Annotated in this window: 53 protein-coding genes, 1 tRNA gene and 5 pseudogenes (1 of these 59 only partly in view); 34 read left to right on the top strand and 25 right to left on the bottom strand. The window is 61.6% G+C overall.

Features of this window, described 5'->3' with window-relative positions; all coding sequences use genetic code 11:
* Positions 1-895 carry the 5' portion of a GMC family oxidoreductase gene (locus tag DMX12_RS20120; RefSeq protein WP_110679263.1) on the bottom strand. It extends 695 nt beyond the left edge of the window, so the window shows 895 of its 1,590 coding nt (coding positions 1-895); it begins with the start codon at positions 893-895; its stop codon lies beyond the left edge, outside the window.
* 27 nt (positions 896-922) lie between these two features.
* On the bottom strand, positions 923-2,353 hold the full coding sequence (locus DMX12_RS20115) for an NAD-dependent succinate-semialdehyde dehydrogenase (RefSeq protein ID WP_110679262.1): 1,431 nt from the start codon (positions 2,351-2,353) through the stop codon (positions 923-925).
* A gap of 183 nt (positions 2,354-2,536) precedes the next feature.
* Between DMX12_RS20115 and DMX12_RS20110 the strand changes: the two genes are divergently transcribed.
* The 4 genes from DMX12_RS20110 to DMX12_RS20095 are packed head-to-tail and all read left to right on the top strand — an operon-like array spanning position 2,537 to position 5,719.
* On the top strand, positions 2,537-2,932 hold the full coding sequence (locus DMX12_RS20110) for a cupin domain-containing protein (protein WP_110679261.1): 396 nt from the start codon (positions 2,537-2,539) through the stop codon (positions 2,930-2,932).
* Entirely contained in the window at positions 2,929-3,687 is a 759-nt protein-coding gene (locus DMX12_RS20105; protein WP_054911794.1) for an HpcH/HpaI aldolase/citrate lyase family protein, read from the top strand. Before DMX12_RS20110 ends, DMX12_RS20105 begins: the two co-directional genes overlap by 4 nt.
* Positions 3,688-3,714: 27 nt before the next feature.
* Positions 3,715-4,647: a DUF6282 family protein gene (locus DMX12_RS20100; protein WP_110679260.1), complete on the top strand. Its 933-nt coding sequence runs from the start codon at positions 3,715-3,717 to the stop codon at positions 4,645-4,647.
* 10 nt (positions 4,648-4,657) lie between these two features.
* Positions 4,658-5,719 carry a dihydroorotate dehydrogenase gene (locus DMX12_RS20095; RefSeq protein WP_110679259.1) on the top strand — a complete coding sequence of 354 codons (1,062 nt, stop codon included), beginning with the start codon at positions 4,658-4,660 and terminating at the stop codon, positions 5,717-5,719.
* A 158-nt stretch (positions 5,720-5,877) separates the two neighbouring features.
* On the opposite strand, the gene DMX12_RS20090 is transcribed toward DMX12_RS20095, so the two are convergent.
* The gene (locus DMX12_RS20090; protein ID WP_146226856.1) at positions 5,878-6,156 is read right to left on the bottom strand and encodes a hypothetical protein; all 279 of its coding nucleotides are present in this window, start codon (positions 6,154-6,156) and stop codon (positions 5,878-5,880) included.
* 209 nt (positions 6,157-6,365) lie between these two features.
* Here DMX12_RS20090 and DMX12_RS20085 point away from each other — a divergent pair, with 209 nt between their 5' ends.
* The gene (locus DMX12_RS20085) at positions 6,366-7,337 is read left to right on the top strand and encodes a GlxA family transcriptional regulator (RefSeq protein WP_110679257.1); all 972 of its coding nucleotides are present in this window, start codon (positions 6,366-6,368) and stop codon (positions 7,335-7,337) included.
* A 2-nt stretch (positions 7,338-7,339) separates the two neighbouring features.
* On the opposite strand, the gene DMX12_RS20080 is transcribed toward DMX12_RS20085, so the two are convergent.
* From DMX12_RS20080 to vasI, 9 genes are all read right to left on the bottom strand, one after another.
* Positions 7,340-8,266 (bottom strand): dienelactone hydrolase family protein, encoded by a 927-nt coding sequence (locus tag DMX12_RS20080; protein ID WP_110679256.1) that lies wholly within the window; start codon positions 8,264-8,266, stop codon positions 7,340-7,342.
* Positions 8,267-8,332: 66 nt separating this feature from the next.
* Positions 8,333-8,560 carry a hypothetical protein gene (locus DMX12_RS20075; RefSeq protein ID WP_054911800.1) on the bottom strand — a complete coding sequence of 76 codons (228 nt, stop codon included), beginning with the start codon at positions 8,558-8,560 and terminating at the stop codon, positions 8,333-8,335.
* The gene (locus DMX12_RS20070; protein WP_047149823.1) at positions 8,553-9,803 is read right to left on the bottom strand and encodes an aminotransferase class I/II-fold pyridoxal phosphate-dependent enzyme; all 1,251 of its coding nucleotides are present in this window, start codon (positions 9,801-9,803) and stop codon (positions 8,553-8,555) included. The genes DMX12_RS20075 and DMX12_RS20070 overlap by 8 nt, the downstream gene beginning before the upstream one ends.
* 45 nt (positions 9,804-9,848) lie before the next feature.
* Positions 9,849-11,078 (bottom strand): MFS transporter, encoded by a 1,230-nt coding sequence (locus DMX12_RS20065; RefSeq protein WP_110679255.1) that lies wholly within the window; start codon positions 11,076-11,078, stop codon positions 9,849-9,851.
* Positions 11,079-11,100: 22 nt separating this feature from the next.
* On the bottom strand, positions 11,101-11,823 hold the full coding sequence (locus tag DMX12_RS20060) for a TenA family transcriptional regulator (RefSeq protein ID WP_009686353.1): 723 nt from the start codon (positions 11,821-11,823) through the stop codon (positions 11,101-11,103).
* A 72-nt stretch (positions 11,824-11,895) separates the two neighbouring features.
* Positions 11,896-12,474: an N-acetyltransferase gene (locus DMX12_RS20055; protein ID WP_110679254.1), complete on the bottom strand. Its 579-nt coding sequence runs from the start codon at positions 12,472-12,474 to the stop codon at positions 11,896-11,898.
* A gap of 228 nt (positions 12,475-12,702) precedes the next feature.
* Complete coding sequence (gene tssM / locus DMX12_RS20050) at positions 12,703-16,287, bottom strand: type VI secretion system membrane subunit TssM (RefSeq protein ID WP_110679253.1); 3,585 nt, start codon at positions 16,285-16,287, stop codon at positions 12,703-12,705.
* 8 nt (positions 16,288-16,295) lie between these two features.
* Positions 16,296-17,747, bottom strand: a complete 1,452-nt coding sequence (gene tssA / locus DMX12_RS20045) for a type VI secretion system protein TssA (RefSeq protein ID WP_110679252.1) — start codon at positions 17,745-17,747, stop codon at positions 16,296-16,298.
* Positions 17,735-18,316, bottom strand: coding sequence for a type VI secretion system-associated protein VasI (vasI, locus tag DMX12_RS20040; protein ID WP_110679251.1), 582 nt, complete (start codon positions 18,314-18,316; stop codon positions 17,735-17,737). The genes tssA and vasI overlap by 13 nt, the downstream gene beginning before the upstream one ends.
* Positions 18,317-18,686: 370 nt before the next feature.
* On the opposite strand from vasI, the gene tssB reads away from it, so the two are divergent.
* From tssB to DMX12_RS30035, 19 genes and pseudogenes are all read left to right on the top strand, one after another.
* The gene (tssB, locus tag DMX12_RS20035; RefSeq protein WP_009686347.1) at positions 18,687-19,190 is read left to right on the top strand and encodes a type VI secretion system contractile sheath small subunit; all 504 of its coding nucleotides are present in this window, start codon (positions 18,687-18,689) and stop codon (positions 19,188-19,190) included.
* A gap of 16 nt (positions 19,191-19,206) precedes the next feature.
* A complete protein-coding gene (gene tssC / locus DMX12_RS20030) occupies positions 19,207-20,697 on the top strand; it encodes a type VI secretion system contractile sheath large subunit (protein ID WP_110679250.1) in 1,491 nt (496 codons plus the stop codon).
* Positions 20,694-21,104: a type VI secretion system baseplate subunit TssE gene (tssE, locus tag DMX12_RS20025; RefSeq protein ID WP_110679249.1), complete on the top strand. Its 411-nt coding sequence runs from the start codon at positions 20,694-20,696 to the stop codon at positions 21,102-21,104. Before tssC ends, tssE begins: the two co-directional genes overlap by 4 nt.
* 3 nt (positions 21,105-21,107) lie before the next feature.
* Positions 21,108-22,874: a type VI secretion system baseplate subunit TssF gene (tssF, locus tag DMX12_RS20020; protein WP_110679248.1), complete on the top strand. Its 1,767-nt coding sequence runs from the start codon at positions 21,108-21,110 to the stop codon at positions 22,872-22,874.
* Positions 22,838-23,854 carry a type VI secretion system baseplate subunit TssG gene (gene tssG, locus DMX12_RS20015; RefSeq protein ID WP_110679247.1) on the top strand — a complete coding sequence of 339 codons (1,017 nt, stop codon included), beginning with the start codon at positions 22,838-22,840 and terminating at the stop codon, positions 23,852-23,854. Before tssF ends, tssG begins: the two co-directional genes overlap by 37 nt.
* Complete coding sequence (locus DMX12_RS20010) at positions 23,851-24,405, top strand: FHA domain-containing protein (RefSeq protein ID WP_110679246.1); 555 nt, start codon at positions 23,851-23,853, stop codon at positions 24,403-24,405. Before tssG ends, DMX12_RS20010 begins: the two co-directional genes overlap by 4 nt.
* Positions 24,402-25,196, top strand: a complete 795-nt coding sequence (gene tssJ, locus DMX12_RS20005) for a type VI secretion system lipoprotein TssJ (RefSeq protein WP_029887182.1) — start codon at positions 24,402-24,404, stop codon at positions 25,194-25,196. Before DMX12_RS20010 ends, tssJ begins: the two co-directional genes overlap by 4 nt.
* 52 nt (positions 25,197-25,248) lie before the next feature.
* Positions 25,249-26,586 carry a type VI secretion system baseplate subunit TssK gene (gene tssK, locus DMX12_RS20000; RefSeq protein WP_110679245.1) on the top strand — a complete coding sequence of 446 codons (1,338 nt, stop codon included), beginning with the start codon at positions 25,249-25,251 and terminating at the stop codon, positions 26,584-26,586.
* A gap of 64 nt (positions 26,587-26,650) precedes the next feature.
* Positions 26,651-27,442, top strand: a complete 792-nt coding sequence (icmH, locus tag DMX12_RS19995; RefSeq protein WP_232108468.1) for a type IVB secretion system protein IcmH/DotU — start codon at positions 26,651-26,653, stop codon at positions 27,440-27,442.
* A 126-nt stretch (positions 27,443-27,568) separates the two neighbouring features.
* Entirely contained in the window at positions 27,569-28,084 is a 516-nt protein-coding gene (locus tag DMX12_RS19990; protein WP_054905717.1) for an Hcp family type VI secretion system effector, read from the top strand.
* 72 nt (positions 28,085-28,156) lie between these two features.
* Positions 28,157-30,127, top strand: a complete 1,971-nt coding sequence (locus tag DMX12_RS19985; protein ID WP_110679243.1) for a type VI secretion system Vgr family protein — start codon at positions 28,157-28,159, stop codon at positions 30,125-30,127.
* Between the two features lie 14 nt (positions 30,128-30,141).
* A complete protein-coding gene (locus tag DMX12_RS19980) occupies positions 30,142-31,503 on the top strand; it encodes a DUF2169 domain-containing protein (protein WP_110679242.1) in 1,362 nt (453 codons plus the stop codon).
* A complete protein-coding gene (locus DMX12_RS19975; RefSeq protein WP_110679241.1) occupies positions 31,503-31,859 on the top strand; it encodes a DUF4150 domain-containing protein in 357 nt (118 codons plus the stop codon). The genes DMX12_RS19980 and DMX12_RS19975 overlap by 1 nt, the downstream gene beginning before the upstream one ends.
* Positions 31,860-31,861: 2 nt before the next feature.
* On the top strand, positions 31,862-32,902 hold the full coding sequence (locus tag DMX12_RS29165; RefSeq protein WP_146226855.1) for a hypothetical protein: 1,041 nt from the start codon (positions 31,862-31,864) through the stop codon (positions 32,900-32,902).
* Between the two features lie 12 nt (positions 32,903-32,914).
* On the top strand, positions 32,915-33,508 hold the full coding sequence (locus DMX12_RS19970; RefSeq protein ID WP_110679240.1) for a DUF4304 domain-containing protein: 594 nt from the start codon (positions 32,915-32,917) through the stop codon (positions 33,506-33,508).
* Between the two features lie 750 nt (positions 33,509-34,258).
* A complete protein-coding gene (locus tag DMX12_RS19965) occupies positions 34,259-35,155 on the top strand; it encodes a LysR family transcriptional regulator (protein ID WP_110679239.1) in 897 nt (298 codons plus the stop codon).
* Positions 35,156-35,600: 445 nt separating this feature from the next.
* Positions 35,601-35,817, top strand: a pseudogene (locus DMX12_RS19960) (AlpA family phage regulatory protein).
* Positions 35,814-36,124, top strand: a pseudogene (locus DMX12_RS19955) (ParA family protein); the annotation flags it as partial. The pseudogenes DMX12_RS19960 and DMX12_RS19955, both read left to right, overlap by 4 nt.
* Positions 36,123-36,441, top strand: a pseudogene (locus tag DMX12_RS30035) (phage baseplate assembly protein V); the annotation flags it as partial. The pseudogenes DMX12_RS19955 and DMX12_RS30035, both read left to right, overlap by 2 nt.
* Here DMX12_RS30035 and DMX12_RS19945 read toward each other — a convergent pair.
* Positions 36,416-36,584: pseudogene (locus tag DMX12_RS19945) on the bottom strand (IS66 family transposase); the annotation flags it as partial. The pseudogenes DMX12_RS30035 and DMX12_RS19945 overlap by 26 nt on opposite strands.
* Before the next feature lie 310 nt (positions 36,585-36,894).
* Between DMX12_RS19945 and DMX12_RS19935 the strand changes: the two are divergent.
* Complete coding sequence (locus DMX12_RS19935) at positions 36,895-37,410, top strand: autoinducer binding domain-containing protein (RefSeq protein ID WP_110679237.1); 516 nt, start codon at positions 36,895-36,897, stop codon at positions 37,408-37,410.
* 102 nt (positions 37,411-37,512) lie between these two features.
* On the opposite strand, the gene DMX12_RS19930 is transcribed toward DMX12_RS19935, so the two are convergent.
* The 10 genes from DMX12_RS19930 to DMX12_RS19885 all read right to left on the bottom strand — a co-directional run bounded on the left by DMX12_RS19930 (position 37,513) and on the right by DMX12_RS19885 (position 46,373).
* Positions 37,513-37,588: transfer RNA gene (locus DMX12_RS19930), tRNA-Gly, on the bottom strand.
* Between the two features lie 64 nt (positions 37,589-37,652).
* The gene (gene pgsA, locus DMX12_RS19925) at positions 37,653-38,213 is read right to left on the bottom strand and encodes a CDP-diacylglycerol--glycerol-3-phosphate 3-phosphatidyltransferase (RefSeq protein WP_029885978.1); all 561 of its coding nucleotides are present in this window, start codon (positions 38,211-38,213) and stop codon (positions 37,653-37,655) included.
* Positions 38,214-38,245: 32 nt separating this feature from the next.
* Positions 38,246-40,069: an excinuclease ABC subunit UvrC gene (gene uvrC / locus DMX12_RS19920; RefSeq protein ID WP_110679236.1), complete on the bottom strand. Its 1,824-nt coding sequence runs from the start codon at positions 40,067-40,069 to the stop codon at positions 38,246-38,248.
* A gap of 5 nt (positions 40,070-40,074) precedes the next feature.
* Positions 40,075-40,713, bottom strand: coding sequence for a UvrY/SirA/GacA family response regulator transcription factor (gene uvrY / locus DMX12_RS19915; protein ID WP_003251380.1), 639 nt, complete (start codon positions 40,711-40,713; stop codon positions 40,075-40,077).
* 239 nt (positions 40,714-40,952) lie between these two features.
* Positions 40,953-41,384, bottom strand: coding sequence for a GNAT family N-acetyltransferase (locus DMX12_RS19910; RefSeq protein WP_110679235.1), 432 nt, complete (start codon positions 41,382-41,384; stop codon positions 40,953-40,955).
* 117 nt (positions 41,385-41,501) lie between these two features.
* Positions 41,502-42,011: a ProQ/FinO family protein gene (locus DMX12_RS19905; protein ID WP_009686322.1), complete on the bottom strand. Its 510-nt coding sequence runs from the start codon at positions 42,009-42,011 to the stop codon at positions 41,502-41,504.
* 83 nt (positions 42,012-42,094) lie between these two features.
* Positions 42,095-42,649: a helix-turn-helix domain-containing protein gene (locus DMX12_RS19900; protein ID WP_009686321.1), complete on the bottom strand. Its 555-nt coding sequence runs from the start codon at positions 42,647-42,649 to the stop codon at positions 42,095-42,097.
* Positions 42,650-42,792: 143 nt separating this feature from the next.
* Positions 42,793-44,151 (bottom strand): aspartate aminotransferase family protein, encoded by a 1,359-nt coding sequence (locus DMX12_RS19895; protein WP_110679234.1) that lies wholly within the window; start codon positions 44,149-44,151, stop codon positions 42,793-42,795.
* A 13-nt stretch (positions 44,152-44,164) separates the two neighbouring features.
* Positions 44,165-44,959 carry a gamma-glutamyl-gamma-aminobutyrate hydrolase family protein gene (locus DMX12_RS19890; protein WP_110679233.1) on the bottom strand — a complete coding sequence of 265 codons (795 nt, stop codon included), beginning with the start codon at positions 44,957-44,959 and terminating at the stop codon, positions 44,165-44,167.
* Between the two features lie 67 nt (positions 44,960-45,026).
* Positions 45,027-46,373 carry a glutamine synthetase family protein gene (locus DMX12_RS19885; protein ID WP_110679232.1) on the bottom strand — a complete coding sequence of 449 codons (1,347 nt, stop codon included), beginning with the start codon at positions 46,371-46,373 and terminating at the stop codon, positions 45,027-45,029.
* A gap of 339 nt (positions 46,374-46,712) precedes the next feature.
* On the opposite strand from DMX12_RS19885, the gene DMX12_RS19880 reads away from it, so the two are divergent.
* Complete coding sequence (locus DMX12_RS19880; protein ID WP_110679272.1) at positions 46,713-47,417, top strand: SDR family oxidoreductase; 705 nt, start codon at positions 46,713-46,715, stop codon at positions 47,415-47,417.
* A gap of 27 nt (positions 47,418-47,444) precedes the next feature.
* Here the strand turns inward: DMX12_RS19880 and DMX12_RS19875 are convergent, their stop codons facing one another.
* Positions 47,445-48,152 carry a murein L,D-transpeptidase catalytic domain family protein gene (locus DMX12_RS19875; protein WP_177411280.1) on the bottom strand — a complete coding sequence of 236 codons (708 nt, stop codon included), beginning with the start codon at positions 48,150-48,152 and terminating at the stop codon, positions 47,445-47,447.
* 336 nt (positions 48,153-48,488) lie between these two features.
* Here DMX12_RS19875 and DMX12_RS19870 point away from each other — a divergent pair, with 336 nt between their 5' ends.
* From DMX12_RS19870 to DMX12_RS19850, 5 genes are all read left to right on the top strand, one after another.
* Complete coding sequence (locus tag DMX12_RS19870) at positions 48,489-50,009, top strand: NCS1 family nucleobase:cation symporter-1 (protein WP_110679231.1); 1,521 nt, start codon at positions 48,489-48,491, stop codon at positions 50,007-50,009.
* A gap of 331 nt (positions 50,010-50,340) precedes the next feature.
* Positions 50,341-50,868 (top strand): DUF3455 domain-containing protein, encoded by a 528-nt coding sequence (locus tag DMX12_RS19865; RefSeq protein WP_110679230.1) that lies wholly within the window; start codon positions 50,341-50,343, stop codon positions 50,866-50,868.
* A gap of 103 nt (positions 50,869-50,971) precedes the next feature.
* Positions 50,972-51,520 (top strand): sigma-70 family RNA polymerase sigma factor, encoded by a 549-nt coding sequence (locus DMX12_RS19860; protein WP_009686313.1) that lies wholly within the window; start codon positions 50,972-50,974, stop codon positions 51,518-51,520.
* Entirely contained in the window at positions 51,517-52,215 is a 699-nt protein-coding gene (locus DMX12_RS19855) for an anti-sigma factor domain-containing protein (RefSeq protein WP_009686312.1), read from the top strand. The genes DMX12_RS19860 and DMX12_RS19855 overlap by 4 nt, the downstream gene beginning before the upstream one ends.
* Before the next feature lie 185 nt (positions 52,216-52,400).
* On the top strand, positions 52,401-52,703 hold the full coding sequence (locus DMX12_RS19850; protein ID WP_054911638.1) for a chorismate mutase: 303 nt from the start codon (positions 52,401-52,403) through the stop codon (positions 52,701-52,703).
* A gap of 24 nt (positions 52,704-52,727) precedes the next feature.
* Here the strand turns inward: DMX12_RS19850 and DMX12_RS19845 are convergent, their stop codons facing one another.
* Entirely contained in the window at positions 52,728-52,916 is a 189-nt protein-coding gene (locus tag DMX12_RS19845) for a DUF1737 domain-containing protein (protein ID WP_054911639.1), read from the bottom strand.
* A gap of 430 nt (positions 52,917-53,346) precedes the next feature.
* Between DMX12_RS19845 and dusA the strand changes: the two genes are divergently transcribed.
* The 3 genes and pseudogenes from dusA to DMX12_RS19825 all read left to right on the top strand — a co-directional run.
* Positions 53,347-54,357, top strand: coding sequence for a tRNA dihydrouridine(20/20a) synthase DusA (gene dusA, locus DMX12_RS19835; protein WP_009686308.1), 1,011 nt, complete (start codon positions 53,347-53,349; stop codon positions 54,355-54,357).
* A 187-nt stretch (positions 54,358-54,544) separates the two neighbouring features.
* Positions 54,545-55,471 (top strand): transaldolase, encoded by a 927-nt coding sequence (gene tal / locus DMX12_RS19830; protein WP_054904173.1) that lies wholly within the window; start codon positions 54,545-54,547, stop codon positions 55,469-55,471.
* 71 nt (positions 55,472-55,542) lie between these two features.
* Positions 55,543-56,472 (top strand): annotated as a pseudogene (locus tag DMX12_RS19825) (alkaline phosphatase family protein); the annotation flags it as partial.
* Positions 56,473-56,598: the final 126 nt, after the last annotated feature.

The raw sequence follows: 56,598 nt of genomic DNA, 5'->3' as shown, positions 1-56,598 counted from the left end.
CATACACCGAGGCGCTCAGGTGGTCCTGGAAGTTCTCGCCGACCTGCGGGGCATCCACCCGCACATCGATGCCCAGGGCCTGCAGGTGCTCGCGCGGGCCAATGCCGGAAAGCATCAGCAGTTTTGGCGAGGCAATGGCGCCGGCACTGACAATGACTTCGCCACGGGCGCGGAAGGCCAGGGCCCGGCCCGCCTCGTCCCTGGCCTGCACGCCAACCACCCGGGCACCGTCGAACTGCAGCTGGGTGGCGTGCATCCCGGTCATCACCCGCAGGTTGGGGTTGCTGCGCATCGGCCGCAGGTAGGAAGCAGCCGAGCTGGCGCGGCGCCCGGCGGCGGTGGTGGTCTGGTAGAAGCCCGCACCCTCCTGCTGCGCGCCGTTGAAGTCATCGGTGGCCGGCACGCCGGCTTGCACGGCCGCATCGACGAAGGCACGGCTGAGAAAATGCCTGTGCCGCGGGTCACTGACCTTCAACGGCCCCTGCCGACCATGCAGTTCCCCGCCCAGCCGGGCATTGGCTTCGCAGCGGCGGAACACCGGCAATACGTCGTTCCAGCCCCAGCCAGGGCAGCCAGCGTTCTGCCAATCATCATAGTCTTCAGCCTGGCCACGGATGTAGATCATCGCGTTCACCGAACTGCCGCCACCCAAGGTGCGGCCCTGGGGGATGAACACTTCACGCTGGTTGACGAACGGTTCGGGCTGGGTACGGTACATCCAGGTGCGCCGGGTACCGTGTACGCGGATGAAGGTGCCGGGAATGTGCACATAGGGGTGATTGTCGGCCGGGCCGGCTTCGAGCAGCAGCACCTGCTTGCCGGCCTGGGCCAGCCGTGCGCTGAGCGCACAGCCGGCCGATCCGGCTCCGATCACGATGTAATCGAAGGTATCCATTCTTGTTGTTCTCTTGAGTGAAAAAACTCAGCCGACCTGGCTGACGAACTTGGTGGTGAAGTAGGCGTCCAGGCCCTCGCTGCCGCCTTCGCTGCCGTAGCCGCTGTCCTTCACGCCGCCGAACGGTGTTTCCGGTGCAGCCAGGCCGAAATGGTTGATCGAAACCATGCCCGCTTGCAGTTCGTCGGCCAGCAAAGTGGCACGCTGCACCGAGCGCGTGAAGGCGAAGGCCGCCAGGCCAAAGGGCAGGCTGTTGGCCTTGGCGACCACCGCTTCGAGGGTGTCGAAGGCAACGACCGAGGCAATCGGCGCGAACGGCTCCTCGCTCATGATGCGGGCGTTGTCCGGCACCTCGGTGAGCACCGTGGCCGGGTAGTAGAAGCCGCCCCCCTCACCGCCCTGCCCGCCCAGGCGCAACTGCGCGCCCACCGCCAGAGCGTCGTCGACATATTCCTGGGCGGCTGCGACCCGGCGCGGGTTGGCCAGGGGGCCAAGCTGGGTGCTGGCGTCCTGGCCATCGCCCATTTTCAGGCCGGCGCTGACCCGGCAGAAGGTCTCGACAAAGCGCTCGTACACGCTGGCCTGGACATAGAAGCGCGTAGGCGAGGCGCAGATCTGCCCGCCATTGCGGAACTTGAGGTTGGCCCCGAGGGTGGCTACCGCGTCGATGTCGGCATCATCGCAGACGATGAACGGCGCATGCCCGCCCAGCTCCAGGGTGCAGCGCTTGAGGTATTGCCCGGCCAGCGCGCCCAGGGAGCGACCGACCGGCACCGAGCCGGTGAAGGAAACCTTGCGGATAACCTCGGAGCGGATCAGCTGGTCAGACACCTCGGCCGGCACACCGAACACCAGGTTCAGCACGCCAGGCGGCACGCCAGCATCCTGGAAGGCGCGGCACAGCTCGATGCACGAAGACGGCGTTTCTTCTGGCCCCTTGGCGATGATCGAGCAGCCGGCAGCCAGCGCCCCGGCGATCTTGCGCACCAGTTGGCTGACCGGGAAGTTCCATGGGCTGAACGCCGCGACCGGGCCGATCGGCTCACGCAGCACCAGTTGGCGAACGCCTGTGGCGCGCGGCGGGATTACCCGGCCGTAGGCGCGGCGGCCTTCCTCGGCATACCAGTCGATGTGGTCGCCGGCGCCGAACGCTTCCAGGCGCGCCTCGGCCAGCGGCTTGCCCTGCTCCAGCGTGATCAGCGCCGCGATCTCGTCGGCACGTTCACGCACCAGGTCGGCCGCCCGGCGCAGCACTTTCGAGCGCTCGTAGGCCGAAATCTTGCGCCAGACCTCGAAGCCACGCGCGGCGGCCGCAAGGGCCCGTTCAAGGTCGCCGGCATCTGCCAGCCCCAGGTGGGCGATGACTTCGCCGGTGGCCGGGTTGAAGACGTCGGCCTGGCGCGGATGGTTACCGGCAGACCACTGCCCGTCGATCAGCAGGGATTGAATGACTCGCATGAATGGCACTTCCTTTACTTTGTTTCTTTTGTAGAAACGTTGTTTTTTTGTACGACACAATCCTAGGGGCGCTCCAGAACCGCTGTCAAGGTCGAAAAAGGCACTTGACCGGGTACGGACAGCCGGCGTAGGTTTATCGCGCAGAGAAACACTATTCCTACAAGAGAAATGGAGTACACCTTGATGAGTCTTGCCCAGGCCCTGCTTCACAACTGGAATGCACTGCCGCGCGAAACCGTGCGCAAAGGCGTCGAGCGCGTGGCATTCCGTGGCGACGACACCTTGTGCGTCATGAACTGGCTGACACCCGGCATGGACGTGTTCCCCCACAGCCATACCTTCGAGCAACTGGTCATCATCGTGCAGGGCCGGGTGCGCTTTCACCTTGATGACGAAGTGGTCGAAGGCGGCCCGGGCAGCATGATCCGCATCCCGCCCCACGTGGTGCATTACGCCGAGCCGGTAGGCGATGAAGTGGTAATGAACCTCGACGTGTTTTCGCCAATCCGCGATGACTACCGCCACCTGGTCGAGTACCAGGCCGCCGAATTCCCCCATGGCAAGGGTAAGCCGGCATGACCTTCGCCCAGCGCCTGCGCCAGGGCCAACCGCTGCTCAGCACCTTCATCAAGACCCCCAGCCACGCGGTGATCGAGATTGCCGGCGATGCCGGGCTGGACGCGGTAGTGCTGGACGCCGAGCACGCCCCCTTCGGTGCCGCCGCCCTGGACCTCTGCCTGCTGGCCTGCCGCGCGGCACGCACCGGTGGCTTGGTGCGGGTGCCGGACAAACGCCCGGCCACCTTGCAGCAAGCGCTGGACCTGGGTGCAGACGGCCTGGTGCTGCCGCATATCACCAGTGCCGACCAGGCCAGCGCGGTGTTGCAGGCGCTGCATTACCGCGACGGTTGCCGGGGCTTTTCAAACTCGCCCCGGGCCGGTGGCTACGGCCGCGCCAACCTGGCCGAGCACCTGGCCGCCGAAGACGGTCGCCACGCGGTGATCGCCCAGATCGAAGACCGCGAAGCCCTGGACCACCTGCACGACCTGGCCCGGCTGGCGCGCATCGACTGCCTGCTGGTGGGGCGTGCCGACCTCAGCGTGTCGCTGGGTGCCGAGCGCCTCGACGACCCACGCGTGGAAGACGCCGTGAACCGGGTACTGGACGCCGCCCAGGCGGCCGGCAAGCCGACTGGCATGTTCGTGTCCAGCCACGACGACCTGCAGCGTTTTGCTGCCCGTGGCGTGAGCTTCTTCATTCTCGGTTCCGACCAGGCGCTGCTGCGCGCCGGCTGGGGCCAGCAAGTCCGCCAATTCCCCGGGTCGGCCCACTGACCCGTCAGACAACAAGAGAGCCCTGCCATGAATGCCATCATCGACACCCCCACCAGCGAAGCACGCCAGGCGCACATCGAGCGCCTGCTCAAAGGCGCCATCGACCTGCACTGCCACAGCGGCCCCTCGGTCATGCCGCGCTATTGCGACCATGTCGAAGCCATGCGCGAAGCCTCCGAGGCCGGCCTGAAAGCCGTGTTGCTCAAGGACCACTACTACAGTTGCACGCCGGTCACCCACCTGTTGAACAAACACTTCAGCGAACTGGATGTGCACATGCTGTCCGGGGTGCCGTTGAACAATGCCGTGGGCGGGCTGAACGTACACGCCGTGGAGCACGGCCTGACCCTGGGGGCGAAGCTGGTGTGGATGCCGACCTTCTCTTCGGCCAACCACATCGCCCACCATCACCAGGACGTGAAGTTCGTCGAAAAATTCCCCCAGACCACGCAGCGCATGCTGCAGCCGATTCCGCTGACCGTGCTGGACGAGGCCGGGCGCCTGAAGGACGAGGTCAAGGCCATTCTCGACCTGATCGCCGCACAGGACGTGGTGCTTTCCGCCGGCCACCTGAACATCCGCGAGATCTGGCCACTGTTCGAAGAGGCACGCCAGCGCGGGGTCAAGCGCCTGCTGGTCAACCACCCGACCTACGTGGTCGACGCCACCCTGGACGACATGCGCCAACTGGCCAAGGACGGCGTGTTCATGGAGCACTCGATGTGCATGTGGGTACCCGGTTCTAAGTTCAAGTTCTACGACGACACCTTCCTGCGCGAGGTGATCGAGGCTGGCACCGTCGACCTGACCATCCTGGGTTCGGACCTCGGCCAGCAGGGCAACCCAGGTATCGCCGACGGCTTTCGCAATGTCATTGGCCAGTTGCTGGGCTTGCAGTACAGCGACGCAGACATCCGCAAGATGATCTCGGGCAACGCCGCACGCCTGATGAACCTGTGAGGGCACGGGCATGACACGACTGACCACGCAGATTGGCCGCTTGACCCTGAAAAACCCGGTGATCTGTGGCGCCGGTGAGCAGACCATGACCGCTGCCGCCATCCGCGCCGCACTGGCCAGCGGCGCCGGGGCGGTGGTGGCCAAGTCCACCAACGAATCACAGGCCGCCAAGGACCAGTTGGACAAGACCGACTACGTGCTGCTGGACGCGCAGTGGAACCGCCTGCCCTGGAATTTCCGGCCGCCAGCCGAAGCCAGCCTGTTCGGCCGCTCCGGGCTGCTGCAGCGGGGGTTCGAGGATTGGCTGGAAGAGCTGGTGGTGCTGGACCGCGAGGCGCGCGAACAGCAGGCATACGTGATTCCCAGCCTGATTCTCAGTGACCTGGAGCAGTGCGCCGCGTTTGCCCAGCGTATCGAGCAGGCCGGTTTGCGGGTGCTCGAACTGAATATCGGCGCCCCGCATGGCGAGGAAGCAGCCAAGGGCGCCATTGTGCTGGAGCGCGGTGCAGCGCGTATCGAAGCGATCGTCCGGCGGCTGCGCCAGGCGACCAGCCTGCCCTTGTGGATCAAGCTGACCGGGCAGAGCGAGGACGTGGTGGGCCTTGCCCAGGCAGCGCGCCGTGGCGGTGCCGACAGTGTGGTGCTGATGGGCAGGTTCATGGGTTTTCTGCCGGACCTGGAAACGGGCTTGCCGTTGCTCGGCACCAGTGCGGCGATCGGCGGCAGTTGGGCGCTGCCGCTGACCGCGCGCTGGGTGATGCAAACGCGCAAGGCAATGGCCGACGACTACCCGCTGATCGCCACCAACGGGGCACGCAGCGGGCGCGATGTGGCCCGTTTCCTGTTGGCAGGCGCCTGTGCCACGCAGATGACTTCGGCGGTGTTCACCGGCGGGTACGCGGTACTGGAAGAAGCGGTGCGCGAGCTGGACGCCTATGTGGCGGGGCGCGGTTACAGCGTGGCCGAGTTGCTTGGCAGCGCCGCCGATCGGGTTGAGACCTACCAGCAGCAACCCAGCCGGCCCGGCTGGTGGGAAGGCTTCGCCCCAAAGTGCCCAGGGTTTCCCGGCTGAAGCAGGTAGGCCGGGAAATCACTGAAAGCTGGCGGTTCCTGGCCCCCTGAAAATTGCCAGGTTTGCACCACAGGCCGCCTTGGCACAGAAAGCCGAGGCGGTCCGCGAACAGCATTGCACCACCTTTGCGAATGCAGGCGTTGGCCAAGTATGGATGGTTACTGGCTGCCCTGACTGTCCCATAGCTTCACGGCCTGGCGCGAAGAGCGTTCCGCGAACGACATGGTATGACTGGCTCTGTTCCAGCGCACCTGTGAAACAGATAGCCGCTCAGCCAAAGCCATGAGGTCGGCATCCACGCCGAGCTGACCGTAACAGGCCCCCACATGCATGAGCGCAATGCCCAATGCCCGCTGGTGTGACATGCTGCGGGCACACACACGCACGACCTCTTTGTGCCCCGCACGCACGAAATGGATTTCATACTGGCTGTCCACACCCAGGTCCCTCAACACGCCTTCACAGCGAACGTCTGGAGTTTATCGCTGGCCAGCGCCGGTGGCTGTTGCCCCTATTCAATGGTCAACATTGAGTTTTCCTATTGCCAGCGCCTGGTCCGGCCAGGCTTTCACTGCATGGCCTTTTGACGCTATTTTGCTGAGGTGCCGCTTTACGTCAGGCGCTTGAACATCATAGGAATACCGTCATGCGCACCATTTGGTTCTTGTTACTCCCGGGCACACACATTCTGGACCTCGGCGGGCCGCTGCAGATCATGGCCAGCCTGGAAGAGCTCCGGTTGGCGCCGGTCAGCGTCCGTTGCATCGCAGCCAGACAACAGATGAGCAGCTATCAAGGTGTGACCTTGAGCGGCTTGCATCCCCTGCCCGAACAGCTTTCGCCCGAAGATTTGCTGTTCGTGGTCGGCAACAAGCTGTCTACCAGCCCCAGCGACGCTGCGACCTTGGCCGCTACCGCGCAGTGGCTGGCGAACGTGATGGGGCAAACCCCAGACGTGCAACTGTGTTCCATCTGCACCGGCGCGTTCCTGCTGGGCGAAGCCGGGCTGCTGAACGGCCGTGAATGCACCACCCATCACCGCTATGTCGGCTTGCTGCAGGCACGCTACCCAAAAGCCAAGGTGCTGGAAAATCGCCTTTTCGTGGAGGACGACGGTGTGTTCACCTCGGCGGGCGTGTCCAGTGGCACCGACCTGGCCTTGCATATCGCGTCGCTGCACTTCGGCAAAGCCGTGGCCAACCAGGTGGCCCAGGAATTGGTGATCTACCGTCGCCGTGCTGGCGAAGATGTGCAACTGCGCGCGGCCGACCTGGCACGCAACCACATCCACCCGCTGGTACACGCGGCCCAGGACTATATCGACACGCACCTGGGCAGCAGTTTCAGCTTCGAACAATTGGCCAGCCAGTTCAATGTCAGCTACCGGCACCTGGCACGCCTGTTTCGCGAGAACACGGGGCAAACCCTGCAGGACTACTTGCGCGCCCAACGCATCGACTTGGCCCGTGACCTGTTACGCGGCAGCCGCCTGAATGTGGAACAGATCGCCGAACGTTGCGGTTACGGCAGCAGCCATGCCTTTCGCCTGGCCTGGCGGCGGGAAATGCCGCAACCGCCGCTGCAGTTTCGCAGCGTGATCACCCAGGAAAACACCTAGTATCAGCGACCACTCACGGTGGGGGTGGCGAAACTGTCTGTGAAAAACGCTACCACAGCCTTGCGCGACGCCTCCCGGGCTGCTGGGTCCGGTGCCGAACGCCCCAAGCCGCCCTGGCCACGGTGCAGGAACGGGTCCTTGTATTCCTGCGCGGCTTCCAGGCCATTAAAGCCATGCTCGGCACCGGGGTAGACCAGTACCTTTGCCCGTGCCTGGTCTTCGGCAGGCAGGCTTGCAACCAGTTTGGTACAAGCCTTGGGGTCATCATCGTACTGGTCCTTTTCACCGACCAGCACCAGCAGGCGGGCCGGCGCCAGGTGCTTCAAGTCATAGCCTGGCACACGGTTGTATCCCCAGCACACGGGATAGAACGCTGCCAAGGCTACGGGGCGCACCCCAGAGGCCTGTTGCAGCTCATCGTCGATGGACGCAGACGCGGCGAGCATGGCCTGGGCGCCACCCCATGAAAACCCGAGCACCCCTACCCGCTCGCTATCGACCCCTGGCTGATTGGCCAGGTAAGCCAAGGCCCCCGCCAGGTCCGGCAAGGTATCGTGAACCCGGGGCGGCCGCCCCTGTGCACCGCCAGCCAGCCGGCGCGCGCCCCACATGTCCAGTTCCAGCGTGGCGATGCCGCGGGCATTGAGGTCGGCCGCGTGCAACGGCCCACGTGAGTCCATCCCCGCCGAGCCGTGCAATATCACCACAGCCGGTGCTGGCCCGGCCTGGTTTGCCGGCATGGACAGCACCGCTGGCACCCTGATCGGTTTCAGTTTGCCGGCAGAAGGCAGGGGCTGGCTGTAGAACGAAACCAGCCGTTTGCTGACGCTGGCCACAGTCTCGCCAGCGTCGGATGCAACCTCAGCCTGGGCCGCTGCGAACGGCAGCGCACACCCCAATAACAGGCTGATGGCCAATTTTTTATACATTTAACGACTCCTGAACGCCCCTACGGGCTTTTATTGCTGCTGTTTCACAAAGAACGGACGCCCGTCTCAGCCGCACATCGTCATCGCTGCCACACCCTCTATGGGCCAGCGGCCAAGCGCCAACGGGTCCAGTACCACCATTGCGATCAGCACACAGCACCCCAAGCCGAACGCCACGGCATAACCGCGCACTTGCCGGGCAGTGCACGCGCCATACACCGCGACCAGGGCGAGCAATTGCATGCCCACGGCAAACACCCCAATGGAGAACCCGGAAGCGAGCAGTTCAGCCATTGGCGACCACACTGCGGGGGCGGCCCTGCGCTGCCTGGACCGTGGGTTGGTAGGCCACGGCATCGAAGGCCTGTTGCAGGTCGGCCTTGATATCGCTCACCCGCTCCAGGCCGACGCACAGCCTGATCAACCCGTCGGAAATGCCGGCGTGGCGCCGTGCTTGCGCATCCAGGCGGCCATGGGTGGTGCTGGCCGGGTGCGTGACCATGCTGCGGGTATCACCAATATTGGTGCAGCGCGCCACGCACTGCAGTTGATCGATCCATTGCCAGGCCGCTGCCTGCCCGCCGAAGATCTCGAAACTCAGCAAGCCACCATGGCCGTCCTGTTGCCTGCACGCCAAGGCATGCTGAGGGTGTTGCGCCAGGCCGGTGTAATGCACAGCACTGACCAAGGGTTGTTCGCCAAGCCACTGCGCCAGCTCCAGGGCGCCCTGTTGCACCCGCAGCATGCGGATTTCGAGGGTTTCCAGGCTTTTGAGCAACAACCAGGCATTGAACGGGCTGCAGGAAATACCCAACGTGCGCAACACGCCCCTCAACACCTGCATCAGGCTCTTGGAACCGGTCACTACACCGGCCAGCGCACGCCCCTGGCCGTCCATGTACTTGCCCGCCGAATGGATGACCAAGTCCGCACCCAGGCTGTGCGGGCGCTGGAGCACCGGCGTCAACAGGGTGTTGTCCACCACGACCAGCGCATCCTTGGCGTGCGCCAGCAGGCTGATGGCACGGATGTCACCAATTTTCAGCAGCGGATTGGAGGGGGATTCCAGCACCACCAGGCGGGTCTTGTCGTCGATCGCCTGCTGCCACTGGCCCAGGTCGGTAAGGTCGACGAACCGCGCCTCGATGCCGAACCGCGCCATGTAAACGCTGAAGGCACTGGCAGTGGTACCGAACACATCGCGGCTGCAGACAATGTTGTCACCCTGCTGCAGGAACCCATGGCACAGCGCGGTGAACGCGCCCATCCCGGAAGCGAACGCCACCGCGTCTTCCGCTTGTTCGAGCGCCGCCACGCGGCCTTCGAAGGCTTGCACCGTGGGGTTGGTGAAGCGGCTGTACACATTACCCTGCTGTTGCCCGCTGAAACGTTCTGCAGCCTCTTGCGCCGACGCAAAGGTATAAGCAGACGTCATGGCCAATGGCTCGCAGAAAACATCGGACAAATCGCTGACCCGATTGCTATGCAGCGCCGAAGTTGCGTCAAAGCCGTCCAGGCCAATCGCAGACGATTGCATGGTGCATCTCCTTGTTTGCATTGAACAATGCGCAGTTGATCGGGGCTATTCCGCTTCAGCCACTGGCGGGGCCGAGGCTTCTGCGGCCACGCGTGCCGAAACCAGCCACAGGGAAGCCAGTGCAGCCATCACGGTGGCCGTCGCCAGGCCAACCAGGGTCAACTGGTAGCTTTGATGCCGGTCGAAATCCAGGGCGCCGAGCTGTGTGGCCAGCAACGCACCCAGCTGGTGTACGAGGAACAGCAGGCCAAACACCTTGCCTTTGATTTCGGCGCCATACAGGGCAAAGCAGAATGCTGACGTGAGCACCACCGTACCCAGGTAACTGGCACCGAACAGCACCGCAAACAGGTAGGTACCCAGCGGCCCGGGCGTGGTCAGCAGGACGATCACCGCCGCCGTACGCAGCAGGTAGAACATCATCAGCAGCAGCCCTTTGTTGTAGCGGGTAGCCAGCCACCCAGCCATCAGGCCACTGACCAGTTCCAGCACACCCAGCAAGCTCAGGCCGCTGGCTTGTACCGAGCCAGGCAGCCCCTCGCCCTGCCAGAACGACACCAGGTGCACGTCGATGAACGCCATGGTGGCCCCACAGCTGGCGAAGCTGAGGGCCAATACGAAGAACCGCGAATCACGCAACAGAAACGCGACCGAGTGCTTGACCAGCGCCGCCTGCGGGTCGGGCTTGAGCGGAACGGTGCGCGCCACCCAGTACAGCGCCAGGCTCAACGGCACCAGGAAGATCAGGCCGACCCAGGAGAACACCGGCTGCCAGCCCACGCGCTGCTGCAGCATGATCCACAGCGGCGAAAGCACGATGAAGCCGATCGACGTACCATTGGTCACGAAAGCGAAGGCGAAGGCCTTGAAGCGCTCTGCGACCAGGCGATCGACCAGAATGCCCATGGGTACGTAGGTCATCGCGGCAAGGGCGAAGGCACCCAGCAGGCCATACAACAGGGTGAACAGCATCAGCTGGCTGCCGACCAAGGTCACCCCCAGCAGCACCACCCCTGCACTTACGCTGCCCAGGGCAACCGTGCTCAGCGGCCCAACCCGGTCGCTCAGCCAACCCACCACCGGCGACACCAGGCCAATGGTCAGCACGAACAAAGAACCTGCCGTGGCCAAGGCTGCACGCCCGCCACCAAAGTGCGTGGCCAGGTCGACGAAGTACACTTGATACAGCCCTTTCAGGGCGCTGGACAGGAACATCACCACGAAGCCGACTACCAGCACCGAGACGATCAGGGTTGAGCTGAATTTCTGTTTCATGGCCAATCCTCTGCGCGGGGTATTACACCGCTTCGGCCTGGGGAGCCCGGCAATACACCTGGTACATGTTTTCGTACATCGCGTAGAACAGCTGGCAGGTGTGATCTACCGCTTGCAACGCCTCTTGTTGCATCTGGGCCGTGGTGCACAGCTGCGAAACCAGATCCAGGCCTTCGTTGACGTGGCCAACGTCTTCCTTCTGATGCACGGAGAAGAACAGCAAGTCGTGCTCGGTCAGGCCGTACGCCCGGCCGAGCAGCACGTGACGTGCATCACCGGCAACGGTCTCGAGGTTTTGCCCTTCGCTGGCGATCATCACCGCGGCAGCCCCCACGTGGTAACGCGCCGGGTCACGTACCGCCTGCAGGCGGTAGTCGATCAGCTCCCAGGTGGCCGGCAGCGGTTGCTCGGCATCACGCTCGGCATCGCTGATGCCCAGTGCACGCAAGAAATTCTGCATGAGCACCACATGGTTATCGGTACGCGAGAGCCGCCCGGTCTCCTCCTCGAAGCAGTTGGTGATCAGCGCGCGCTTGTGGGCAGGCAGCGGGCAATGGAAGAACAGGTGCTCGACATAAGTCAGGAAGTACTTGGTGAGTTGGTAACCTTGCAGCGCAACCTTGCGCAGCAGCGGCTTGTTGCCTTCAGGTGAAAGCAGGGCTTCGAAGATCGGGTGAGACAGCGTCAGATGGTGGTGCAGTTTCTGCTCCAGCTGATCGCGAAAGGCTGCAGTCGACAAGGCCATGGTGGCGTTCCTTGAATGATGGAAAAGGGGGCCCTTGGCGGCGATGGCCGCAGGCGAACGATTGAGGGCGCTTCAGCTCAGGTTGAGTCGCTGGGCCAGGCTTTGTACTGACTGGGCCATGTAGTGGCCGCGGTGCTTCACACCGTTGACCCGCGCGTAGTCGTCGAGCACGCCGTAGGTCTGAAACCCGAAGCGTTGCCATAGGCGGTGGGCACGGGTGCCTTCGCGTACGTCCAGGGTCAGCAGTTCGATACCCTTCGCCTGGCACAGCCGCACGATTTCCGCGAAGGCCCGGGCCACCAGCCCGGAGCCCCGGTAGTCTGGGTGTACCACGCCTTTGCTCAGGTCAGCGATGTGGCGGCAGTTGGGCATGCTGCTACGGGACAGGATGACCAGGCACGCCGCGCCGGCAGGTGCACGGCCGAGCAAAGCATGGGTATGCCCGCCCTCGATACGCGCCTGCAACGCCGCGGCGAAATCGACACCCTGGTCGACCGACAACGCCTGCTCGTAGCCCAGCACCCCGCCATCCTCAACCGTGCTGTTGATGAGCTTCATGATGTCCAATGCAACAGTACGGTCAGCCCGTTGTAGCCATTGCAACTGCGCCTCGGTGGAAACTTGTGGCGCCAAGGAGAGGGAGGTGTTCATGGTGAAATCCCGTGTACGTTCAGGCAGGGATTTAACCGTTTAGGTGTAACGTGGAGTAAGCAGGCAATCGGACAGAAAACGGAAAGATAGTGACAACCCTCAACCTGGCCGGGAACCGCGGCGCAGACGCTGTGCTGCACCGCGCCGCCTGCTCGGCGGGCAGGGTCGCGCACCCGGTTGGTGCCGTGGCATTTTTCAAACGATCCCTGCGCCCCTGCGAACCCCGCCTTACAGCCGGGCTTCAAGCGGCTGCAGCAACCCACGGGGTAACTGGAAGCCCTCGAACGGTTCCTGTGTAATGGGGTTGAACGCTTTTTCAGCGCTGAGCCGGTAGCGCATCACGCCATCACCGGTGCTGAAGCTCAGGTCCACGCTGGTTGCGGTTCGCCCATTGAGCGAACCGCGGCTGAGCAAGCGGAACATCGACCAGGGGCCGCGGTACTCCAGGCGGCTGCTACTGCCGTTCTGCCTGAGCAGGGTCAGGTTACTGCGCACGTGCCGGCCAAGCGTGTTCGGCCAGATGATGCCGGTGAGCTGCCGCGGGCCATGGGTGTAGGCAATCAGCTGGCCGTCAAGGTCCAGCAGGCTGGTGCGCTGGTTAGCGCTGAGCCCCAGCGGCTCGATGCTGAACTGCACGCTCAGGTTGCCACGCTGGTCGAAGAAGGTTTCGCGAATGCGGTTGGCCAGCGCCAACTGCTCGATCACATCGCTGCGGATCAGCGACTGCCCTTGCGGGCCGGCGCGCAGCGCCTCGAGGTTGTCGTGCAGGAATGCCTTCAGGTATTGATCACTGAAGCGCTGCAACCGCCCCTGCGGCCCGAAGAACGCCTCGAAGTCATCCAGCGACGCATCCGGCGCCCTGGCCACGAAAGGGTAACGCCCGGCAAGGCGCTGCTGGAAGAAGCTGTAGACCTCGGTGTCCCAGCGCCGCTCCAGTTCGCGCAGGGCTTCGATGTGCAGCACCCGGGCGGTTTCATCGGCCACCTTCCTGGCGTGGTGATTGAGCGGTTCAGGCAAACCGGTGGCCACCCGTTGCAGGGTGCCGATCGGGTCTGGGCCGGTCATCGCAAAGCGCTGCTGCACCGCTTGCAGCGCGGCCTTGCCCCGGTCTGGGCTGCCCTGCACGGCCTTGGCGTAATCGTGCACGGCCACCATGGCCGCCAGCACTTCATCGTAGTAGCTTGGCTTGTCTTGCGTTGCATGCAGCATCCCGCTCAGCCCCGCAAAAGCCCGCTGGATGGCCCAGGCCTGCTGGCGCTCGGGCTCGCTGCCCTTGGGCATGAGCGTGTCGCTGGCGCTGCCCGTGTCGGGTACCTCAGCCGATGACAGCGAAGTGTTGTCTTTCACCGTAGCCAGCAGCCGGTGCCACGGCGCCGCGGGCCCGGTCAGCTGCTGCAGGACCATCACGCCGTGTTCGAGGTCGTGAAAATCCGCCACCGAAACGGCATTCAATGCACGCCGCCAGCTGTTTATGTAGTCGGCGCTGTACAGGTTGCGCAGACGCTCGCTCAACACTGCCCGGTCAGCGTCCGAGTACTCCAGCTGGCTGCGCTCACCCAGCGCCCACTGGTCGATCATCGCCATGTCGGCGAAGCGTTGGCTGCGGGGCTCGAAGTACTCCTTGAAACCCTTGGCAGTGTGTATCGGCGCCAGTCGCACATCCTCGCCGCTGGCCCCAGCCGAGCGCTGGTACACCACGTCGAACGCAGGGCCGACCTGCTGACGCAGATCCACGCCCGTGAGCAGGTGTTCCTGAGCCTGCTGCTTGAGCCCGGCATATACCCGCTCCGGTAACGGCACCTTGCGCAACGCCGCCTGCACCACGGCGATACGCTGGCGGTACTGCGGCAACTCGGTGTCGGCATAGGCCAAGGCGTACTTCAGGTGGCGCATGAGGTCGCGCTGCAGCTGCCCTTGGCCAGGAAACTGTTGCTGCCACTGGCGGGCCATCCATGTCTCGACCCACTCAGGCCGCCGGTTCTGGCGGTCTTCCAGCATACGGTAAACCCGCAGGGCAGCCATTTGCCGTTCACTGCCTGGCGCAGCGGCATCCATGGCGTCGATCACGCCACTGGCCAAGGCCGGCAGGAATCGCCTGGAGAGCAAGCTGAGGTAAGCCTCATCGACACGCGGGCCAATGATACGCCCCTGGTAGAGGCCTAGATCGGAAACACCCGGCCAGGCGGCGCGGTAGTCGCCAAACACCGAAACCGCATCGCGGATCTGGTCCAGCGGCTCCAGCAGGTTGCGCCCGGTCGGGTCCAGGCGCTGATCCACCTGGTGGTGGCTGTACTCCCGGCTTTTGGCGAGCACGTTGGCGGCCTTGGCGCCATTGATGTCGAAAAAGCGCTGCCAGCTGGCTACGGCAACACAGAAAGCCAGCATGCCTACACCCGAGCCGACCCATAACAACCGGCGCTTGCTGCGCGCCACCTTGATGTTGTCTCCGGCAAGCCCCGCCTCCTTGTAGATGACACGCCGGAACGCGTGCTGGATGAAGTAGGCAAACGCTTTGCCTTGCGCCTTGCCCTCCAGCAACGGAAGCGCTGTGTTGTAGGGCTGGGCTGACTCGCGCACGAAGGCATTGAGCACGTCACCTTGCTGAATGACCGAAGACCAGTACACCCCCCGCACCAGGGCGGGTGTGGTGTAGCGGTCACTCGCCAGCGTTTCTTTCAGGAAACCCAGCAGTATCGGGCGCAAGCCGATCAACTGGGCATGCAACGAGAACAGCCGCGCGCGCTGCGGCGCACTGGCCAAGGTATCGAGTCGATCCACCACCTGCTCGAACAGCCGACTGAGCAACTGCTGGTAATGATCGCCATACTCCTCCAGCCAGGCATCGAAGGTGCCGACCGTATCCAGCTTGAAGGTGAAGCCCAGCATGTTTTCCCGCAGGTCGACGGGGAGGCCCGCATAGAGCTGGTCGAAGCCGTCCAGCAGGTCGAATTTGCTCAGTACCACATACAACGGCAGGCGCGAGCCCAACTGGCTGCTGACTTCGTACAGCCGCGTGCGCAGCCTGTGGGCCAAGGCAACACGCTGCTCGGGCGTACCCTGCAATAACGCAGGCAGGTCCACGACCAGCACCATGCCATTGAGTGCCCGCTGGCTGCGATTGTGCACCAGCCAACCCAGCAGGTGCTGCCAGAGCCTGGCGGGTGTAGCCGGTGGCACTTGCGGGGCACCTGGCGCCCCGGCGGGCGAGCCTGCTGGCGAGTCCTGCCTGATAAAGGCCCCGGGCGGATCGATGATCACCGCCTCGTTGCTGACCCACCAGCCTATCGGGAAGGCCAGCGCCTGCGCCTGTCTATCCCGCGCCTGCACCGTGCCGATCCGTGTCAGGGAAAAGCTTTGCTCCGTACGGTCAATGAAACTGGACTTGCCCGCATGTTGGTCGCCTATCACCAGGTACCAGGGCAATCGGTACAGGGCACGCCGCCCTCCGGCACTGCCGAGCAATCGCGCCAGCCCTTGGTCCAAGGCGTTTTCCTGGGCCCGAAGCAACGGCAATACGCTGTCCAGCTCTGCGGCCGCCGCCTCGTTGCGCTCTGCCTGAAGGTGCACATAGCGCCTGCGCAGCACCAACAGCCAGCACAGCAGCGGCACCAGTACGAGCACCAGGCTGGCCAGGCTGCGGTGCGCGATGCTGGCAAGCGGATGCTGTTCACGCCATGCCCACTGTGGGCCAAGCCACCAGATGGCGACCAGCAGCAGCACGCTGCCCAGCACAAGCAGCACAGGCATGGCCAGGCCGACTCGAGTCGCCAGGGGCAAAAGCCAACGTTTCAATAGCGTCCATCGTTGATTCATGGCGGGTCCTAGTCCTTGTTCTGATCGGCCAACGCATCAGGCGCGGCATGCTGTTGCAGGCGTTTGAACACCTCCGGCTCCCAGGCACTGGCCATGGTTTGCTGCATGGTTCGGGCAACGCTGGCGCACAGGTCCTGGGCCAGCCACGAGACGCCGCGCGCGGCCAGCAGGTCGGCCGCGATCACGGTGGTGTGGCAGCGCTCACGCGGCGCGCGAATATCTGCCTGCATGGCCTGGAGCCTGAGCAAAACCGGCTCTACCCCACCGCTTTCCAACTGGCTGACAAGTTCTTCGCGCAGGCCCACGAACTCTTGCGCCGTTTCAGCTTGCGGTTGCTGGCCTGCGCCTTTGAGCCAGGCCATGCACTGGTCGTCCAGAAACGCCGTGCCGTCGCTGAAGCACAACTGCTGCAGGGCGGGGATACGCTGGACGAACCGGGCAGTCGCTGCGCGGATGGCTTCGGCCACCTCAGGCATTGCCAACCGTGTGGCGGTGGTGGCCGCAAGGAAGCTGCCGCGTATCCAGAAGGGGCAAGCCGACACGCTTTTTTCGATCCGCTGCAGCAGCGCCGCGTCGAACACGCTGCCGGCAATGGCCTCTTCATAATCGCCGGCGATCTCCAGCGGCACCGCCATCAGCTCGGTGCGGTGACCTTGCCCTGCTTGAGGCGCGGCCTGGATGTGAGCCCACAAGCCGAAGCGACGCAACTGATACCCCGTTGGGTCGTAGGGGTCCTGCTGGTTGATCAGCTCAGCCATGCTCAGCACCGCCCTTCGTGATTCACGCTCGTTGCCGAGGGACACGCGGGGCATGGGTGTGGCGATGACTTCGGCCAGTGGCGCGGGCTTGATGACAGGCGCCGAAGCCCTGGCCGCAGCAGGCTCGCCTGCGCCACTCGCCCGTTCCGAGTGCTTGCGTAGCAGCCGCGCCATATCATCGAGCATGGCGTCGTCCAGCAGGGCCACGGCTTGCAGCTGTTGCAGCCGCAGCAGCGCCTGTTGCGCCCCGGCCGCATGCGCAGGGCTATAGGTGAAACGGTCCAGGCGCGGCAGCGCCTCGTTCAAACGGTTGAGCACCAAGCCAACCAGCTTGCGCTTACCCAGGTAACCCTTGGGCCCTGGCTTGGGATAAGCCGTCTCCCAGTAGCGCTCGACCATGCCGGCCAGCAAGGTCAACGTGAGCGCCCAGCGTTCCCAACAAGCACTGCGAAGCCATGCGGCACTCAGGTGCGCCACGATGCGCAGATGCTTGCACTGTTGCCCCAGGTACTGGCGCGACGCTTCCTCGATGTACACCCAATCGATAGTGGCCTCCTGCAGGCCACCCAGCTTGACCATTTCCTGGTCGATGGCCTGGTAGGTCTCATCCTCCACATCGAACAGGCCGGCCGGTGCTTGCGCGTCGATGGCTGAGAGCAACCGGGCGATTTCCTGTGCATTGACCTCGGCTACCAGCGACATGCCTTGCGCACCTCGCCGATAAGCGGGTCAAGCCCCTGAGCGTCGAAGACCAACCTACCAACGGCAGGGTTTTCGCTGTGCACCTGGATGCGCCGGGCCCCGATCAGCTGCCTGATCTGTTCGATTCCGGGCAGGCCGCGGCCGGCATCGAGCACCTGACCGTTCTCCGTCACCTGCCAGGGCGTCGCGGCGGTGGCGCCACGCTCCCCCTGCAAGCGCACCGTCAGCCGGCTGGCATCCACGGGGTGTGCGGCGATCAGTTGCAACCGGGAGATGTTCTGCAAACAGCTGATTACCAGGTAGGGGTGCGGTGCAGCCGAAGCGATTGCGGGTGCAGAAATCGTCAGCCCCTCGTCTTCACGCGTGAGCCGGAACGTCAAATCGTCGGGATTTCGGCCTGTTTCATAGGCCAGCACCCGACGCACCGTGGGTGAGTCCTGCTCCGGTGCCGACCACTGCGCGGCCACGCGGTGCGCAGGTGTTCCGGCGGATTGATCGAAACAGGCCAGGCGCTCAACGTTGGATACGATGCGCGAGCAATTCTGATCGGCATGCACTGGCAGTGGCATGCAATTGATTATCAGAAAAAGACCTGCGCCAGAGGTATGTTTCGCCAGGCATCGCAATTAAATTCCCTCTCGATAGTACATATGCCCTGTATCAGCTCCGCTGATATTTAAACGCAATCACGGGCACTCTGACCCGCGAGTGGCAAGAGACTAGCTCATAAAAAATCGCAAATACAAACAAATATTTTTTTACACTTTTACCCTCGACTGAATAACAATTTCCGGCGCAAGGTTTTTACGCAAGAGGCAATGACTACCCCCGCTCTTGTTTATATCGTAATCAAGTCTGAAGGAAATTTCCTACAAACTAAATCAGAACTCGCGAACAACTATCAGGAACTTCCCACACAAACCAAGGAGAGATTCTGCGATGGCAAAGCCCACAGGATCGGTTGCACCCAAAGAACGAATCAACATCCGATACGTGCCCGCCACAGGTGATGAACAGGCCGAAGTAGAGCTGCCGCACAAGATGCTGGTGATGGGCGATTTCGGCCTGGATGACGCCCGCGCGCTGGAAGACCGAACGGTCATGCGCATCGATAAACACACCTTCAACAATGTGTTGAATGACGCCGACGTCCGTCTGGCCATGTCGGTGCCCTCCATGCTCACCACGGCTGCCGACGCGGAGCTGGCGGTTCATCTGCAGTTCAGGTCGCTCAATGACTTCGCACCAGACGGTATCGCCCGCCAGGTACCGGAGCTGAGCAAGCTGCTGGAGCTTCGCGAAGCGCTGGTGGCGCTGAAAGGCCCACTGGGCAACGTGCCCGCGTTCCGCAAGCAACTGCAGCACCTGCTGAGCAACGAGCAGGCCCGCAAGCAACTCGCCGAAGAGTTGAACCTGGTGCTTGAGGCGCCAAAAGAAGACTGAGACAACGGAGCGTCCCATGGCAAAGTCAACCAGCACTCCCCTCGCCGCTGAACGGTCGGGCGAAACATTGAGCAGCGCCACGTTGCTCGACCAGATCATGGCCGAAACCAAACTGGTGCCCGCACAAGAGGGCTATCAAGTCGCTCGCCAAGGTGTATCGGCCTTTATTGCCGAAATACTCAAAAGTAATGATCCAGATCAACTCATCAACAAACACCGCGTCGACCAGATGATTGCAGAGCTGGACCGGGTGCTCAGCCGGCAGATGGATGCCATCCTCCATCAGCCGGCATTCCAGGAACTTGAATCTTCATGGCGCAGCCTCAAACTGCTGGTCGACCGCACAGACTTCCGCGAGAACATCAAGCTTGAAGTATTGCATGTCAGCAAAGACGACCTGCTCGATGACTTTGAGAATGCGGCCGATATTACCTGCAGCGGTATGTACAAACACGTTTACACCGCAGGTTATGGGCAATTCGGTGGTGAGCCGGTGGCGGCCATGTTGGGCAACTACCACTTCGGCCCCGCTGCCACAGACATCAAACTGTTGAGTTACATGGCGTCTGTCGGTGCCATGGCGCACGCCCCCTTCCTTGCCGCCCCCGCACCCGATTTCTTCAATTTGAGCAGCTTTGAAGAGCTGCCCAACCTGAAGGAGATCAAAGACATCTTCGCAGGGCCACGGCATGCCAAGTGGCGCGCCTTCCGCGAAAGCGAAGACGCTCGGCACGTTGCGCTGACCGGGCCACGTTTCATGCTCCGCTCGGCCTACCACCCTCAGGAACAGCCGATCAAAACCTTCAACTACGAAGAAAACATCGACGGGCGACACGACAACTACCTGTGGGGCAACTCCGCTTTCCTGCTGGCCAGCTGCATCAACGACAGCTTTGCCCGCTACCGGTGGTGCCCGAACATCATTGGCCCGCAGTCCGGTGGCGCCGTCGAGGACCTGCCCGTGCATCTGTATGAGGCGCTGGGGCAACTGCAAGCGAAAATTCCAACCGAGGTGCTGATATCCGACCGCAAGGAATTCGAGCTGGCCGAAGAAGGCTTCATCGCCTTGACCATGCGCAAGGACAGCGACAACGCCGCGTTCTTCTCGGCCAATTCGGTCCAGAAACCGAAGCAGTTTCCCAAGACGCCGGAAGGCCTGCAGGCCCAAACCAACTACAAGCTGGGCACGCAACTGCCCTACTTGTTCATCGTCAATCGCCTGGCCCATTACATCAAGGTGCTGCAGCGCGAGCAGATCGGCAGCTGGAAGGAACGTCGCGATCTTGAGTCCGAGCTGAACAAATGGATCAGGCAGTACGTCGCCGACCAGGAAAACCCTTCGGCCGATGTGCGCAGCCGTCGCCCATTGCGGGCCGCGAAGGTCGTGGTTTCGGACGTTGCCGGGGATCCGGGCTGGTACCAGGTCTCGCTCGCCGTGCGCCCGCACTTCAAATACATGGGCGCAAATTTCGAGATCTCGCTGGTTGGCCGGCTTGATACCGAATGAGTGGTTTTTTCAATCGCTTGGTGACGGACCCGTCTGTTACCCGCACGCCTTCCCGGCAAGAAAACGCTGCCGAAAAGATTGCCGCCATCAAGCGCCACCTTGAAACGCTACTCAATGCACGTCAGGGCTGCTCACAAAGCAGCCCTGAACTGGGCCTGCATGACTTCAACGGGCATGCCACAAGCAGTGGCGACCTGTTGAAGCAAGTGAGTGCCGACATACGCCGCACCATTCAGCGCTTCGAGCCGCGCGTGCACGTGCGCGCGCTCAAGGCCATGCCCGCGTGTCACGCCCCGCTGGAGCTGCATTTCAGGCTGGACTGCCTGGTGCAGGTCAACAACCACCACGAGCAGCTGCAACTGGAGCTGCTGGTCAACGGCCATAGCCGCCATACCCGAGTGAGGTGACCGATGTCACTCAAGGATCGATTCAGCGAAGAGTTGCGTTACCTGCATGAACTGGGCAACGACTTCGCTACCGACAACCCACAACTTGCCCGGCTGCTGGGCAAAGGTGGCAGCGACCCGGACGTCGAACGGCTGATGGAGGCTTTTGCCTTCCTCACCGCCAAGTTGCGCCTCAAGCTGGAGGATGACCTGCCAGAGCTGACGCAGCCCATGCTGCAGTTGCTGTGGCCCAATTACCTGCGGCCCCTGCCGAGCGCCACGATCATCCAGTTCACGCCACTCAAGCAAGCGCTCAGCCAATCACACTGCATTCCCAAGGGCTCACCGTTGTTCTCCAGGCCCGTGGATGGCGTGCCTTGTGAATTTCGTACGTGCACGGCCGTGGACATCCACCCGTTCGAGATCGAATCGGTCAGCGCTACCCAGACGCTCGACAGTTCGGTAGCACGCATCGAACTGCGCACCCTGGTCGAGCGCCCCTTGAACACCCTCGGCTGCGACAGCCTGGATTTCCACTTGAGCGGTGATGACAAGACAGCCCGCACGCTCTACCTGTGGCTTGCTCAATACCTCAAGCATGTGGCGGTAACGATCGATGGCCAAGTGCACCGGTTGCCGGCCAGCAGCATCATCTTTCCGGGCTTCAGCGCGAACGAAGGGTTGCTGCCGTATCCGCAGAACGTCTTCGATGGCTATCGGATCCTGCAGGAATACTTCGTTTTCGCGAAGCGCTTCCACTTCTTCAGCGTTAGCGCACTGCAGAAAGTCTGGCCCGATCAAGCGACTCGGCAGGTGGGCATCGAACTTCACTTCACCCGCCAGCTTCCTGCCTCGTTGCGTATCGGCATGGCGGATTTGCGCCTGTTCTGCACGCCGGCGGTCAACCTGTTCAGCTACAGCGCCGAACCTATCGACCTCTCCAATCGGCAGGCCCCTGCCGAGCTGACCCCCAGAGGGAAAGAACGGCATGCGTATGAGATTTTCAGTGTCGACAAGGTGGTCAGCACCCGCACCACAACAGACGGCAGCACCGGCGAACACCTACGCACGTTCCGCCCGTTCGAATCGTTCGCCCATGAGATCGAGCATGCTCAAGGGCGCACGGCGTTGTACTACCGCTACACCCTCGAGGAGTCCTTGCGCGGCGAGGGCGTCACACATCGCATCGCCTTCGTGCGTGCCGATGCCAACGCTTACACCGGTGAGCTGGAAACGGCGTCCATCGACCTGACCTGCACCAACCGCGATCTGCCCCTGGCGTTGGGCGTCGACGACATCGATGTGATTTCCGAAGCCACGCCAGCGCTGACCACCTACACCAACATCTGCAAACCCACCCGCCCCTACCGGCCAGTGCTGGATGGCCAGTTGCAGTGGGCGCTGGTTTCCAACATGTCGCTCAACTACCTGTCGCTGCTGTCTGCCGAGCCGCTGAAGGCGGTGATCCGTGCCTATGACTTCGTGGCCTTGCACGACCTGCAGCAGACACGCACGACCCACAAGCGCCTGGAAGGCATTCGCGATGTTCAGACCGAGCCTCTGGATTGGCTGATCAAGGGCCAGCCCATTCGCGGGCTACGCACACGGCTGAAGCTGGACCAGGCCGCCTTCCTGTGCGAAGGCGACCTGTACCTGTTCGGCTGCGTGCTGGCGCACTTCTTCGCCCTGTACGCCAGCATCAATTCCTTCCATCAACTGGAAGTGATCAACATCACCAACAACGAGCACTACACATGGCCCATCCAGACCGGCAAACAACCGCTGATCTAGCCGACAGGCTGCTCGCCGAGGCACACCAGTACAACTTCTACCAGTTGCTGGAGCGCCTGCACGGCTTGCATGGGGATGACCTGGAACCGCGCTGGCCGGACCAGGCCACCCGGCTGCGCGTGCGGCTGGCCTGTGACCCACGGCTGACGTTTCCGGTTTCCGACGTGTACAAAGCCGAACGCATGCCCGGGGCAGAAGACCGCTACCGCGTGTGCGCCACCTTCATGGGCCTGCATGGCACTGACTCACCCTTGCCTGCCTACTACCTGGAGCAGGTGGCCTACGAGCATGCGCAGGGTATCGGTGTACGGCCAGCCTTTTTCGACTTCTTCAACCACTACCTGCTCAGCCTGCTGCACCGCGTGTGGCGCAAGTACCGCTACTACATTCGCTTCCAGCCAGGTGCCAGCGATGGCTTCTCCCAGTACATCTTTGCCCTGCTGGGGTTGAATGACAAACAACTGCGCGGCGACACGCCGTTGCCGTGGAGCCGACTGCTCAGCTTCGCCGGTGTCATCGCCAGCCGCAGCCGCGCACCGGGCACCGTCGCGGGCATCATCGCCCACTGCTTCGACCTGAAACAGGTGCACATCAGGGAGTTCGAGACCCGCTCGGTGCCTACGACAAACCGGCAACTGGTAAGCCTTGGCTGCAGCAACGGCGAGCTGGGCACTTCGTTCCTGGTCGGCAGCCGCACGCGAACGCGCAGCAGCAAGTTCACCATCGTGATCAGCGAGCTGGACCAAACCCAACTGCGTGGCTTGCTGCCCAGCGGCATCAACTTCAATCGCTTGCGCGCCTTGATCGACTTCCTGCTGCGCGATGGGTTGGCCTACGACCTGGAATTGCGGCTGCAGCAGAACGCGCTGTCGCCCTTCTGCCTGCACCCGCGCCAAGGCGCCCACTTAGGCTGGACCAGCTTCACCGATGACCGCCATGGCCAGATCAGCCCCGTGGTGCGCTTTCGGGGGCGCTCATGAGCACATTGACCTTGAACATTACCAACCTCGACCAGTTGCAGCACAACGTCACGGCCCGGCACACATTCGATCGCGCAGGCGGCACCATCGGCAGCGTAGGGGCCGCATGGCTGATCAATGACGGTGCACAGAGCGTGGCACCGATCCACTGCGAGATCCGTTGGCTGGAAGGTAGCTTCTGCGTCATCGACCGCTGCGGGCGCACCTACCTGAACGACAACCTGGGCAGCCTGGGTACGCGGTCAGCCAGGCGGCTGCTTGAGGGCGACCGGCTTCGGGTCGGCGCTTATCGGCTGTTGGTCCAGCTGTCGCCAGCGGATGCCCGTTCGCTGGAGGCGTTATTCAACCCCGACTCACGGGTGCTCGACCAATTCATCCTGGATGCACCTGCAGAGCGTTGGCCTGCCCAGCCCGCAACGGCCCCGGTCGCCGAGATTTGCTCGGTATTCGCCCAAGGTATGGGCAACGATCCCTTGGCAGCACTGGACGCGGTGACGCAAGCCACGGCGCAGGACCCACTGGACCGCCTGGTTGCAGGAGAACGCCCATGACGCGTCATTCACTAGTGGCCGGGCTTCTGGCAACCCTGATCGGGCTCTCGGGCTGCACCGCCCTAGGCAAAATGGGCCAAGTGGCGCTGAACCCTTCGATACCCGTCGGGCCGCCCAAGGATCACCCTACCGAAATTGCTTTCAGCATCAACGCCAGCCCCACACTCAACAGCAACCCCAGCAGTGTGGAGGTGCTGGCCGAGCAAGAAAGCAGCCTGGCCCCCAGCCCCTACGCAGTCACCTTGAGCGCGGGCGACCCCTACGCCCTGGCCGAGAAGGTCGGCACCCTGTTCGAGTTTCTGCAGGAGCAGTACCCGGCCGCCTCGCCTGTCGAGTTACCAGAGGAGGAGGCCGATCTCCCGCTTCGCTCGCCCTTCGAGCACAGCACACCCGGCCGCTACGAAGACGCGAACATGGTGCTGACCTTACCGCGCAGCACCACGCCGGCCACCGAAGCGGTGGCTACGCCCATGGCTATCAAGATCCTGCAACTGCGCGACGACTCATTGCTGCGCAACAGCCTTTATGAGCTGCTGGACAAAGACCCCGCCAAGGCGCTGCGCAGTACCTATATTCGCGATGACGATTACCTGCTGCACCCTGGGCAGTTCAAGTTCATTCCCTTTACCGCCATCGAGCCCGAGACCCGCTTCGTTGCCGTGATCGCCGATTACCGCAACCAGGACGATGCCACCTGGAACCAGGTACTGCGCATTCCACCGCGGGGCCACCAGATCATCCTGTCGGTGTTGCTCAACGACACGCAGGTTTTGCTCAAGGAGCAAGACTGATGGCGCCTGCAACCCTGCCCTTCTCGCTCACTCACGCTGACACGGAGCGCTCATGAGTTCACGTAATCCCGTCCTGTGGCCTGAAGGCCTGTTCGTCAAACCGCAGCATTTCCAGCAAGCTACCCGCGCCGCTGAAGCAGCCCAGCACCAACGTTTTGCCAGCCTGAACGCGGCCTTTTATGGCTTCAGCGAGCTGCAACTGAACGAGGAATACCTGAGCCTGGGCAAGGTCGCGATCACCCGCGCCCGCGGCATCATGCCGGACGGTACGGTGTTCGACATCCCGGCAGACCTGCCGCCCCCGCCGCCGCTGGAAATCGACGACGACGGCGCAAAGGACAGCGAGGTTTACCTGTGCCTGCCGCTGCGCACCGAGGGCGGTCGAGAGGTGAGTTGGCCCGACAACGCCGCCAATTTCCGCTACAGCGCCCAGCCCCAGGAAATCAAGGACACCCACAGCGCCGATGGCGATTTGGCCCAGGTCGACCTGGCAGTGCCCAACCTGCAACTCAAGCGCAAGGCTGACGACAGCAGCGCCTACACCCGCCTGGCACTGGCACGTATCCTGGAGCGGCGACCCGATGGCAGCCTGCAACTCGACGAAGGGTTCTACCCGACCAGCGTCTCGGTACGGGCTGTGCCCGCACTGCAGCGTTACCTCGAAGAAATCACCAACACCCTGCGCGAGCGCTCACGCAACCTGGCCAGCCGAATCGGTGCTGCTGGCCAATCCGGCATCGCCGATATCCGCGACTTCAACCTGTTGCAAGCCATGAACCGCTGGTGGCCGTGCTTCCAGCACCTGGCCAGGCAGGGGCAGACACACCCTGAGCAGCTGTACCTGCACATGAGCCAGGCGTGCGGCGAGTTTGTGACCTTCACCGACGAAAGCCGGCTGCCTGCCGAGTACCCCGCCTACCAGCACAGCGCATTGCGTGCGTCGTTCAAACCCCTGCAGGATACGTTGCGCCGCGCCCTGGGTACGGTCCTGCAGCCGCGGGCGGTCTCTCTACCGCTGAACGCGCTCGATTACGGGGTAATGACGACGACGCTCGAAGACCGCCGCCTGATCGATGACGCGGACTTCATCCTTGCCGTGCGTGCAGACATGCCGCCGCCGACCTTGCGCCAACTGTTCATGCAGAAGGCCAAGGTCACGTCCCTGGAAACCTTGAATGACCTGGTGCACAAGCAACTGCCCGGTATTGCGCTACAGCCGCTGCCGGTGGCGCCGCGCGAGCTGCCCTTCCATGCAGGCTTCAGCTATTTCGGGCTCGACCGCCGCGACCCGGCCTGGGCCTGCATGAACACGGCCAACGGTTTCGGGATTCATATTGCCGGGGAATTCCCCGGGCTCGAGTTGCAGTTCTGGGCAATCAGGAGTGAGTAAAATGCACGCGAACGACCACCCGGGCGATGGCAGCGCACCTGCGAAAGTCGAGCAGCTGCGCTGGATGCTTGAAAACACTGCAGGCACAAAGGGGGCAGGATGCTCGACACTCACGCCAGAGCCCGATCCGGCGGGTGAAGGTTACCCAGCCGATCCGGATTTCCAACTGCGGGGCGGCTACAGCAACGTGATGCTGGACGCCGCCGCCCCTTTGCTCGGCTTGGTCATGCGCATCCGCACGCTCGATACACTGCCCAACCTCGAACAGGTGCACCGGCAGGTGCGCAACCAGATCGAAAATATTCAGCAAGAGCTGCGTCAGCAGGGCTACGAGGCCACGCAACTTCTGGCCTATTCCTATGGCCTGTGCCTGTTCATCGATGAAGCCGTGATGGAGAGGCCCTGGGGCCAGGCAAGCCTCTGGAGCCAGGAGCCCCTGCTCAGCATTTTCCACAGCGAAACGTTCGGTGGCGAAAAGATCTTCACCGTGATTTCGCGCCTGATGCAAGAGCCCCGGCAGTACAAGGACGTGCTGGAGTTCATGTACTTCATCCTGTGCCTGGGCCTGAAGGGCAAGTACGCCCTGGCGCCAAAGGGCGAAGAAACGCTGAACACGCTCATTCACCAACTTCACGGAATCATCCGTGAGCTGCGTGGACCCACGCCGACAACAGTCTGCGACCCCTACACCAACGTCGCCCCGCGCAACTTCCGCATGAACCGGCAGTGGCCCTGGTGGAGCCCGTTGGTGATTTCTGCCATTGCGATGGCCACAGCCTACGGCATCTACAGCTACCGCCTGCACCTGATCACCAATGAGGTGCTGCAGTCGCTCAACGGCATCTTGCAGCAGTAAACAGGCGGCACACCCGAATTCAACGAATTGACGGGGCATTTACCTCGTTGAAAAAGCCCATCGATTTCGATGGCCACGCTGCCCTTTGTGCACGTGCTTATCCACATGGACGCAGGAGAAACTGCCATGCCAACACCCGCTTACATCAAGATCGAAGGCCAGACCCAAGGCAACATCACTGCGGGCGCCTTCACCTCCGATTCGGTCGGCAACGTGTTTGTCGAAGGCCACGAAGACGAGATCCTGGTACAGGAAATCAAACACCGGGTAACCGTACCTACCGACCCGCAAAGCGGCCAGCCGGCCGGCCAACGCGTACACAAACCGTTCGCCTTCACCAGCTCACTGAACAAGGCGACACCGCTGATGTATCAGGCGCTGGCCAGCGGCGAAATGCTGCCGACCGTTGAAGTCAACTGGTATCGCACTTCCGTGGAGGGCAAGCAGGAGCACTTCTTCACCACCAAGCTGGAGGACGCCACCATCGTCGACATCAACACCACCCTGCCTCATGCACAAAACAAGGAGAACGCTGACTTCACCCAGTTGATCGAGGTGTCGATGTCATACCGCAAGATCTCCTGGACCCACGTCACCGCAGGCACCGAAGGCTCCGACGACTGGCGTAAACCGATCGTCTAACCCGGCTGAACACCCCTGGCAGGCATGCCCTGCCAAGGGTTTTTGAACTCTCAGACGGCGGAAGGATTTTTCATGGCCAGCCAATCTGATTTGCGGTACACCTTCGAGCCACTCGTTGGCAATGCCGAATTTGAAGTGGTGTCGTTCGAACTCAAGGAAGCGATCAGCACGCCCTTCACCCTCGAGCTGGAATTGATCAGCTTCGAACCCGACATCGATTTCGGCCAACTGCTGGATAAACCCATCGTGTTCACGATCTGGGATGGCAAAGGTCCGGTGCGTTACGTGCACGGCCTGGTCAGCCGATTCAGCCAGGGCGAAAGCGGCTTCTACCGTACCTACTACAACGCATTGGTCGAACCCATCCTGGCCCGCGCCGGACTGCGCTCGAACTGGCGCATCTTTCAGCAAAAGACCGTCCCGCAGATTCTTGAGCTGATGCTCAAACGTCAAGGCATCGTTCAATACGAGCTTCGCGCGATCAGGGATCACCACGTGCGCGAGTTCTGCGTGCAAGCGGGCGAGACCGACCTTGCCTTCATCGCCCGCCTGGCGGCTGAAGAGGGCTTTGTCTATCGCTTCGAGCACAGTGAAACCCTGCATAAGCTGATCATCACGGATCAGCTGCTATCCCTCGGGCTGATCAGCCATGGGGCGCTCAAGACCGACAACAGTGACGAAGGCTTCTTCGACGGCGAAGACGTTATCGACCCCGACACCGTGCTGTATCAGTCCGACAGTGGCGGCGATCAGGCCAGGCCTTGCCTGCGGCGCTTTTGCTACAGCGAGCACGTCAGAACCTCGCGACAGGTACAGCGCGACTACACCTTCACCAACCCGGCGTATCGCCAGGAACACCGTGCTTCAGGCGCTTTCCTGGAACACCAGTCCAGCGACTACGAGCGCTTCGACTACCCTGGCCGCTACAAACGCGATGCCGTGGGCAAGCCGTTCACTGAAAACCGGATCACCGCCCTGCGCCATGATGTGCGCATCGCGCAGGTGCAGGGGGATGACGTCAGGCTGCAGCCTGGCCTGAGCTTCACACTCACAGGCCACCCTCGCGACGACCTAAATGTGCATTGGCGCGTGAACAGCGTGGTTCACAAGGGCAGTCAGTTCACCAGCCTCCAGGAAGAAGCAGCCGGCGTCGATCAAAGCACACGCTATGAGCAAACCGCCCAACTGGTACCCGGCAGAACCGAATGGCGCCCTGCTCCGCTCGAAAAGCCCCGCGTGGACGGCCCGCACATGGCAACCGTGGTCGGCCCTCCGGGCGAGGAGATCTACTGCGACGAATGGGGCCGGGTCAAGGTCAGCTTCCCCTGGGACCGGGAGAGCAACAACGACGAGTTCAGCTCCTGCTGGGTGCGGGTATCCCAAGGGTGGGCAGGTGGCAGTTGGGGCTCGATGGCCATCCCGCGCATCGGGCAGGACGTGGTCATCCAGTACGTCAACGGCGACCCCGACCAGCCGATGATTACCGGGCGTACCTATTGCGGTAACCAGCTGCCGCCCTACGACCTGCCCGACCACAAAACCCGCATGACCATCAAGAGCCAGACCCACAAGGGTGATGGCTTCAACGAGCTGCGTTTCGAGGATGAGCTGGGTCGACAGGAAGTGTTTATCCATGCGGAGAGGGACCAGAACAACGTCGTCAAACACAACGAAACCACCTTCGTCGGCAATGACCGCAGCGAGCGGGTGGATCATAACGAAACCATCTCCATCGGTGCCAACAAGACCGAGACCATCGCATTGGCCAAGGCATTGACCATTGGCGCGGGCTACCAGGTCAGTGTCGGTGCGGCAATGAACACGACAGTTGGTCTTAGCCAAAGCGAGCAGGTAGGCATTCACAAGTCCGTGATCGTTGGCAGCCGCTTCAACATCACAGCAGGCGACGAACTCAGCATCACGGTTGGTAAAGCGTCGTTGGTCATGAAGTCCGACGGAACCGTGCTGATCAACGGCAGCAACTTTGACTTCAGTGCCACAGGGCCTGTGCAAATCAACGGCAAGGATGTCGATCTTAACTGAAGGGGTAACCCAGGATGGAATTTCGCAACCTGACGCCGTTTGACGTCATGTGCTTCAGTGCGCTCAGTAAACTGGATATAGAGCACCCAGTGATTGTGATGAAAGTTGGCTATCGACTACAACCCATTGCCAAGAAACCGGGGAGCTTTTCCGCTGAAGTAATCGATGATGATCCAGTTCCACTTTGCCTAGCCGATAAATACTATGGCGAGGAAGGGCGCAGTAGCGTCAAGGAAGAAAGTGATTTAGCACCTTTCAAACCTCGCTGTGATGTTATCGTCAATGGACATGCCTATGCACCAGGCATGGAAGCTGCGCGGTCGTGGACTGCTGGAATTCGCTTGAGCGAACCTGCGGCGCCATTAGAGATAAATATTGCATCACCAAAATCGTCCACTTCAGACGGACCTCCGACGGAGCAACAGTTATATGCATGGCGGGATGCACAAGCGGAGGCAACACTGCGCCGCGCTAATGCCCCAACTAGTAATATCTTGTTGAACAAGCGTCTACGCTTCACTGGACCTCGAACGTTCAAGCGGGGCCTGCTGTCGGGTTGGCATGTGACTGAGGCTGAGTTCGCCGACCGCGTTCCATTGCAGTGGGAATACGCTTTTGGCGGCGCCAGCATTTTGCATAATCCACAGTTTCCTGATCATGCCTCTGAGCCTCACATTATAAATCAGGTTTGCTATAGCAACCCCCTGGGCCAGGGATGGGTCGAAGCTCGTCACTTTGAGCTCACAAAATCCATTGAGCAATCGGTAGAGGAATTGCTGGCCCCTCAAATTGAGCAGATCAATGATCCCATTAGCAAACTTGTAATAACTCGTCAGCCTGACGGTGATGTCACTGCTAAAGAGATGGCCGAAATATCCAGCACGCTCACTCACCAACCAGCAGGGTTTGGAGTAGTCGGGCGCGCCTGGGCACCACGTCTTACCCTGGCGGGCACCTATGACGATGAATGGCGGGACACTCGCTGGCCTGGCCTCCCTGCCGACTTTGAGTTTGGCTATTGGAACTGTGCTCCTGCAGATCAGCAGACAGCTTTCTTGAAGCCTGGCGTACAGATCGAATTGTTCAACCTGACCTCACAGGAAAACGGCCACAACGGTCGTCTGGTCGTTGAATTACCAGGTCATCGGCCATTTCTTCTGGCACGGCTTCACAACGGTGCTCTGATTCCCATTCCTTTACTCACAGACACCCTGGTTATCGACACAGACGCAATGAGTTTGTCGTTGACTCATCGAATCAGTCTTCTCTCTACCGAACCTATCCGTGCACTGGAAGCCAGGTTCGAAATCGACCCCACAGCCCCGCTCATAAAACGCACCCGACCAACAAAAACAGCTGATGGGGAGAGAGGCTGATGGCAGAGAATATACTTGCTCGTAAACAAGAAAACTTGAGAGTCGTCAGCATCGCCCCCGATGTTTGTAAAACCCCAATGGGTGGCGCGACCCCGCCTGTTCCCTATCCCGTCACTGCGGAACTCAAAATAGCGACTGGCGTAGCTAAATCCGTGCGCGTCAACGGCAAACCAATCGTCGTATACGACATGAGTCTAGTACCTAAAACAGAGGGGGATCAGGCAGGCGCGGCAAAAGGGATCCTGAGCAATACCGTTGGTGGCAAATGTTATCCGCAAGAAAATAGCAGCACAGTGCGCGCTGAGGGGAAATTAGTCGTCCGCCACAATGATCTCTTCTGGATGAATGGGTCGTAGCCATGGACGAGCCTGTAGAAATTGAAGTCAGTAAGTTCCAACGATACATAAGTGACACGCATAGCATCGCCACTTATCAAGAAGGCAACGGCGTAGTAGTTCAGTTCTGGGAAGGAAAAACCCTGCTGACTCGTGAACACTTAACTTATGAGGAATATACAAAATTCCGAGAAGACGTGTCTGAGTATCAATTACCAAACTACATTCCACCTGCAGCTATCAAAGAAACAAATACAGCAGGAACAAACGCCAACGGCAACACTGTTGGTCGAGTTGTAGGTGAGGTACAAACATCTAACACAAGTGCAGATCACTCCAATCCTCCTGTGGAAAACCAAACCACAGCCGAGAATTCCAGTGCAGATGAAATCCTAGACAAAATTCAATTTGGCCTAGATCTTGTCGGTCTAATTCCAATTTTTGGAGAAGCCGCTGATATCTCTAACGGATTCGTCAGTTTCCTCAGAGGAGACTATACTGGGGCTGCACTCTCATTTGCCTCTGCCATACCGTTCATCGGCTGGGCTGGAACGACAGGAAAGATGGCAAGACGCGGTTCATCAAGCCTTAAGACTTTAAATAAAACGCCCGACAAGGCCATACCAAAAAAAACGTCAAGCCCGAAACCCACTTCACGGCAACCAAACCCTTCACATAATGGCCCGATCAAGTCAAGAAGTGGAGGAACGGTCCAATCTAACAAAAAGTCTGGAGATGCAGCGCGAGACCACATAGCCGCAAGGGAAGGTGCTGAAATTGAAAAGAACTTCCGAGTAACAGGTGGATTAAGACGAGTAGATATTCTAAAAAAGGGAGGGGAAATTGTTGCAATCGAATCAAAAGTCGGAAGAACAGGATTGAACTCGCGAATACGCCAAGAACTAGCTCGCGATGTAAAATTGATGCGGAAAGGTGACGTGGATCGAGTAGTCTGGGAGTTCTCCAGGAGCGCCAGGACCCAAAAATCAGGACCAACGCCCGCGCTACAAAAAAAGCTTGACAAGCTAGGAATTGAAACCAAATATAGCAACAAGGAATTTTAAGGTATCCATACGATGAACGCATTAGAACACGAGGCATCAAGAGTAATATCTGACGAATTAAAGCAGAACGGGTTCATTCCAACCCCATCTGGTTTTATCAGGCTGCGCGAACACTATGCTGACTATATTTCACCACAAGCCAGAAGCGATAACAATGCAATCTGCTACAACGGCGGCGTAATAGCACTTTTCTTACACACCCCCGCCCAAGACATACTTCTGGAAAAATCCGAACTTGATTGCGATATAAGATTTCGAATCACACCACCAGAGGAAAGTGACTTCTGGATAGAAAATACCCAGAACAGAGATGCGTTGAGAGACAACTCCATAAAATTGCTTAACTCTCACGGAATTTCACTATTCAATAGCTTTGAGAACCAAGATTCAATTTGCCTACCACTATCGCCAAGCAATATCGAGTCAGGAAACATACCCTATCAGTTTAGTTCAATGACTAAATCTCGATTAGCTCGAATCTCCGCGATGTCATGGATGTCTAAAGGTGATATTCTCAGAGCAAAAGAGCTAGCGCACTATGGACTGTCCGTCTGCGGAATGGCTACCACACTAAAGCGTGAATTCAAAAAAATACTGGCCGAGTAACCCTCTACCGCCTTATCAACATGTTTTTGGCCACCCCATACTACATTCACACAACCTTATACAGGCGCCCAATATGACGCGCCTGTAATCACATTTATTAATCCACGAGATCGTTGCGAAACACAGAGGACCACTACTTACAGCCATAACCAAAATAACTAAGATTTTCAAATCATAAATACAAACTATAAAAACTTCAACAAGAAATAGCCCTATTCATAGCGAGCATCTCTGACGCCCCACTTGCTCAGCCATAAATGCTTAAAAGTGCCGCCAGCGAAGAGCAGATGGGACGAAAATCAACATCAACCTCGTACTGACTGATATTTCCCGTCAGCAAGTAGCCCGGAGCTACTACATTTCGTAGGACGCATGCATCAAGGAAGCATTTGACCCTCAATAAACGAACTCATATCCTACAACGAACTATAACTTCCAGTTACGATTCGCAACGAGAATTGACACCCCCCATATTTTCTGCATACTAGCCCCCTCTTGATAATTTTGAATCCTGGTTGACGCAGGGTCCATCAAACATACCCTCAGACTCATTGCCCGCATATTGAAGGTATCCGCTCCTCAATGCCATGCTCTGGCCCGCAGGCAGCCGTCCGCCTGCACTGATCACAGTCGGAGCACCATGTTTGTAATCAATTCACCCGCCCAGGCCCTCCTTGGCGATCCCCCTGATCGCACTAACCCGACCGGAGCAAGCCCCCATCAAAGGCAAGCACGTAGCGAGGGCGCACGATGAACCTGCGCGAGTTGCAATGCTTCCTCGCCGTCGCCGAAGAGCGCCACTTCACCCGTGCGGCTGACCGCCTGCATATCGAACAATCCCCGCTCTCCCGCACGATTCGAGATCTAGAGCACGATTTGGGAGTAACACTGTTTGAGCGCGGCGCCGGTATCGGGACGAATCTGACTCCCGCAGGCCAGGCGCTTGCTGAATCTGCCCCGCGGATCTTCAGCTTGGTTGATCAGGCCCGCAGCGCAACTTTGGCAGCCGCCGCCGGCTCACTCGCAACACTGCGCGTTGCCCTCTCTGACGGCATCCTGCCCAAGCGCCTCGCGGCGTTGCTGGCCTGCAGCCGCGAGGAAGAGCCCGACATCAACCTACAGTTGTGCGAGGTACCGCTGACCGAACAGCTCAAAGACCTGCAGCACAACCTGTTCGATGTCGGCTTTGCCTGTGCCCCCGACGAACCCCACGGCCTGTCCAGCGATACGCGGTGGCAGACCGAACTGGTAGTCGCCCTCCCACCTCGTCATCCGCTGTTGGTCCATAAGCGGGTGCCCCTGGCAGAACTGGCAGCATGCCCACTGGTCCTGTTCCATCCCGAGCTGCAAAGCGGGCTGCATCAGCAAGTGTCATCGCTGCTGGCCGGCGCTGGCACATCACTCACCGTGGCGGCACAGGCCAGTAGCCAGGAGATGCTGATTTCCCTGGTAGCCGCGGGATATGCCGTGGGACTGAGCTGTGCGGCCCAATTGAAGGCGCATGACATCGAGGACATCGTGCTACGGCCTCTCGCCGGTGAGGCGGTTCGTATCTCGACGCATCTGCTCTACGCCACCTACGAACCCGACACGCCCCTGGCACGCTTTATCCATCGAGCGTTGCGGATAGCGGCTGCGCCGCACTGACGTTTCGCTGAATTCAGACAGTCCGGATCTGCTGCAGACCGCTTCTGCATCCTCAATGAAACCTTTTGCGACAAGCGTACGCAGGGCCCTGCCTGTGCGGCCTTTGATTTCGGGCCGCGCCCTTCAGACCTTTTGCATCTGAATCAGACGCGTCACATCTGCTCTTTACCTGTCCTTGGAGTCAGGTATCAGCCAAACGCCTTTTGTCTTGCCGAGATATGGCTACGGGCGCTGGATAGGGCATTCGTCGCTGGATAGCGCCGCATCGATGCCAGAAGACAACGGGATAAGTTGTAGGGGATCTCTGCTTAACGTCTTGTGAGCGCGGCGCGGTCATCTATCCGGTGAGAGCGTGTTCCGCATTGTTTGCTGCGCGATGGCTGCGGCAGGCGCTGAATGCGGGCACATCCTCATCGATGTCAACGGACGTCCAGGAGAGTCAAAGCTGACCCAGCCCATCCAAGCCTTGGTGCTCGACACCGAACACCGCATCCTCCGCCGCCCCGACGTGAAGCGTAAGACTGGCTTCAAGCGTGCACATCTACGCACTGATCGCCCAGAGCAAGTTCCCCAAGCCCATCAAGCTTGGCATCCGTGCGGTCGGCTGGGATTCCCTAAAGCTCGAGCGCTGGCTGATCGACCGCGTTTCGCCACGCGGCTGAGGCAACTGATCTGCCGCACCGCCATCGAGGGCTTGGACCTGGTAGTGTCGAATGACGCGCAAGGCCAGTTGAACACCCTACTTTTGCATGTACCGGATGGCCGACTGCGGCTGCGTAACCTGCGGTCACTGTTCCGGCCACACTACCACCTGTTGTTATCGATACACAGGGCGTACGCAACGTACTGCTGGAGATGGCGATTCTGGCGTCCGATCTGGTGCTGTCGCCGGTCACGCCGGAGATCTTCGCGGCCCGCGGACTGAGCCGGGGCACCCTGCAGTGCTCAAAAACCTGGCGTCCATTAAGGCAGGCGCTATGAGCAAACCGCCCAACTTGTTCCCGCTAAAACCGAGTCGTGCCCCCCATCCGCTCGAAAGCCCCGTGTGGACGGCCCGCACATGGCGACCGTCGTCGGGCCGCCTGGTAAGGAGATCTATTGCGATGAATGGGGCCGGGTCATGGTCAGCTTCCCCTAAGACCGGGAAAGCAACAAACAACAAACTCAGCTCTTGCTGGGTGCGGGTATCCCAGGGTTGGGCCGGTGGCAATTGGGGAGCGGTGGCCATCCCGCGTATCGGCCAGGACGTAATCCAGTTCCAGGCAGAAGGGCATAGTCAGCGACCAACGACGCATAAGGCAGGCGCTCAGGTACGTAGTGTAGCCGCATAGAGCTCCTGGCCGTTGACCTTGGCGGCCTTGGGCGCAGCGATGAACAGCCGTGCCCTGCGCCCGATGACAAATGGCTCGATCGCACGCTCCGCACCGTTGTACAGCCAGCGTTTCAATTGGCCCAGAATCATTGGCGCGTGAGCCGTGTCTTCCACAAAGGCAGCCAGTTCACCCGCTTGCAGGAGGAAGCCGCTGGCACCGATCAAAACACTCCGAGGCAAAAACCGCCTCTACGCGATCTCAGCGTTATGTGCCCTGTTCAACAGTCTGGCGCTTTGCTTGATCGCGGCTGTGGCGCTACAGTTGACCAATTGAGTAGGATTTAACGCTCATACTCGTTGTACGGTTAGTTTCGTCCTGGATACGACACATCCAGATCACGTCGGGGCTGCCTTGAACGGAGGTGCGATGATTAACCGAACAGCGGCTGACTGGCAGCGCCTGCAAGACCTGCCAGCGCTGCTCGAGCAGCTACCTACCCTCGCTGCAGAACTGGCGTTCGCCTTCTACAGCTTCACCTACAGCAGCCAGGACCATCAGCTCAGCGCAGGCAACCTTCCGCCACAGGGCACGCAATTGGTCCAGGCAGCACTGGACTTGCGGCCAGACACTCGCCAGTACTCGAACATGCCCGTGATGTGGAGCGAAAACGCATTCCAGTCTGCCACCGGCTCATGGGCGACGGCCTATGCTCTGGGCCTGCGTTACGGCTGGATCCAGCCGCTACACGACGGTAGCGGCCGCAGCAGCCTGACGCTGCTGCGCCCTCATGTCAGGCTGTCGATCACCGAGCATTACGAAAAAGCCGCGTGGGTCATGTGGCTGGGTGAGCGCCTGCACCTGGCAGCCGCCCGGGAGGCAGGCCTGGCTGAACGCGAACATGGGCCGGCCTTTAACCCAGCTCTACGAAATCGCTGTAATTGAAAATGTACTTGGAATTTCGTGGCTGACAGAAACGAAAAAAGACGCCGAAGCGTCTATTTTCGATGATTTACAGACCTCAATTGAAACCTGTAAATCCATATTTGGAGCGGGAAACGAGACTCGAACTCGCGACCCCGACCTTGGCAAGGTCGTGCTCTACCAACTGAGCTATTCCCGCGTCGTGATGGGTGCCATTCTAGCGATTTCAAAAACCGCGTCAACCCCTTGATTCAAAAAAACTTTTACTTCTGCTCCGAACCTTCGCGCAGGTGCGGCCAGGCCGCCAGCAGATAGTGCGCCATCGACCACAGTGTGAGCCCCGCCGCCACCAACAGCAATGCATAGCCGAGAATCACCCAGAAGGTCACCGCTGGCGGGTTGCCCAGCAGGATCACCAGCGCCAGCATCTGCGCTGCGGTTTTCCACTTGCCCAGGTTGGACACGGCCACGTGCGCCCGCGCGCCCAGCTCGGCCATCCACTCGCGCAGTGCCGAAACCACGATTTCACGGCCGATGATCACCGCCGCCGGCAGGGTGAGCCAGAAATTCGCGTGGGTCTGTACCAGCAGCACCAGGGCCACCGCCACCATCAGCTTGTCGGCCACCGGGTCGAGGAAGGCACCGAACGGCGTGCTTTGCTGCAGGCGACGCGCCAGGTAGCCGTCCAGCCAGTCGGTGGCAGCGGCAACCGCGAACACGCTGCTGGCGGCCATGTAACTCCACTGGTACGGCATGTAGAACAGTAGAATGAAGCACGGGATGAGCAGGACGCGTAGAACGGTGAGCAAGTTTGGAATATTCATCGGTACGACTGGCCGCAAGTTGAGCCGGCATTCTACTCGCTATGCAGGCTGGCATAAATTGATTCGGCAAGCTTTTTGCTGATGCCGGGCGCTTTGGCAATTTCATCGATACTGGCGCGGTTGAGCTCCTGCAGGCCGCCGAAATGTTTCAGCAGGTCGCGGCGGCGCTTTGGCCCTACCCCGGCAACATCTTCCAGGCTGGACACCCGCCGCGCCTTGCCACGCCGGGCGCGATGGCCGGTGATGGCAAAGCGGTGGGCTTCGTCACGGATCTGCTGGATCAGGTGCAAGGCCGCAGAATCGCCCTTGAGGGTGAATTCGTGGTGCACGTCGTTCAGGTACAGGGTTTCGAAACCGGCCTTGCGCGTGACGCCCTTGGCGACACCCAGCAGGGTCAGTTCGCTGAAACCCAGCTCCTGCATCACATCGCGGGCCATGTTCAGCTGGCCCTTGCCACCGTCCACCAGCAGCACGTCGGGCAGTTTGCCCTCGCCGTCCTTGATACGCCCATAGCGGCGGGTCAGGGCCTGGTGCATGGCGGCGTAATCGTCGCCAGCGGTGATGCCTTCGATATTGAAGCGGCGGTAGTCGGACTTGATCGGCCCCTCGGGGCCGAACACCACGCAGCTGGCTACGGTGGCTTCGCCACTGGAGTGACTGATGTCGTAGCACTCCAGGCGCTGCGGCACTTCGTCCAGGCCCAGGACCTCGGCCAGGGCCTCGAAGCGGGCCGCCATGTGCTGACGGTTGGCCAGCCGGGCGTTGAGCGCCTGCTCGGCGTTGGTCACGGCCAGTTGCTGCCAGCGGGCACGGGTGCCCCTTACCCGGTGGCTGATGGTCAGCTCGCGCCCACGCAACGTGTGCAGGGCCTCGGTAATGGCGGTGAAGTCTTCGTGCACAACGTTGACGATCAACTCGCCTGGCAATTCGCGCTCTGCATTGCCCAGGTAGTACTGGGAAAGAAAAGCGGCCATGACCTCGGCCAGGTCTTCCTCGATGCCCACCTGCGGGAAAAAGTTCTTGCTGCCCAGTACCCGCCCACCGCGCACGCCGATCAGGTGCACGCAGGCGCCACCCGGGTTGACGAAGGCAGCGATGACATCGACATCACCTGTGCCACCTTCGATGTACTGCTGGTCCTGCACGCGGCGCAGCAGGCTGATCTGGTCGCGCAGTTCGGCGGCCTTTTCGAAATCGAGGGCCATGGCGGCTTTCTCCATTTCGGCATTCAATTCATTGCCCAACTGCTGGCTGCGCCCTTCCAGAAACATCACCGAATGGCGCACGTCCTCGGCATATTCCTGGGCGCTTACCAAGTCGGTGCACGGCCCTTTGCAGCGCTTGATCTGGTACTGCAGGCAGGGCCGGGTGCGGTTGGCGTAATAGCTGTCTTCGCACTGGCGCACGGAAAAGGCCTTCTGCAACAGGCTGAGGCTTTCACGTATGGCGCCGGCGCTGGGGTATGGGCCGAAGTAACGGCCCTTGGCCTTTTTCGCGCCCCGATGAATACCCAGGCGGGGAAACTCCCCGTCAGACAAGAACACGTAGGGGTAGGACTTATCGTCGCGCAGCAGGATGTTGTAGGGCGGCCGCCATTCCTTGATCAGGTTCTGCTCCAGCAGCAACGCCTCGGTTTCATTGGCGGTGATGGTGGTCTCGACCTGGGCAATGCGCGCAACCAGCGCGGCGGTCTTGGGGGCCAGGCCGGTCTTGCGGAAATAGCTGGCCAGGCGCTTTTTCAGGTTCTTGGCCTTGCCCACATACAGCAGGCGGGCGTCGACGTCGAACATCCGATAAACGCCGGGGCGACCACTGCAGGTCGCCAGGAATGCGCTGGCATCAAAAACTTGGGACATGAGGTTTACAGGCTTGCGTCAACCATACCGTGGCGAACGGCCAGCAAGGTCAATTCGACGTCGCTGGTGACCGAGAGTTTTTCAAAGATCCGATAACGGTAAGTATTGACGGTCTTGGGCGAGAGGCACAACTTGTCGGAGATGATCTGCACTTTCTGGCAACCGACGATCATCAGGGCGATCTGGATTTCCCGCTCGGACAAGGCGTCGAACGGCGAGCCTTGTGGCTGGAACGGCTTGAGCGCCAGCTGCTGGGCGATCTGCGGGCTGATGTAGCGCTGGCCGGCAAATGCCAGGCGGATGGCCTGGACCATTTCATCGAGCCCTGCGCCCTTGGTCAGGTAACCGGCAGCGCCGGCCTGCAGCAAGCGCGTGGGGAACGGGTCTTCCTCGCACACGGTGACTGCAACCACTTTGATGTCCGGGTGGCTGCGCAACAGTTTGCGAGTGGCTTCCAGGCCGCCGATGCCGGGCATTTTCACGTCCATCAGCACCACGTCTGGCTTCAGCTCACGGGCCAGCTTGAGCGCCGACTCGCCCGAGTCCCCCTCACCCACCACCTGCAGGCCGTCAATGTCGGCCAACATGCGCGTAATACCGGTTCGTACCAGATCGTGATCATCGACGACTAAGACCCTAATCAAGCACACACCTCATCAGCAGGGCGATTGGATCCCGCCACCTTAACAAAATTTTTCACAGTGGGCCTAACGCATTACTTCCGTCAGAAACGTCCGACGCTCGGCTGTGAGAATCCATACTGTTTACCGGGGTTTAACATGACCCGTCAAGCGCGCGAGCAGGTGGGCAACGCGCCGGCTGATCGTCGATATGGATCCTTGATGCCTACGCCGTTCGCGCTGGACACGCCAGCGCCTGGCGATCACTCGATAGCGCGCTGCATACGCAGGAAGCAATCGTCTTCGCCCATCTCGATAAACCCATGGCGCTGGTAAAGGCGGCGTGCCGGATTGCTGCGAAACACCATCAGCCTGAGCAGCGGCAACTGCCGCTGCCTGGCCCACAGTGCCAACTGCTCCAGCACCCAACTGCCAACACCGCGCCCGCGGTGCTCGGGGAGCAAATGCAACTCGCGGATGAACAGGGCCTGGCGGTCCTGGCTGAGGCTGCAGTAACCCAGCACCGCGGTGCCATCTGCCACCAGCCACTGCTCGCGCCAGCCCCAGGCCTGGTCGAAGGCGTCTTTTACCCAAAGCAGACCGTATTGGCCGTAATAAGGCAGCATGGCGCGGCGAGTCAGGTCGCGGGCGAAGGTGCAGTGGCTGGTAGTGGCAGGAATCAGTTGCAGGCACATGTCAATCAACGCTCACGGTCGCGGTTGACGTTGTGCCCGGGGCTGGCCAGCAGGGCAGCCCCGGGCACCGATGCACGGAGGCGATCAGTAGGTTCGCCAGGTTGGCGAGGGGCTGGGTCAGGCCTCAGGCTGCTCGCCAGCAGGCTCGGCGGCAGGGGCGGCAGCTTGTGCCTTGGCCTTCGCCCGGTTACGGCGTTCCTGGCTGCGGTGCCGCGCAGCCTGCTGCTTGGCATGCAGTGCCTGTGCAGCAGTCACAGTACCCGCTGCTTGGCCACTGAGGTCCAGGCGCGGTGCATTTTCCACCATGCTGGCCCAGTACCGGGCGCCGCGGCACCAGGTGGAAATACCCAGCTTCAGCTGTTCACGGGTAAGCCCGAGCAGCTCCAGGTGTTGCTCGGCATCCTTGAAGATGCCTTCTTTGAGCGGCACCTTGGGGGCCGGGTTGACCGGGAAGGCCAGGGGAAAATGCTTCTGCAAAGGCCAGATCGCAGCGACCGCCGGATCCTGTTCGCGCGGCTTCGCCTGCGGGGACGGCTTGCGCTTTGGCTGTTTCGCGCTTTCGGCCTTTACCTGCTGTTTCTCCGCCCGCAGGCGGTCGCGTAGCTCTGCTAGTTGTTCAAAACCCATCGTTCAATTCACTGCTTGTGGTTGATTGCGGGGTGCAAGGATAACCCATGCAGCCACCCCAGTGTTTGCAGGTCATCTTTCCATCAGCTGAACACCCACAACACCCGCGTTGGTTTGCCGGTCAGGTTGGCATAACGAAAGCTGGCATGTGGCTGCAGCTGGAAACTGTCATTGGCGCGCAGGGTAACGGGCTCACCGCCGTCGAGCCACACGGTCAATTCGCCTTCGAGCACGAAACACCCCTGCTCCGAGCTGTCGTCCAGGTACTCCTCGCCGCTGCTCGCCCCAGGTTCAAGGTGGCTATCGAGCATGGAGAATGCGCCACTGATGCTGGGCGATGCCAGCACGTCGGTGATGCCACCGGCCAGGTGCAAGGTGCGGCGCTCGTGCGGGCGGGTAACCCAGCCGAGCTCGCGGGGCTTGGCCAGCTTGTAGAAGTAGGCAGTCGACACACCGAGCTCTTCGCTGATGGCCGTCAGGTCGGCGACGGTCGGGCGCGATACACCGCGCTCAACCTGGGACAGGAACCCCACCGAGCGGCCGATACGCTGGGCCAGCTCGCCAAGGGTCAGGCCCTTGAACTTGCGCAGGTCGCGAATCAGTACTGCCAGGCCTTCGATTTCTTCGTGCACTTTCATAGTTGAATCGCGACGTTCGGACGGAAAAACAATGCCCTGAAAAGTACAGGATTCAACCTGCAAAGCAAAATGCTTCCAGGCCTTGCGCGTGCCAGCCAGGCAAACCGGGGCCGCTTTGCAGCCCCGCTGAGGCTACCTGCCGCTCAGCGAACAGCCTCATACGTGAGGTCGAGGCATTTGCGCGCCTTTGCCACCAGCTCGTCGATCTCGGCAAGGCTGATCACCAAAGGCGGCGCGATGATCATGGTGTCGCCCACCGCGCGCATGATCAGGCCGTTGTCGAAGCAGTGCTGGCGGCAGATCATGCCCACGCCTTTGCCTGGGTAGCGGGTGCGGCTGGCCTTGTCTTTTACCAGCTCGATCGCGCCCAGCATGCCCAGGCCACGCACCTCACCGACCAACGGGTGGTCGGCCAGCTCACGCAGGCGCTGCTGCAGGTAAGGCGCAGTCTTATCCTGCACCTGCGTGATGATCTGCTCGTCGCGCAGGATGCGCAGGTTCTCCAGCGCCACCGCCGCGGCCACCGGGTGGCCGGAATAGGTAAAGCCGTGGTTGAAATCGCCGCCTTCGCTGACGACCCGCGCCACCTCGTCGCGCACGATCACGCCGCCCATCGGGATGTAGCCCGAAGTCAGGCCCTTGGCGATGGTCATCAGGTCGGGCTCGAGGTCATAGTAGTCAGTACCGAACCACTGCCCGGTGCGGCCAAAGCCGCAGATCACTTCATCGGCCACGAACAGGATGTCGTACTTGGCAAGGATCTGCTTGACCTTCGGCCAATAAGTGTTCGGCGCAATGATCACACCCCCGGCACCCTGGATCGGCTCGGCGATGAAGGCTGCGACGTTGCTTTCGCCCACCTCCAGAATCTTGCGCTCCAGCTGCTCGGCGGCCCACACGCCGAAGTCGGCCTCGGTCATGTCGCCGCCTTCGCCGAACCAGTACGGCTGCGGGATATGCACGATATCCGGGATCACCCCGCCCTGCTGGTGCATGCCGCTCATGCCCCCCAGGGCAGCGCCTGCCACGGTAGAGCCGTGGTAGCCGTTGATGCGGCCGATGATCACCTTCTTGTCGGGCTGGCCTTTCAGCGCCCAGTAGTGGCGCACCATGCGCAGCACGGTGTCATTGCCTTCGGAACCGGAGCCGGTGAAGAACACATGGTTCATGCCTGGCGGGGCCAGATCGGCGATCGCCTTGGCCAGCTCCAGCGCCGGTGGGTGCGCGGTCTGGAAGAACAAGTTGTAGTACGGCAGCTGCTTCATTTGCTGGCTGGCGACCTCCGCCAGCTCATCGCGGCCATAGCCGACCGCCACGCACCACAGGCCAGCCATGGCATCGAGGATCTTGTTGCCCTCGCTATCCCACAGGTATACGCCCTTGGCCTGGGTGATGATGCGCGGGCCTTTCTCGGCCAACTGTTTAGCATCGCTGAACGGCGCCAGGTGGTGGTCGCGGCTAAGCGCTTGCCAAGCCTGGGTCTGCGAATTCTGTGCACTCATTGTCTTCACTCCATCAGGTCGCGCAGGCGCGCTGCGCGGTGGGTTGCTTGCGGTTCTGGCGCAGCAGCGAGCGCTGGCGGCAAGCCGCGCCGAACGCCTGGAACAGGGTCAGGTACTGCGGGTTGTCCATGACCTGGTACTCGGGGTGCCATTGCACGGCCAGGCTGAAGCCCTGGCCGTTGTCCAGCGAGATCGCCTCCACCAGGCCGTCGGGCGCCAATGCCTCCACCCTCAACCCCGGCGCCAGCACATCGATGCCCTGGCCGTGGATGGAGTTGACCTCGAACACTGCCGGCAAGCCCAGGCGTTCGAGCAAACCGCCTGGCTGCACATGCATGGTGTGGCGCGGGCCATATTGCTTGTCGATGGGCTCGCCCGCGCCTTCGCGGTGGTCCATGAATGCGCCAGCCTCATGCACGTTCTGGTGCAGGGTGCCGCCCAGTGCCACGTTCATTTCCTGAAAACCACGGCAGATGCCCAGCACCGGCACGCCGGCAGCGATCGCCGCGCGCATCAGCGGTAATGTGGTGGCGTCCCGCAGCGGGTCGTGCTGGGTGCCCTCGGCACTGGCCGCGCCGTGGTAGTGAAACGGCTCGATATTGGACGGCGAACCGGTAAAGATCAGCCCGTCCACCACCGCGAGGATGTCGGCGCTATCGAGCAGCTCGCCCAGGCTGGGTATCACGATGGGCAGGCCGCACGCCGCCTTGGCTGCCGCACGTGCATACTTCTCGGCAATGGTCTGGGTGGCATGCTGCCCGCTCAGGGTGGTGCAAGCGGTGATGCCGATCACGGGCACACGTGGCATAGCGTCCTCCGGCAATGGGTATTGCGCGTGGTTGAGGTTGACAAGGGATTGGGGCGAACCGCAGGCGCTACAGGAACCAGCGATACTCGCGGGCATCGATGTGGCGCATGAAGTCCAGTTGCTCCTGGTACTTGTTTTCGCAGTACACCATCACGAACTCGCTGCCCAGGCCTTGCTCCAGCACCGGGTGATGACGCATGGCGGCCAGGCCGCTGAGCGGGTCCTTGGGGAAGTCGATGCCGCTCTGGCGGTCGTCGTTCAGCGGGGCGATGGGCTCGACGCCCCGCTCCAGGCCGTACTCCATACCGGTGAGAATGGCCGCCAGCACCAGGTACGGGTTGGCATCTGCGCCTGCCAGACGGTGCTCGATGCGCAGGTTGCGCGGGTCGGATTCGGGGATGCGAATGCACGCATCTCGGTCTTCGAAGCCCCAGCTGGCCTTGCTCGCGGCGTTGACCATGGCACCGTAACGGCGGTAGGCGTTGTGGTTGGGGGCAAAAATCGGCATACAGTGCGGCAGCAGTTCCAGGCACCCCGCCACCGCATGGCGAAGCTTGCGCTGTTCGGCAGCGGCAAGCAGGTTGTTGCCGTCGTTGTCGTACAGGCTGACGTGCACGTGCATGCCGCTGCCTGGCGCATCCAGGTAGGGCTTGCTCATGAAGCTGGCACGGTAGCCGTGCTTCAGGGCAATGCCCCGGGTACTGCGGCAGAACAGTGCCGAACAGTCAGCCGCGGCAAGGGCATCGTCGCTGTGCGAGAAGTTGATTTCGAACTGGCCTGGGCCCAGCTCGGCAGTGATCACGTTCGCCGGCACGCCTTGCTCATTGGCGCCATCGACCATTTCATGCAACACCGAGGAAAAGCGCGAGAGGCGCTCGATGTGCATGTTCGGCTGGTCGTCTGCGTCGCCGCTGGCAGTGTCACGCGGGTAACGGGGCAAGCCGTTGTCCAGCGCGCGATCGAACAGGTAGAACTCCAGTTCGAACGCCACCACCGGGTGTATGCCACGCCTGGCCAGGCGCTGCAGCACGCGGGCCAGCACTTCCCGTGGCTCGAACTCGATCGGTTTGGCGGTGCCGTCGGAGGTGATCAGCATCTGGGCGCTTGGTTCTTTTTCCCAGCGCACCGGCTTCAGCGTACCTGGCACCAGCCGCCGTACGGCATCCGGGTCGCCGTCGGCAAAGCAGTAGTCACCTATGGGGTAAAGGCCGCCCTGGGTACCCAGCAGCACGCAGTTCTGCGGCAGCTTCAGCGGTGCCCCAGCTGCAACCTTTTCCAGCATGTCGATGGGGTAGCGCTTGCCGTAGAAATGCCCGGGAATGTCCAGCGCAATCAGGTCGACATAACGTATGGCCGGGTGCTGCGCCCGAAACGCACGCACTTCAAGCAGCAAATCCGCAGAGGGGGCACTCATGTTCTTGTCCTTGTGAGGTGAACCAACTCAAGTGAAGACTCGCCCTTGAATGCCGCCCGCGTTTGCAAGGGCTTCAACCTCTGGCACGGCTTCAATAGCCTGGGCGCTCGTGAAATTTTCGCAGATATTTTTCATGAAAAAATACATTAAAAATTTCACGCGTCAAGATCATCTGCGTGCCGCCGGTCTGCGTCTGCGCGACTTGGCCCCTGCCACGCGCAACAAGCCAGTAGCTTAACTACTGGCTCTGAGAAGCTTGACTGTCTCACTTGCCACCCGAGGGCGCTGCTATGGTGGAAGCACTTATGCAATCAAATGAACGCCAACCTGGGAGGCAGCATGACAGTAGACAAAGTTGCAATCATCACGGCCGGTGGCAGCGGCATGGGTGCCGCCGCAGCTCGGCGCCTGGCCGCGGATGGCTTTAAAGTGGGCATCCTTTCTTCATCGGGCAAGGGCGAGGCCCTGGCCGCGGAGCTTGGCGGCATCGGCGTTACCGGTAGCAACCAGTCGGTTGAAGACCTGCAGCGCCTGGTAGACGCTGTGGTCGGCAAATGGGGCCGCATCGATGTGCTGGTCAACAGCGCGGGGCACGGCCCACGTGCGCCCATCCTGGAGATCAGCGACGAGGACTGGCACAAAGGCATGGACACTTACCTGCTCAATGTCATTCGCCCGACACGCATGGTGACGCCCTACATGCAGCGGCAAAAGGGTGGCGTGATCATCAACATCTCTACCGCCTGGGCATTCGAGCCGAGCGACCTGTTCCCCACTTCCGCGGTGTTCCGCTCGGGGCTGGCGGCCTTCAGCAAGATCTTCGCCGACACCTACGCCGCCGATAACGTGCGCATCAACAACGTGCTGCCGGGCTGGATAGACAGCTTGCCAGCCACAGAGCAACGCCGCGACAGCGTACCGCTCAAGCGTTACGGCACCCCCGAAGAAATTGCCGCCACCATCGCGTTCCTTGCCAGCGAGGGTGCTGCCTACATGACCGGGCAGAACATCAAGGTCGACGGCGGCCTGACGCGTAGCGTGTGAGGCTGCTGACGAGGTATGCGCGCCTCGTCACTTGCCGGCGATCGATGGGCTTGCCACGCAACGTTGGGCGTTCAAGTAACGCGAGTGCTTCAGCCACGCCTGCTGCGGGTAGTAGGCGAACACGTAGCTGCCGCGTTGCAGCGTGTGGATCAATTTCTCGGCAATCGCCGGGCGTACGGCAGGGCAACCCTGGCTGCGCCCGAGGCGGCCGAGGCTAGGCACCACGCTGGGGTCGGCGTACGCTGCGGCGTGCATGACGATCGCACGCGCCATGCTGTTGTCATTGAACCCTGGCTCCAGCCCCTGCAGGCGCAACGAGCGCCCATGCTTGCCATTGTAGGCCTGGCCGGTTTGATAAAGGCCGACGGAGGACTGGTAACTGTTCGGCGCGTTGGAAAACGCGTTCGGCAGATCGGCGCCGCTGTTCTTGCCATGGGTGACCCACTCTTCGAACAACAGCTGCCTGGCGCGCAGGTCGAACACCCACAAGCGCTTGTCACGCGAGGCCCTGGAATAATCGATAACGGTCAGCAAGTTGTCCCCTCCCCCCTGGCTCGCACAGTGATAGGCGGTAAGCGCCAGGGCCAAGGTCGCCAGACTGGCGGCGGGTGCCAATCGCTGCAGCTCGGCAGCACTGGGCAGCGACTGCGCCTGAGCGCTGTGCCAGGCACCGAGAATGATCAGGCCGGCAATGGCCATCGCAAGCCGCACAGCGCGGCGCACTGAGGTGAACATCGATACGGATCCCTGTTGGAAAACGGGCCTGTCCAGCCGTTGCTTGCAGCCAAATGCGGCTACTGTGTTCGCTTTCAGGCCATTTGCCGATCATTTGCTGACCAATGGCATGTAGTGTATCTGCGTTGTTTACAGCAAGCGCCTCGGCTTGGCGCAAGGGGTAACAAATGCGCACCTGAAATGTGCACAAAATTCCCAACTCAAATACACGCCCGCTAGGCAATGATCGGCTAGAGACCGGCAACCCGCTGTAATTACCTGCGCCTGATCGATTGGTACGAATCTTGTTTGTATACAAATCCAAAAACAAAAGTACACAACCATCATGGAGTCCCGATGGCGTCGATTTCGCGTTCCGATGTTAGCCAGCTTGATGCACGCCCCACCGCCACGGCGGACCCGGGCCAGGTGACATTGAGCCCGCGCCTGTACAGTGCCGACCTGGCCCCTACCCGTGCCGCCAAGCGCACTTGGGGTCGCTACAGCCTGTTCGCGCTGTGGACCAACGACGTGCACAACATGGCCAACTACTCGTTCGCCATCGGGCTGTTCGCCCTGGGCATGAGCGGGGCGCAGATCCTGGCCGCCTTCGCCCTCGGTGCCTTGGTGATCTACGGCTTGATGAACCTGTCCGGCTACATGGGTCAGAAAACCGGCCTGCCCTACCCGGTCATGTGCCGCATCAGCTTCGGCATCCATGGTGCCCAGATTCCGGCACTGATCCGCGCGGTGATCGCCATTGCCTGGTTCGGCATCCAGACCTACCTGGCTTCGGTGGTGCTGCGTGTACTGCTCACCGCCATGGCCCCAGACCTCAAGGCCTACGACCAGAACAGCATCCTCGGGCTGTCGAGCCTGGGCTGGGTCACCTTCCTCGGCATCTGGTGCGTGCAGGTGGCGATCTTCGCCTACGGCATGGAAATGGTGCGCCGCTTCGAGTCGTTGGCCGGGCCGATCATTCTGGTCGCCTTCGCCAGCCTGGCCGGCTGGATGTACTGGCGCAGCGGCTTGTCGATCGCCTGGTCCAGCGGCAATGCCCCGACCGGTTCGGCCATGTGGCTGAAAGTGCTCGGCGCTGCTGCGCTGTGGGTCTCGCTGTACGGCACCATGATTCTCAACTTCTGTGACTTCACGCGCAATTGCCCGGACCGGCGCACCATCAGCGTAGGCAACTTCTGGGGCCTGCCGGTGAACATGCTTGGCTTTGCCCTGATTGCGGTGGTACTGGCCGGTGCGCAGTTCAGCATCGATGGCAAGCTGGTGCAGAGCCCGACCGAAATCGTTGCGGCCATCCCCAACACCGCCGGCCTGGTATTGGCTTGCCTGGCTTTCCTGATCGTGACCGTGGCAGTGAACATCATGGCCAACTTCGTCGCCCCGGCCTACGTGCTGACCAACCTGGCACCCAACCTGCTGAATTTCCGCCGCGCAGGCCTGCTCAGTGCCGCCATTGCGGTCGTGATCCTGCCCTGGCACCTCTACAACAGCCCCTCAGTGATCGTGTACTTCCTCGGTGGCCTGGGCGCCCTGCTCGGCCCGCTGTACGGCATCATCGTCACCGACTACTACCTGGTACGCCGCAGCCGGGTGAACCTGCCGCAGCTCTACAGCGAAAGCAGGCAGGCGGCCTACCACTACAGCGGCGGCGTCAACCTGCGTGCCGTTGCGGCATTCGTGCCGGCGGCACTGATCGCCATCGTGCTGGCGCTGGTGCCAGCCTTCGAGACCTTGTCGCAGTTCTCCTGGTTCTTCGGCGCCGGCCTGGGTGGGCTGATCCACTACGCCCTCGCCAACCGCAACGCCAGCTACCTCGCGGTGAGCGGCGAGAGCATTGCGGTGGATAGCGCGCATCACTGACCGGGGCACGATCAGTCGACTGATGAGGGCCAAGTGATGCTGGCCCTTAGCGCGCACGGATGCACGCGTGTACAGAGGTCTGCACCTCCACTGCGCGGCCCCCTGGCACCTTCCCGGCGCGCATGCCCCACGACCCGCCTGGCCCGCAGGGCCACCCACGTAACCGCGTCAGACGACACCACCCTACTCCCGGGCTTTGGTTGCCCGCTGCCGGCCGGCCATTTGCAGGCAACTATTTTTTTGTCCCCGTGCATCCAGTAGGCCCCGTGGTGGGTATTGCTGATGGGTGGACCATGACCGCCCAGCCAAATGACCTGTCAGGAGCATTACCATGAGCCATACATACTCCGCTTGCCTGCTCGCCTGCAGCCTTGCCCTGGCGCTGCAGACCGCCCACGCGCAAACCGCCGTGCCCACAGCAGTCCAGGTGCCCGAGGGGCATCGCGTTATGCTGGAGACCGTCGGGGTCGGCGAGATCACCTATGAGTGCCGCGACAAAGCCGATGCGGCCGGCCAGACCGAATGGACCTTCGTTGGACCCAAGGCCGTGCTCAATGACCGTAGCGGCAAACAAGTGGGCGACTACTTTGGTCCTCCCGCCACCTGGCAAGCGAAGGATGGCTCGAAAGTCACCGGCAACCAGTTGGCGCTGGCCCCGGCAGACAAAGGCGCCATTCCTTATCAACTGGTCAAGGCCAACCCGGCCGAAGGTAAAGGCGCCATGCAAGGGGTCAGCTACATCCAGCGCCTGGCCACCCGCGGCGGCGTGGCCCCTACCAACGACTGCACGGCCCAGAACAAGGGGGCCAGGCAGGTCGTCCAGTACCAGGCCGACTATGTGTTCTGGACAGCCAGGTAACGCGCGCCGGCGCCAACATCCAGCAGCGGATGATCTAAGCTCGATGGCAAGCCCCTGGCTGGATGGCCGGGGTACCTCGCCAGACACAAGGAAGCCGTACACCTTGAATTCGCCTGTCACCCCATTCGACTTCCACCACTGCCTGGAGGCCTGCGCACAGGGTGACCGGCGAGCCCTGCAAGCGCTGTACGATCACGAAGGGCCACGCCTGCTGGGCGTAGCCCGGCGTATCGCGCGTGACAACGCCACGGCCGAAGACATCGTCCACGATGCGTTCATTCGCATCTGGACTGGCGCTGCCAGCTACGACCCCGCGCGCGGCTCGGCCCGCGGCTGGATCTACAGCATCACACGCCATCTGGCATTGAATTCGATACGCGATACTCGGCGTGAAACTGTGTTGGACGATGCCGACATGGCTGCCGTGCCCACCTTGCCGGGCAGGCTGGATGACCTGGCCCTGTGGTCAGGCTCGGCAAAGATTTACCGTTGCCTGGAACAATTGCAGCCCGGCCCGCAGCACTGCATCCTGCATGCTTATGTGGACGGCTGCAGCCACGCCGAAATCGCCACTCTGCTGGGCGCCCCCCTTGGCACCGTCAAGGCTTGGATCAAGCGCAGCCTGAAAGCACTGCGGGAGTGCCTGGAATGAAGCCGGAGACTGACGAAGCGCTGGACACCCTCGCCGGCGAGTTCGTATTGGGCACCTTGCCGCCGGAGCAACACACGGCAGTGGCTGAGCGCCTGCGTACCGACTCAGCCCTGCGCGCCGCAGTGGATGCCTGGGAGTCGCGCCTGCTGGAACTGGCCGCGCTGGCCGCGCCGCAGCCACCGAGCCTGCGCCTGTGGGGCCGTATTCAGCGCAGCCTGAACGAGCTGGAGCCCCCGGCAAGCGAGCGGCGAGCCAAGTGGTGGCAACGCCTGGGCCTGTGGCAAGCACTGACGGCCGCCGGGTTGGCGGCCAGTGTAGTGCTGGCGTTCACCTTGCTGACAACGCCCCCACCCGCGACGCAATTCGTGGTGGTGCTGGTGGCACCGAGCAGCCAGGCCCCGGGTTGGGTGGTGCAGACCAGCGACAGCCGCACCATCGAGCTTCTCCCGCTCGGCAAGGATGCGCTCCCTGAAGGCATGGCCTTGCAGTTCTGGACCAAGGGTCCGCAGTGGGGGGCGCCAGTATCACTGGGCCTGGTCAAACCCGGCGAACCCTACAGGGTCCCCTTGCAGAGCCTGCCACCGCTGGAGGCCGACCAGTTGTTCGAGCTGACACTGGAGAAAGCCGGCGGCTCGCCTACCGGCCTGCCAACGGGGCCGGTCAAGTTCATAGGCCGGGCGGTGAAAGTGATTTGACCCGTTTGCGTGCCGGCCGGCGAGAGACAGAAACGGTACGCCACAGAAAGCCTGGGAATCATGGGCCGTAGCGAGTTAAATGGTGGCCCTTGCTCGATTGCCGTAGCCGGCAGCGCTGGCCGGCCCGGGTAAGCGCAAGTGATACCCCCAATCAACCGCAGTCTCATGAAAAGGAAGTCGCGCCAATGGAAGTACGTTGCACCTCACTGGAAGAAGTCCGCCAAGGGATCGATGCAATTGACCGCAGCCTGGTTTCGCTTCTCGCCCAACGTGGCCGACTCGTGACGCAAGCGGCCGCCTTCAAGAAGACGACCGATGACGTGCGGGCGCCTGCGCGGGTCGAGCAGGTGATAACGAAGGTTCGCGAAATGGCGGAGCAAACCGGCGCTTCAGCCGAGGTGGTGGAGCAGGTTTACCGGGCGATGATCGCGGCCTTCATCAATGAAGAACTGACCACCCACGCTAAGCTGGCCCCTTCGGGGGATTGAAGAGGCATGCAAGGCGGCCGATGATCAGTCACCGGTTCGAGGCCAGAGCACGGCCTGCGCCACGATCACATCGCTGCCATTGAAGGTGACAGCAGGTGCGCCATGTAACTGGTACCCCATTTCCAAGGCCTCGCTGACCCGCCGGCAGAAGGCGGCGTTGTCGGGGCCGGTCAGCACTCGGTAGATGGGCAGATCATTGGGGGGTTGGCTCATCGCTTTCTTCCTTGGTTCACGCGGGGCGCGTTGTGGCTGTTGATCCTGCTGGTGAGTCGGTAACCGTTGCATCGATCATGGGCGCTCTACTGTATGCGGGCCAACAGGGCTTGACTACCGGTGGATCGCGCCAGCGTTTCAGCCTTCCTGGTCGACGCGCGTTACCGGCCCCCCGATAGCCCTCGCCTCAGTCAACTCGGCGTACCGTCGCTTCGCCCAGGCCACCGCGACGTGTTTGCAGGCGAACACCCGGCTCTCTTGGTAGACTGTCGCCTTGTCGCGATCAGTGCGGGACTGGACGGGGTAGCGGGTGCTGCCATCGACCCTTTTCCACGATTGGTACATGTCGTATGTCGGTTGGTACTTTGTACCAAACGCCTGGGTAAAAACGCCTCGAACCCCGAAACCGGTACAGAACACGTTGAACGAAATGACTGCAACATCAGGCTCCCAGCCACAAACCACGCGCCCTGAGCCGTCACGCCGCTTCAGCGTTGCCCCCATGATGGACTGGACAGACCGCCATTGCCGCTTCTTCCTGCGCCTGCTGTCCAAGCAAACCTTGCTCTACACCGAAATGGTCACCACCGGCGCCCTGCTGCACAACGACGCCGACCGTTTCCTGCGCCATGACGTTTCCGAGCATCCGCTGGCCCTGCAGCTGGGCGGCAGCGTGCCTGCCGACCTGGCGGCCTGTGCCCGCCTTGCCGAGCAAGCCGGCTACGACGAGGTCAACCTCAATGTCGGCTGCCCGAGCGACCGGGTGCAGAACAACATGATCGGTGCCTGCCTGATGGCCCACCCGGCGCTGGTGGCCGATTGCGTGAAGGCCATGCGCGATGCGGTAGCCACCCCGGTGACGGTCAAGCACCGCATCGGCATCAATGGGCGCGACAGCTACGCCGAGCTGTGCGACTTCGTCGGCCAAGTGCGCGAAGCGGGCTGCCGCAGCTTTACCGTGCATGCGCGCATCGCGATTCTGGAAGGGCTTTCGCCGAAGGAAAACCGCGAGATCCCACCGCTGCGCTACGACGTGGCAGCGCAATTGAAGGCCGACTTCCCGGACCTGGAGATTGTGCTCAACGGCGGAATCAAAACCCTCGGCGAGTGCCAGGCGCACCTGCAAACCTTCGACGGGGTGATGCTGGGGCGTGAGGCCTATCACAACCCGTACCTGCTGGCGGAGGTGGATCAGCAACTGTTCGGCAGCGAAGCTGCCGTGATCAGCCGCAGCGAGGCGTTGGCGCAGCTACGGCCGTACATCGTGGCGCACATGGAAAGTGGTGGCGCGATGCACCATGTTACCCGGCACATTCTGGGGCTGGCCCAGGGGTTCAAGGGCGCCCGGCGCTTCCGTCAGCTGCTGTCGGCGGATATTCACAAGGCGGCGCAGCCGCTGGCCGTGTTCGACCAGGCAGTGGAGCTGCTTCAGGGGCGCTGATGCGCTGTGTAGCGACAGCGGGTGCAGATGACGCCAGCACGCGCGGTGGTGTGCGGAACCTCGGGGTGGCGCCGGACTCGAATATCATCTTCACACCACCCTTCGTGGCAGGCCCGCGCCTACCGGCCCTTGAGCGGCCGTCGGGGCTCGGGTAATGTCGAGTCATTGCACAGGACAGAGCACGCCCATGACCTCCAAGCTGGAACAACTCAAGCAGTTCACCACCGTGGTCGCCGATACCGGAGACCTGGACGCCATCACCCGCCTGAAACCGGTCGATGCCACCACCAACCCGTCGCTGCTGCTCAAAGCCGCTGCCATCACCGGTTACGCGGACCTGCTCAAGCAGGTCAAGGCAGATGCCAAGGGCAATGTCGACCTGGCCTGCGACAAGTTTGCCGTGGCCGTGGGCTCGGGCATCCTCAAGGTCATTCCCGGGCGTATCTCCACCGAGGTGGATGCCCGCCTGTCATTCGACGAACCGGCCCTGCTGGCCAAGGCCCGGGCGCTGATCGACCTGTATGAAAAAGCCGGCGTCGGCCGTGACCGCGTGCTGATCAAGCTGGCCTCGACCTGGGAAGGCATCCGCGCTGCCGAGAAGCTGGAAAAGGAAGGTATCCAGACCAACCTTACCCTGCTGTTCTCGTTCGCCCAGGCCCAGGCCTGTGCGGATGCCGGGGTATTCCTGATTTCGCCGTTCGTGGGCCGGATCTACGACTGGTACAAGAAAAGCACCGGCCAGGACTACGTGGGCGCCGAAGACCCGGGTGTGCAATCGGTCACGCGCATCTATAACTACTACAAGGCCAATGGCTACGACACCGTCGTCATGGGTGCCAGCTTCCGCAACATCGGCCAGATCGAACAACTGGCGGGCTGCGATCGCCTGACCATCAGCCCTGACCTGCTCGACCAGTTGAGCAGCGACCAGGGTGAGTTGCCGCGCATGCTCAAGCCCGGCAATGCTGGCGAAGCCAAGCAGGTGCTGAATGAAAGCCAGTTCCGCTGGGCAATGAACGAAGATGCCATGGCCACCGAGAAACTGGCCGAGGGCATCCGCCAGTTTGCCCGGGACCAGGAAAAGCTGGAAAAACTGATGGCTGAAAACGCCTGAGTAGTTTCGGCCTTGCCAGACGGGCGTAAAGTGCCAAGCACCTTGCGCCCCATACCCTTCCCGAGCTGTTGATGACCGCCCCTACACTGTTGCCCCTCGTACTCGCCGGCCCGGTCCTGCGGCGCCTGGAACCCCAGCGCCTGGCTATCTGGCTGGTTGCCACCGAACCGCTGCACGCGCAATTCGTCTGCACCGCCAGCGAGGCCCAGGTCGACTGCCAGGTGGTAGCCGTAGGCAAGCAGGCCTTCATTCACTTGCTGGACATCCATTTCAACGATGCGCTGCCCTGCAACCAGTTGCTGGACTATGACCTGCTGATCAATGGCAAGGGCATCGCCGATTGGGCACCTCACCTGCTCTACCCCGGCAACCAGCGCCCCAACCTGGTGTTGCGCGAGCGCCTCGACCACCTGCTACATGGCTCCTGCCGCAAACCGCACCACCCTGCGGCCGACGGCCTGCTGTGCGCAGACCGCCTGCTGCAGGCTTGCACAACCCCGCAAGACCGCCCCGCCGTGCTGCTGATGACCGGCGACCAGGTGTATGCCGACGACGTGGCCGGGCCGATGCTGCGTGCCATCCACAGCCTGATCGCGCGCCTGGGCCTGTTCGACGAGCAACTTGAAGGTGCGGTGGTCACCGACAGCCAGGCGCTGTACCAGCACCCGGCCAGTTACTATCACCGCGCAGACCTGTTGCCGGCACAGAAGCTCAACGAAACCCTGCGCGAGCGGTTTTTCGGTGGCAAGCGCAAACCGATCTTCTCTTCCAGCAACGCTGACAACCACCTGGTGACCTTCGCCGAAGTCATGGCCATGTACCTGCTGGTGTGGTCCCCCGTGCCGTGGCAGCTGGTCGACCTGGCCATGCCAGCCGGGCTCAGCGACCAACACCAGGCCCGTTACCAGACCGAGCTGCCGCTGGTCCGCGGGTTTGCCGAAAACCTCGGCCAAGTGGCCAGGGCCATGGCCCACCTGCCCTGCCTGATGATCTTCGACGATAGTCCGAACGTAGGGGTGCGGGCAGCGTAATCCGAACGTACAGCAGTTATGGACACCATCTAATCTCTGCCTCTCTGGGAAAGACCTTCAACGTCCTGATTTCCATCCATGCGAACATGAGTGACT

Source organism: Pseudomonas sp. MB-090624, assembly GCF_003205245.1.
In the GTDB taxonomy this organism is placed as follows: Bacteria; Pseudomonadota; Gammaproteobacteria; order Pseudomonadales; family Pseudomonadaceae; genus Aquipseudomonas; species Aquipseudomonas juntendi.
This window is presented reverse-complemented; position numbering and strand designations above follow the sequence as displayed.

Bases quoted from the DNA above. Each gene is read 5' to 3' on its own strand.
- DMX12_RS20115 (WP_110679262.1), bottom strand. From the start codon at position 2,353: ATGCGAGTCATTCAATCCCTGCTGATCGACGGGCAGTGGTCTGCCGGT.
- DMX12_RS20110 (WP_110679261.1), top strand. From the start codon at position 2,537: ATGAGTCTTGCCCAGGCCCTGCTTCACAACTGGAATGCACTGCCGCGC.
- DMX12_RS20105 (WP_054911794.1), top strand. From the start codon at position 2,929: ATGACCTTCGCCCAGCGCCTGCGCCAGGGCCAACCGCTGCTCAGCACC.
- DMX12_RS20100 (WP_110679260.1), top strand. From the start codon at position 3,715: ATGAATGCCATCATCGACACCCCCACCAGCGAAGCACGCCAGGCGCAC.
- DMX12_RS20095 (WP_110679259.1), top strand. From the start codon at position 4,658: ATGACACGACTGACCACGCAGATTGGCCGCTTGACCCTGAAAAACCCG.
- DMX12_RS20085 (WP_110679257.1), top strand. From the start codon at position 6,366: ATGCGCACCATTTGGTTCTTGTTACTCCCGGGCACACACATTCTGGAC.
- DMX12_RS20080 (WP_110679256.1), bottom strand. From the start codon at position 8,266: ATGTATAAAAAATTGGCCATCAGCCTGTTATTGGGGTGTGCGCTGCCG.
- DMX12_RS20075 (WP_054911800.1), bottom strand. From the start codon at position 8,560: ATGGCTGAACTGCTCGCTTCCGGGTTCTCCATTGGGGTGTTTGCCGTG.
- DMX12_RS20070 (WP_047149823.1), bottom strand. From the start codon at position 9,803: ATGCAATCGTCTGCGATTGGCCTGGACGGCTTTGACGCAACTTCGGCG.
- DMX12_RS20065 (WP_110679255.1), bottom strand. From the start codon at position 11,078: ATGAAACAGAAATTCAGCTCAACCCTGATCGTCTCGGTGCTGGTAGTC.
- DMX12_RS20060 (WP_009686353.1), bottom strand. From the start codon at position 11,823: ATGGCCTTGTCGACTGCAGCCTTTCGCGATCAGCTGGAGCAGAAACTG.
- DMX12_RS20055 (WP_110679254.1), bottom strand. From the start codon at position 12,474: ATGAACACCTCCCTCTCCTTGGCGCCACAAGTTTCCACCGAGGCGCAG.
- tssM (WP_110679253.1), bottom strand. From the start codon at position 16,287: ATGAATCAACGATGGACGCTATTGAAACGTTGGCTTTTGCCCCTGGCG.
- tssA (WP_110679252.1), bottom strand. From the start codon at position 17,747: ATGTCGCTGGTAGCCGAGGTCAATGCACAGGAAATCGCCCGGTTGCTC.
- vasI (WP_110679251.1), bottom strand. From the start codon at position 18,316: ATGCCACTGCCAGTGCATGCCGATCAGAATTGCTCGCGCATCGTATCC.
- tssB (WP_009686347.1), top strand. From the start codon at position 18,687: ATGGCAAAGCCCACAGGATCGGTTGCACCCAAAGAACGAATCAACATC.
- tssC (WP_110679250.1), top strand. From the start codon at position 19,207: ATGGCAAAGTCAACCAGCACTCCCCTCGCCGCTGAACGGTCGGGCGAA.
- tssE (WP_110679249.1), top strand. From the start codon at position 20,694: ATGAGTGGTTTTTTCAATCGCTTGGTGACGGACCCGTCTGTTACCCGC.
- tssF (WP_110679248.1), top strand. From the start codon at position 21,108: ATGTCACTCAAGGATCGATTCAGCGAAGAGTTGCGTTACCTGCATGAA.
- tssG (WP_110679247.1), top strand. From the start codon at position 22,838: ATGGCCCATCCAGACCGGCAAACAACCGCTGATCTAGCCGACAGGCTG.
- DMX12_RS20010 (WP_110679246.1), top strand. From the start codon at position 23,851: ATGAGCACATTGACCTTGAACATTACCAACCTCGACCAGTTGCAGCAC.
- tssJ (WP_029887182.1), top strand. From the start codon at position 24,402: ATGACGCGTCATTCACTAGTGGCCGGGCTTCTGGCAACCCTGATCGGG.
- tssK (WP_110679245.1), top strand. From the start codon at position 25,249: ATGAGTTCACGTAATCCCGTCCTGTGGCCTGAAGGCCTGTTCGTCAAA.
- icmH (WP_232108468.1), top strand. From the start codon at position 26,651: ATGCTTGAAAACACTGCAGGCACAAAGGGGGCAGGATGCTCGACACTC.
- DMX12_RS19990 (WP_054905717.1), top strand. From the start codon at position 27,569: ATGCCAACACCCGCTTACATCAAGATCGAAGGCCAGACCCAAGGCAAC.
- DMX12_RS19985 (WP_110679243.1), top strand. From the start codon at position 28,157: ATGGCCAGCCAATCTGATTTGCGGTACACCTTCGAGCCACTCGTTGGC.
- DMX12_RS19980 (WP_110679242.1), top strand. From the start codon at position 30,142: ATGGAATTTCGCAACCTGACGCCGTTTGACGTCATGTGCTTCAGTGCG.
- DMX12_RS19975 (WP_110679241.1), top strand. From the start codon at position 31,503: ATGGCAGAGAATATACTTGCTCGTAAACAAGAAAACTTGAGAGTCGTC.
- DMX12_RS29165 (WP_146226855.1), top strand. From the start codon at position 31,862: ATGGACGAGCCTGTAGAAATTGAAGTCAGTAAGTTCCAACGATACATA.
- DMX12_RS19970 (WP_110679240.1), top strand. From the start codon at position 32,915: ATGAACGCATTAGAACACGAGGCATCAAGAGTAATATCTGACGAATTA.
- DMX12_RS19965 (WP_110679239.1), top strand. From the start codon at position 34,259: ATGAACCTGCGCGAGTTGCAATGCTTCCTCGCCGTCGCCGAAGAGCGC.
- DMX12_RS19935 (WP_110679237.1), top strand. From the start codon at position 36,895: ATGATTAACCGAACAGCGGCTGACTGGCAGCGCCTGCAAGACCTGCCA.
- pgsA (WP_029885978.1), bottom strand. From the start codon at position 38,213: ATGAATATTCCAAACTTGCTCACCGTTCTACGCGTCCTGCTCATCCCG.
- uvrC (WP_110679236.1), bottom strand. From the start codon at position 40,069: ATGTCCCAAGTTTTTGATGCCAGCGCATTCCTGGCGACCTGCAGTGGT.
- DMX12_RS19910 (WP_110679235.1), bottom strand. From the start codon at position 41,384: ATGTGCCTGCAACTGATTCCTGCCACTACCAGCCACTGCACCTTCGCC.
- DMX12_RS19905 (WP_009686322.1), bottom strand. From the start codon at position 42,011: ATGGGTTTTGAACAACTAGCAGAGCTACGCGACCGCCTGCGGGCGGAG.
- DMX12_RS19900 (WP_009686321.1), bottom strand. From the start codon at position 42,649: ATGAAAGTGCACGAAGAAATCGAAGGCCTGGCAGTACTGATTCGCGAC.
- DMX12_RS19895 (WP_110679234.1), bottom strand. From the start codon at position 44,151: ATGAGTGCACAGAATTCGCAGACCCAGGCTTGGCAAGCGCTTAGCCGC.
- DMX12_RS19890 (WP_110679233.1), bottom strand. From the start codon at position 44,959: ATGCCACGTGTGCCCGTGATCGGCATCACCGCTTGCACCACCCTGAGC.
- DMX12_RS19885 (WP_110679232.1), bottom strand. From the start codon at position 46,373: ATGAGTGCCCCCTCTGCGGATTTGCTGCTTGAAGTGCGTGCGTTTCGG.
- DMX12_RS19880 (WP_110679272.1), top strand. From the start codon at position 46,713: ATGACAGTAGACAAAGTTGCAATCATCACGGCCGGTGGCAGCGGCATG.
- DMX12_RS19875 (WP_177411280.1), bottom strand. From the start codon at position 48,152: ATGTTCACCTCAGTGCGCCGCGCTGTGCGGCTTGCGATGGCCATTGCC.
- DMX12_RS19870 (WP_110679231.1), top strand. From the start codon at position 48,489: ATGGCGTCGATTTCGCGTTCCGATGTTAGCCAGCTTGATGCACGCCCC.
- DMX12_RS19865 (WP_110679230.1), top strand. From the start codon at position 50,341: ATGAGCCATACATACTCCGCTTGCCTGCTCGCCTGCAGCCTTGCCCTG.
- DMX12_RS19855 (WP_009686312.1), top strand. From the start codon at position 51,517: ATGAAGCCGGAGACTGACGAAGCGCTGGACACCCTCGCCGGCGAGTTC.
- DMX12_RS19850 (WP_054911638.1), top strand. From the start codon at position 52,401: ATGGAAGTACGTTGCACCTCACTGGAAGAAGTCCGCCAAGGGATCGAT.
- DMX12_RS19845 (WP_054911639.1), bottom strand. From the start codon at position 52,916: ATGAGCCAACCCCCCAATGATCTGCCCATCTACCGAGTGCTGACCGGC.
- dusA (WP_009686308.1), top strand. From the start codon at position 53,347: ATGACTGCAACATCAGGCTCCCAGCCACAAACCACGCGCCCTGAGCCG.
- tal (WP_054904173.1), top strand. From the start codon at position 54,545: ATGACCTCCAAGCTGGAACAACTCAAGCAGTTCACCACCGTGGTCGCC.